Genomic DNA, 57,671 nt, shown 5'->3' with positions numbered 1-57,671 from the left:
ATTTGGTTTAAAATATAATGATGATGTTGCTCGAGAATTCGGCATCACTTTCCTATTTCTTAACCTTTACACACGCTATTTCGAGTACTTCTGGGATAGCTGGCATAAAGCTTTATTCTTCTCGGTTTTAGCAGCTTCCTTTTGGTTAATCGGCAGAAAAGCAGAAAAAATTTGGAATGTAGAATTTCTAAAATAAAATAATGGATTGCTTCACAATTAAATAAGCAGCTAATACAAATAAAAATATTGCAATAGCTTTATTAATTATTAAGCTACTTAGTGCAAATTTCTCTTGAATAAAGGTTGCAAAATGTGCGTATAAATATAACGCTCCTGCAGAACCGAAGCCTGAGCCAACGCTAAAAATTATCAACGATAAATAATCAGTTTTTATCCATTCGTGCAAAATAACATAGTTACCAAAAAACAGCCAAAAGGGAATTTGAACGGGATTTAAAACGCCTAGAATTAAACCATACAAAACACTTCCACTTCGCTTATCATCTTTTTTAGCACTCGTTTTAGGCACTTTTTTTCTATTTCTCCAGGTTATGGTACCCATCACAATAAACATCAGTATCATAAAGCCTTCTACCAATGTTCCTAACCTTACCTCACTAACGGCAGAGTTTGGATTGATGTCGCTCATGGCCCAACGGGCAAAACGCATCATACCAAATGTGAAACAAATTTCTACACAAGAAAATGATAAAATAAAATACCAAACCTGGCGCATGCCTTTGTTTACGGCAAGTTGTGCTACAGTTAAATTAATATTCCCGGGTGGAATATAGCCCATAGCATTAACAACAATGCCTAAGAAGAACGTTATAAAAAGCATTGCTAAAATTATGGATTAAAATTTAAATGCGATGCTAAATATTTTCCCGTGTATGAGTTTTTAGCTTTTACCAAATCCTCGGGAACGCCTTCAAAAACCAATTTACCACCTCCATCGCCACCATCAGGACCAATATCTATCACCCAATCGGCACATTTTATCATATCCATATTGTGTTCGATAACCAAAATGGTATTGCCTTGCTCAATTAATGTATTAAGTGCTTTTAATAATTTTTTGATATCGTGAAAGTGTAAACCTGTAGTAGGTTCATCAAAAATAAATAACGTTTTATTGGCGTTGTTTCCTTTGATTAAGAAAGAAGCGAGCTTAATTCTTTGCGCTTCTCCACCAGATAATGTATTTGATGATTGACCTAAATGAACATATCCTAAACCAACATCAACCAGTGGATTTAATTTGTTAAGGATTTTTTGTTCATCCTTGAAAAAATCAACCGCTTCATCAATTGTCATTTCTAAAATTTCGGATACATTTTTTTCTTTGTAAGTAATATCCAAAACCTGCTGTTTAAACCGTTTACCGCTGCAAGCTTCGCAAGGCAGATAAATATCAGCCATAAACTGCATTTCTATTTTAACTTCACCTTCGCCTTGGCAAACATCACAGCGGCCACCCTCTACGTTAAAAGAAAACGCAGCAGGCTTTAAACCAGCAGCTTTGGCAGCCGCCAAGCCAGAAAACAAAGCACGTATATCATCCCAAGCCTTTACATAGGTTACCGGATTGGAGCGACTTGAACGACCAATAGGATTCTGATCGACCATTTCAACCTGACTGATTAAATCTGTATTGCCAAAAATCCCGTCGTAACTGCCCGTTTGTTCTCCAGCGTAGTTTCCTATTGCCTTTTGCAAAGCCGGGTATAAAATCTTTTTTACCAAACTGGTTTTACCAGAACCCGAAACACCACTTACAGCTGTAAAAACACCGAGAGGAAATTTCACATCAATATTCTGAAGGTTGTTTTCTCTAGCACCTTTAATTAGAATATGGTCTTTCCACTTACGGCGTTTCTCAGGAATGGCAATTTTCTCTAATCCCGCCAAATACCTACCAGTTAAGCTTTTTTTATCTTTTAAAATCGCTTCATAATCACCACTAAATACTAAATTTCCACCATGGGTACCAGCTTCTGGTCCGATATCAATAATATAATCGGCGGCAAGCATCATTTCTTCCTCATGCTCAACAACAATAACTGTATTACCAACATTTCGCAAAGAAATTAATACCTCAATCAATTTATTGGTATCTCGTGGGTGTAAGCCAATACTTGGTTCATCCAAAACATAAATAGAACCAACCAAGCTACTGCCTAACGAGGTTGCTAGGTTAATCCTTTGCGATTCTCCACCAGATAATGTATTTGATAATCGATTTAAAGTAAGATATCCTAAACCAACATTATTTAAATAAAGGAAGCGATTATCAATTTCTGCTAATAAACGCTTAGCAATCTTCGCATCATTTGCATTAAGTTTCAATTCATTAAAGAAAACCAAAGCTTTTGATAATGGCATTAACACCACATCGATGATAGATTTTTCGGCAATTTTTACATAAGATGCATCTTTGCGTAAACGAGAGCCTTTACAATCTGGGCAGGTGGTTTTGCCGCGATAGCGAGAAAGCATTACGCGGTACTGAATTTTATACGTTTGTTCTTCTAACTCTTTGAAAAATGCATTTAAACCTGCAAAATGCTTGTTGCCAGTCCACAATAACTGTTGCTCCTTTTCTGTAAGTCCGCTGTATGAGCGATGTATGGGGAAATCAAATTTTGCCGCAGCTTTAATAAAATTCTGCAACCACACATTCATTTTTTCTCCTCGCCATGGCGCAATTGCATTATCATAAACACTTTTGCTTTTATCTGGTATAACTAAATCTTCATCAATACCAATTACATTTCCATAGCCTTCACAGCGCTTGCATGCACCATAAGGATTGTTGAACGAGAAAAAATTTGGTGTAGGTTCTTCGAACCGCATTCCATCAAGTTCAAACCTATCTGTAAAATGCTTCGTTTTACCTTCTGCCTCAACATAGCTATCGCCTTTTCCTTCAAAAAATGCGGTTTGCACTGAATCTGCCAAACGGCTAAGGGTTTCCTCTTCGTTATCAGTTACAATTCTATCGATTAATATCTGAACGGTTTTATCATCCGTTAACTCCGCATCTTTAAAATCAGCATCGTCTAAAACAGATTCAATTTTTTCAATTTTATTATCAATAAGAACTCTTAAAAATCCCTTTTGCAGTAAAATAGCCAATTCTTCTTTAATTGTGCGATTGTTGTGAGGATAAAGAGGGCAGAAAATTGTAACCGTAGTATCCAATGGTAAGGCACTAACATAATCTACCACGGTACTTACCGAATCCTTCTTTACCTCTTTACCCGAAACTGGGGAAATTGTTTTCCCAATACGCGAAAAAAGTAGTTTCAAATAATCGTAAATCTCAGTTGATGTACCAACCGTAGAACGCGGATTTGATGTTATTACTTTCTGCTCGATGGCAATTGCTGGAGCAATACCTTTAATATAATCTACATCTGGTTTATTCATTCGCCCCATAAACTGGCGGGCATATGATGATAAACTCTCTACGTAACGACGCTGACCTTCAGCATATAAAGTATCAAAAGCAAGAGATGATTTGCCAGAACCCGACATACCTGTTATTACTACCAATTTATTTTTGGGAATGGCAACATCAATGTTTTTTAAATTATGTACCCGGGCTCCTTTTATAATTATATTTTTATGCGGATCTTTTTCGGCTTCTTTTTTGCTCATGTATGGTAACAGATATGAATTACAACCCTAACAGATAATATCGGGTTTTAAATAATATACAAAAATAGGGTACTGAGGTGGTTAATTTATTTTTTAACATTTTATTTTTTGTTTTTTGATAAAAAAAACACTTTCTTTGGACATTAACGACCTCAAAACCAAACTAACACATTCAAAAAACATAGGAGAGCAGCTATAGAAATTAAACATCTACAAATTAATTTTTAGCAAATAGTACGGGATTTAGTGTAGGTAAACCTATGAATTTACAATCATACAATGATCAGGACCTGGTAAAGTTATACGTTACCGGGAACGAGAATGGATTGCAGGAACTTTTACGAAGACATAAAAGCAAAATTTATACTTCTATCTACTTATTGGTTAAAGACCAATACTTAGCAGAAGATATTTTTCAAGATACTTTTATTAAAGTAATTAACACACTGCGCTCTGGAAGATATAACGAGGAAGGCAAGTTCTTACCTTGGGTAATGCGTATTGCGCATAATTTAGTAATCGATTATTTCAGAAAGGAAAAACGAACTCCTATAATAACGAGTTCTGATGGAATGGACGTGTTTAATATGCTACATTTTTATGATGAAAGTGCAGAAGATAAAATGCTCCGCGACCAAACCCATAAAGATTTAAAAGCAATGATTCACCTTTTGCCCGATGAGCAAAAAGAAGTGCTTTTAATGCGCCATTATGCAGATTTGAGTTTTAAAGAAATAGCCGATTTAACTGATGTAAGTATTAATACTGCGCTGGGCAGAATGCGTTATGCTTTGAGCAATTTACGTAAGATGCTTAAAACAAAAGAGATGACATATAAAGGGTAACGTTTATTTTACATTAAATAATTTTGGCATTAAAATAAAGCATACTAACTATCGTTAAGTTTATAAAACAATAACATTTAGTTGCTTATGACAAAAACCTCTACATCAAAAACAAATGTAAATTTACCTACCCAAAACATGTTTCAGTCTACAACTGACAATGAATCTGAAGCGGAAATCGACTTATTTTACGATCAAATTAAAAGTAAGTTAGATGGATTAATAAAAAATCCTTCCGAAGAATCGATAGGCAGAATTTTAGCCTACAGCAAAACGAAGTAATTTACACGAGCTAAAAAGCTGCCTCACAAAGTGAAGCAGCTTTTTTTTATGCCTTTCATTTACACTTTTATTACAAATTCTTCTTTCAAAAGCTATACCTTTGCTTAGTGTAATTTTAACACTAAGCATCGCTATGAACAAGAACTTACTTCCACTCACTTTAGGCGGTTTAGGCATTGGCATAACAGAATTTGTTATGATGGGCCTACTACCCGATATTGCAAAAGATTTAAATGTAACCATTCCACAGGCTGGGCATTTAATTTCTGCGTATGCATTAGGTGTAGTAATTGGTGCGCCATTGCTAATCATGATTGCAGGAAAATATCCACCCAAAAAGATATTAATTGCTTTAATGGTTATGTTCACAGTGTTTAACGCTTTTTCAGCCTTTGCTCCTACTTTTAACACACTATTTGTTGCTCGCTTCCTATCAGGATTGCCACACGGCGCCTTCTTTGGTGTAGGTTCTGTAGTTGCTAGTCGCATAGCCGAAAAAGGAAAAACCGCCCAGGCAGTATCTTTAATGTTTATGGGTTTAACCATTGCTAACATTGTTGGTGTGCCATTGGGTACATTTATTGGTCATAATTTTTCATGGCGAATTTCTTTTGCAGTTGTTGTTTTTGTTGGTCTGGTAACTTTAGTAAGCTTAAAATTATGGTTACCTGCATTGGCTGCTACAAAAAATAGAGATTTAAAAGCCGAACTAAGTTTTTTCAAAAAACGAGAAGCTTGGATAATTATCTTTATGATATCGATTGGTACAGGTGGCTTATTTACCTGGTATAGCTACATCGCACCATTAATGACAGATGTAGCTGGATTTTCATCAAATGCAGTAACGTATATTTTAATGCTTGCCGGGTTAGGTATGATGGTTGGAAATTACATTGGTGGCATATTAGCCGATAAATTCTCGCCCGCCAAAGCATCGGCAGCGCTATTAATAACAATGGCCGTAACGCTTACAATTGTTCATTTTATATCTGCAAGCCAGCCATTGGCATTAATAATGACATTTATTACGGGTGCTGTTTCATTTGCCTTGGCTGCCCCAATTCAAATGTTAATGATACAAAGCGCAAAAGGTTCTGAAATGTTAGCCGCATCAGCCAGTCAGGCTAGTTTTAATATTGGCAATGCTTTAGGTGCATTTTTTGGCGGTTTGCCTCTCGTTTACGGTTTCGATTATACTTCTCCAGCTTATGTTGGTGCCGCAATGGCATTAATTGGTTCATTTTTTGCATTTTGGTTAATTAAAAGCACTCAAAGCACAACTGAAGATGTTAAAATGCCGGTAACTTCATTTCATTAATTTTTTGGAAAACAAGGGTTTTACGCTATACAAACCTTTAAAATGGAACACCAAATTTGCAAATTAGCCTCGATTGAAGCGAACACGAAGCAACAGCCGTTTCGGATGTTAACGTAGTAAAGCGTAAAACGGGAACAAATTTAGTTTCTTGCACAAGCCTTGCGCTGCAATAAAAAATAACCGCCCAGAATATCTTAAACCAGTTTGAAATTACTTTGGAAATGAAAGGGCAGTACTTTTGGTGGTCTGCAGCCCTGCTTTACATTTCAAGCCCAATGAAAAATTGGGGCTTTCCACTTCAATCAGGTTTGTAAACAAGGGTTTTACGCCATGCAAACCGTTAAAATGGAACGCTACATTTGCAAATTAGCCCCGGTTGAAGCGAACACGAAGCAACAGCCGTTTCGGCTGTTAGCGGAGTAAAGCGTAAAGCGGGAACAAATTTAGTTTCTTGCACAAGCCTTGCGCTGCTAAAAAAAATAACTGCCTGAAATATCTTAAACCAGTTTGAAATTATTTTGGAAATGAATTGGCAGTGCTTATAGAGGTCCTGCTGTTGGCTGTAGCCTCGCAAAAAAGCTCGGGCTGTCGCTGCCATCAGGTTCAAAATTAATGATAACTACCCTTGATTCAAGTTTACTATCTTTATAGTGGCGAAGGTTGTTAGAAACATTATAAATCTGCTTATTATATTTGCCGATGCTTAAAAAAGAACGTTATAAACTTTTTGTAGAACATTTTTCGGCTAAGCAGCCCGATGCTGAAACGGAGTTGCATTACAATAACCCTTATCAACTTTTAGTTGCTGTAATTCTTTCAGCCCAATGTACCGATAAGCGAATTAATATGGTTACACCTGCTTTGTTCCAACGTTTCCCGAACGCCAGAGCACTTGCCGAAGTTACGCCAGACATCGTTTTTGATTACATAAAAAGCATAAGTTACCCGAATAATAAGGCTAAACATTTGGTTGGAATGGCAAATATTTTGGTAAATCAATTTAACGAAATTGTACCATCTGATGTTGATGAGTTGCAGAAAATGCCTGGCGTTGGGCGTAAAACTGCTAATGTTATTGCATCTGTAATTTATAATGCGCCAGCAATGGCTGTAGATACGCATGTTTTTAGGGTTGCCAACCGAATTGGTTTAACCAATGGTAAAACTCCTTTGGCTGTAGAAAAAGATTTGGTGAAAAACCTTCCAGAACATGATATTCACATTGCCCACCATTGGCTTATTTTACACGGCAGATATGTTTGCGTTGCCAGAAACCCTAAATGTGCTGTTTGTGAAATAACCTACATGTGTCGCTATTTTGAAAGAGTAATGGCGCAAAATGAAAGGGATAAATTGAAGAGTTGAGATTGGAGGTTGGATGAGGTTAAGGCTAAGATTGAGATTGCATATTACAATAAAACCTGTAACTCATAACAGATAATACTTTACTCATAACATGCAACCTATTACAAGCAACGTATGCCCCGAAATTTAAAAAAAAAATAATATACTATTGATATTAGCAATAAAAACAATTAACTTAGCTAAATATTTTAGCAACACAAATTATTAACATACGAGCACTTTAGCCGATAATCAATTATATTTACGCAATCAAAATGAAAAAAGATATGAGTACTGCGAATCCTGACAAACTTAAAGCCCTACAGTTAACTTTAGATAAATTAGAAAAATCTTACGGTAAAGGAACAATAATGAAACTTGGCGATACCGCTATTGAACCTATAGATTTTATTTCTACAGGTTCTATTAGTTTAGACATTGCTTTAGGTATTGGCGGTGTTCCTAAAGGTCGTGTGATAGAAATTTACGGACCAGAATCATCAGGTAAAACTACCTTAGCTACACATATAATCGCAGAAGCACAGAAAAAAGGTGGCATTGCAGCATTTATTGATGCGGAGCATGCTTTTGACCAATTTTATGCTAAAAAATTAGGTGTTGACACAGATAATTTATTAATCTCTCAACCAGATAATGGAGAGCAGGCATTAGAAATTGCTGATAACTTAATTCGCTCTGGCGCTATTGATGTTATCGTTATTGACTCGGTTGCTGCATTAGTACCAAAAAGTGAAATTGAAGGTGAAATGGGTGATAGTAAAATGGGATTACATGCTCGTTTAATGAGTCAGGCTTTACGTAAATTAACTGGAACAATTTCTAAAACCGGATGTTGCTGTATTTTTATTAACCAGTTGCGTGATAAAATTGGCGTAATGTTTGGTAACCCGGAAACCACAACAGGTGGTAATGCGTTAAAATTTTATGCGTCAGTACGTTTAGATATTCGTCGTATTTCTCAGATTAAAGATTCTGACGAAGTTTCTGGTAACCGTGTTAAAGTTAAAATCGTAAAAAATAAAGTTGCTCCACCTTTCCGAATTGCAGAGTTTGATGTAATGTTTGGTGAAGGTATTTCTAAAAATGGAGAGATTGTAGATTTAGGTGTAGATTTTGGAATTATTAAAAAAGCAGGTTCATGGTATTCTTACGGAGACACAAAATTAGGTCAAGGTAGAGATGCTGTAAAACAACTTTTAAACGATAACCCAGAATTGGCTGAAGAATTAGAACTTAAAATTAAAACAGAAGTAACTGGCGATAAATTGGAAGAGAAATAGTATTCTATTCTTATTTAAAGCGGATTTATAATAAAAATGTATCATTTATGGTTATTTTAAAAACCATATATGATGCATTTTTGCTTTTAAAGCAATTAGTACCTAAGCTAACGTAGGCCTGTGGCGTGTGAGATAATATTAAATTTTAGAAAAGTAAAATTGACCTTGTGCTATACTTGGCTTAAGCTATAATGCACAAGCATGCGCTAGCATTAGCAATACAAAAATCGACTGTATATTTTTTAATTAATTTAATTTGTGTCTTGAGTAAAAATTGCATTAAAATCTTTGGTTACATAAACAATAACCAGAACCGCGGCAATTAACAAAACACCCAAAACAATTACGCCCCAGCTTCCTTTTAATTTATTTTTATCTTTCCTAATCAGATAATATAAAATTCCCATCAGAGGAATTGCGCACACTATCCAAAATACTAATGAAGCTCCTGTCATATCAACTTTAAATTTTCAATAATTAAATTAAAACTATTAACTCTGCTTTTTGAATGCTTTGAAGAAAAGGTAAATACTAAACCTTAATACATTCCAATCTTCTAAATTTCAAAACGTCTAACTCGCTACCTCAAAATTCCATTCGTGCCATTGGTGAAACTTCCTGACCAACGAAATCCTTTTTTAAAAATTTGTGGTAACCAGCAATTGCAATCATTCCTGCATTATCTGTACAATATTGAAAAGCAGGAATGTAAACTTTCCAGCCTAATTCAACAGCAGTATCTTGTAGCGTATTTCTTAAACCCGAGTTAGCAGAAACACCACCTGCAATAGCAATTTCAGAAATTCCAAACTGCTTAGCTGCTTTCTTCAATTTATTCATCAAAATCTGGATAATACTAAACTGAACAGACGCACAAATATCATTTAAATTTTCGGTTATAAAATCAGGATTTTCTTGTTCTTGCTTCCTGATAAAATAAAGTATAGAAGTTTTAAAACCACTAAAGCTAAAATTCAAATCATCAATTTTTGGTTCTGCAAACTTATATGCTTTTGAGTTTCCCAACTGCGCATACTTATCAATTAATGGTCCGCCGGGATAAGGAAGTTGCAAAATCTTTGCGGTTTTATCAAAAGCCTCTCCTGCTGCATCATCTAAAGTTTCGCCCACAATTTCCATATTAAAATAATCTCGCACCAACACTATTTGTGTGTGGCCACCAGAAACCGTTAAACATAAGAACGGAAAATTGGGTTTAGGGTCATCGATAAAATGGGCTAAAATGTGCGCATGCATGTGATTGACAGAAATTAGCGGTATATTTAAAGCCAACGCAAAAGATTTAGCAAAGGAAACACCAACTAAAAGCGAACCCAATAATCCCGGACCACGAGTGAAAGCAACGGCATTTATGTCTTGTTTTGTAACATTTGCATTTATTAATGCCTGATGCACTGCCGGAACGATATTTTGTTGATGTACCCTTGAAGCCAATTCGGGGATTACACCACCATAATTTTCATGAATTGTTTGGTTTGCAATAACATTGGCCGTAATTTTGCCGTTGTTACAAATAGCGACAGATGTATCATCGCAAGAGGACTCGATAGCAAGTATAACAGACAAATTATTTTTATTTAAGCTGCAAAATTATTAAAAAACTATTTAAAATACTCCTTTGGGTAATTGCATCAATAATTTTGCTGCTAGCGCTACTTATCTTTTCGTTGCAATTTAAATCTGTTCAAACTTATTTTGCACAAAGAGCAGCTGCATATTTATCAAAAGAGCTTAATACCACCGTCTCAATTAAGAGCCTTTACATAAAGCCCTTCAAATCTATCGTTTTTGAAGATCTATTGGTTTTAGATCTTCAAAAGGATACTTTATTAAATGCTCCAACCTTCATGGTTGATATCAATCAGCTTTCCATTGAAAAGAAAATAATTGATATCAATACCGTTCAAATTAATAATGGAACGTTCTTTTTTAAAGAATTCAAAGATAATTCATCCAACCTTGATTTCATTATTAATTATTTTGATTCTGGTAAGCCAAGTGTAAAAGATCCAAAGAAAAAACCTTACAAATTAGATTTTGGCAGAATCATCATCAACAAACTAAATTTTAAATACAAAAACTTTAAAGCAAAAGATTTAACTCAAGGCAAAAGTGTAAATTTTGACAACGTTGATGTGAAAGAGCTAAGTGTAATTTTAGAAGGCTTAGATACAAAAACTCACCTTTTTAAAACCAATATTAAAAACCTTACACTTAAAGAAAGAAGCGGTTTCTACTTAAAGAATTTAAGTGCAGAAACCACGGTCGATTCTAATGCCATTGAGCTGAATAAGCTAATGCTGGTTACCAATCAAAGTCGTTTATCGAATTATTTTCAGATGAGGTTTAACAGCTTCAAAGATTTTAACAAATATATTGATAATGTTAGGATGAAAGCTATTTTTAAGGATAGTCACATTACATCTAAAGACATTGCTTTTTTTGCTCCAGAAATGAATTCAATGAAACTCGACTTAGATGTTGATGGGCAAATAACAGGTTTAGTAAATAATTTAAAGGCTAAAAAGCTATCAATAAAAACAGGTAAGGCAACTTACATTAAAGGCGATTTTATTATCAAAGGTTTACCCAAATGGAAAGAAACCTTTATGGATTTAAACATCGAAATGGCCGGAACAAATAAAACGGATTTAGACGAGGTACTTGCCGGCATTACAGGAAGCAAAAAGAAACTGATTCCGGTTATTGTAAACAAGTTCGGTAACATCAATTTCAATGGCAGTTTTACCGGTTTTCAAAACGATTTTATTGCATATGGAGAGTTTAAAACCAAAATCGGACGAATAGTTTCTGATGTGAATATGAAAATTGATAAGAATAATGTTCCATCATACACCGGGAATGTAAAAACTTACGATTTTAATTTAGGGAATTTACTTGGTGAAAAAAGCTTAGGTAAAATTACTTCATCGCTATATGTAAAAGGTAGAGGAACTGAATTAAACAAATTAACAGAAAAACTAAATGGTGATATCACGTACATCGATTTTAACAATTATCGCTACAAAAACGTAAAAGTTGATGGTACATTTAACAATAAATATTTTGATGGAAAACTAAGCATTAACGATAAAAACATAAAGCTGCTCTTTGATGGTGGTGTGAATTTGAATCCTAAATTGCCAGTTTTTAACTTTAATGCAACCATTACAGGAGCGAAACTAAAAGCGCTAAACCTAATGAAAGATTCGTTAAGGGTTGATGCTAAATTTGCAACAAATTTTTCGGGCACAAATTTAAACAACATCGAAGGTAGGTTGCTTGTACAAGAAATTACTTTAAAAAATCCGAAAGGAACATATAGCATTGATTCGGTTGAATTAACAGCAAACGGAACTGGTGTGGCAAGAAACTTAACCATAAAATCTGATATTCTTGATGCCAGCATTAATGGAAAGTACGATTTAAACTCAATCGGTTCATATTATAAAGCTATAGCGAAAACTTATGTGCCTTCTTTTCAAACGAAAATCATTAAATTTAATGAGCAAATTTTTCAATTCAATTTAAAGATTAAGAAATTTGAACCTTTAGCACAACTGGTTTCTCCTGGTTTGGAAATGGCAGAGGGCGCAAATTTTATTGGCAATTTTGATTCGAGAAATAATACAGCAACGCTAAATGGTTTTGTTAAAAATCTAAAATATCAAGGCATTGTTGTTAATAATATCATTGTTGATGAAAACACTACACCGCAGCAATTACAACTCAACATCACTTCAGATAGGGTTCAAATTAATGATAGTTTGTTTATAAAAGACGTAAACATTTCAAATATCCTAAGGAATGATAGCTTGGCTTTTAACTTAAAAATGTCTAGCGCTCAAGAAGAAAACCAACTCGATTTAAATGGTTTAGTAGAATTTACCAAAAACCAAGATACTACCGCCAGGTTAAGTATTTTACCATCTATTTTAAAAATTAATAGTGAAGAATGGCGGATTCAGGAGAAGGTACGCATCATTTTAAACAATGGTAAAACCGAAATTAAAAACTTCGATTTAACAAATGGAAATCAACAATTAACCGTTGATGGACTGATATCCGATAATCCTGAAGATTTGTTAACAGTAGGCTTTAAAGATTTTAGCCTAAAAACAATTAATCCATTTGCGAAGGGATTTGGCGTAAAACTCGCTGGTAATGTAAACGGAGAAACTAATTTATATGGTATTTTGAAAGCTCCAAGAGTTAACGATAACCTAAAAATAGATTCATTAAATTTCAATGATATTTACATTGGCACGCTTACAGATACCTCATCTTTCAATAGCGAACAAAAGAAAATAAATGTTTTTACCAATGTAATGGCTGATGGTTCTGAAACTTTTACATTAACAGGTAATCTGGATTTAAAGGAGAAAGATATAGATTTAAGGGTAAAAATGGACGATAGCAAATTGACCATTTTTGAACCTTTTGTTAAAAAACTGGTTTCTAATTTAAAAGGAAATGTATCATCTGACCTAACTGTAAAAGGTAAATTGGATAATCCGAAAATAAACGGAACACTTTCATTAGATAATGGCCAATTGATGGTCAATTATCTAAAAACAACTTATGTTATTTCTGATGAAGTAAATGTTGTAAACAGTGTAATCGAACTTGGAGACTTTAAACTTTCTGATATAGAAGGCAATGAAGGCGTTGCAAGGGGTTCAGTAGATTTAAATAATATTGATGACCCTACCTTGAATGTAACTGTAGATGCCAACAATTTTATGGCTTTAAATACAACTGCTAAAGATAATTCTGTTTACTATGGTAAGGCTTACGGAACTGGAAAGTTCAAATTTAATGGCCCAACCAGTAAAATGAAAATTGATATAAAAGCAAAAACTGAAAAGGGCACCGTTTTTAACTTGCCACTAAACAGTTCTGAAACTGTTTCGGATAAAGATTTTATAAACTTCATTAGCTTAGATTCTGCCAAAGTGGTTAAAAAAACCACCACTTTCGATGGCTTAACATTAACTTTTAAACTTACAATAGACCCGAATACCACTGCAAATATTTTTACTAACCTTGGTAATTTAAGTGGAAAAGGGAATGCAGAATTAAACTTAAACATCAACAGTTTAGGTGATTTTGAAATGTCTGGAGATTATATAATTGAAACAGGTAGTTTTGATTTCACAGCTCAGGAGGTAATAAATAAGAAATTTGAAATTAGGCAAGGTGGAACCATCAGGTGGACGGGTAACCCAACTGCAGCACAAATAAACTTGAAAGCAGTATATGCTTTAAGAGCGAGTTTAAACGAACTCTTTAAAGCTGCAAATAGAGATGCTAGTGCAAATGCAAACCAAAGGGTTAATACTGAGGTTGAAATGGGTTTAACGGGTTTACTTTTGCAGCCAGATATAAAATTGGATATTAACTTTCCATCTAACCCGGCGATTAAAGAAGAGTTACAAACTTACTTGAGCGATCAGAATAATTTAAATTTACAAGCCTTCAGTTTAATTATTAGAAGGAGTTTTGCACCAGGAAATGGTGGGGAATCAATTGGAAAGCAATTGGGTTCAAGCGTTTCAAGCACTGCTACAGAGCTAGTTTTCAACCAATTTAATAATGTACTATCATCATTAAATTTAAACTTTGTCGATTTAAACGTAAAATCTTTAAGTGAAGCAAATGCATCATTCAAATTCTTTAACGATAGGCTTATCATCAATGCAGGTATAGTTGATAGAAATAGTTTAAGCGATTTTACAGTCATCGATTTCTCGAAGAACAATGTTGGTAGCGAAGTTGAAGCTTTATTTTTGATTAGGAAAGATGGAAGTTTGACGGGAAAATTAGCAAACAAACCGCCTACACAACAAAGTATTTTCTTAAATAGTGGTATTAGTGCAACAGCCAATGTTACCTCGATAGGCTTAGTTTATACGCAGCAATTTGATACTTTTAAAGAATTTCTACAGAAATTGACTGGTGCTTACAGAAGAAACTTAAGGAAAAAACAAACCGAACAGCCTGTAAAGAAAACCATAAATAAAGAAGCAATTATTAACGAAACTAAAAATAATCCCCGCCGCTAGCGGTTGAGATTATTTTTAGTTCATCCTATTAAACTGTAAGTAAATCAAAGCACTGACTAGAAATTTCGTATTCCTCATTTGTAGGAATCACCAAAATTTTAACCTGAGCATCTAGATTGTTTACCTCTAAAATTTCTCCCTTATATTTTAGATTTTTATCACCATTTAAATCTATACCCAAATAATTTAGGTCTTTGCAAACAGCTTCTCGCATTGCTGCGTCGTTTTCTCCAACACCTGCAGTAAATACAATCGCATCAATTCCATTTAAAACTGCTGCGTAAGCACCAATAAACTTTTTAATTCTGTACGCATAAAGTTCTAAAGCAAGCTTGGCTGCATCGCTTCCATCACTTAACAATTTCCTAATATCACGCATATCGCTCGAGCCACCAACACCCAGTAAACCTGATTGTTTATTTAGTAACGGACTTAACTGTTCTAACGTAAAGCCAGCGTGTTCCATCAAATGAAAAATTACAGAAGGGTCAATGTCGCCAGAACGTGTTCCCATTATTAAACCACTTAACGGCCCAAAACCCATGCTAGTATCAATAGATTTCCCATTTTTGATAGCGGATATGCTACATCCATTACCCAAATGAATGGTTATAATTTTTGATTCTGGTTTGTTTAAATAAGCAATTGCCTGCTCACTTACATATTTATGGCTTGTTCCGTGAAAGCCATAAACCCTAATTCCGTGTTCACTGTAGTAAGATTCTGGAATAGCATACCGATAAGCTTCTGCGGGTAAAGACTGATGAAAAGCGGTATCAAAAACGGCAATTTGCTTAGCGCCTGGGAAGGTTTCTTCGGCAACTTCAATACATTTATAATTTACAGGATTATGAAGCGGCGCTAAAGAGAATAATTTTTTTATCTGCTCTTTAACTTCATCATCAATTATTGTTGCGCCAGAAAAGTGCTCGCCACCATGAACAACTCGGTGACCAACTGCAGCAATATCATCAGGAGAAGCAATAACTGCAAATTCTCCTGCGGTAAGTAGTTGTAAGATTTGCTTTAATCCATCGCTGTGGTTAGCGATAAATGAGGTCTGCTCTGTTATGTGTTTTTCATCATTAATATATACCGTATGCTTTATAAAAGAGCCGTCGATACCTATGCGTTCTGCCAAACCACTACAAATAGGGTTTTTCGATGGCATTTTAAAAAGCTGATACTTAAGCGAGCTACTTCCTGAATTGATTACTAAAATATTCATAAACTATATTAAACGTCTTGACATTGAATGGCTGTAATTACAACGGTATTGAAAATATCATCAACCATACAACCACGACTTAAATCATTAATTGGTTTGTTTAAACCTTGCAACATTGGTCCGATGGCTAACGCTCCGGTTTCACGTTGAACCGCTTTGTATGTATTATTTCCGGTGTTTAAATCCGGAAAAATAAGTACACTAGCTCGTCCTGCTACTTCCGAACCTGGTAATTTCTGTTGCCCCACTAATGGATCTACAGCAGCATCATATTGAATTGGTCCTTCAATCTTCAATTCCGGATGCCTCATTTTAACAATGGCAGTTGCTTCACGCACACGCTCAACATCCTCACCCTCTCCTGATGTACCTGAAGAATATGAAAGCATTGCAATTCTCGGTTCAATACCAAACTTAGCACTACTTTCTGCAGATGATATGGCAATTTCGGCCAGTTGTTGCGCAGTTGGATTTGGATTTACGGCACAATCGCCAAAAATGGCAACACGCTCGGGTAAACACATAAAAAATATTGATGAAACGACCGAAACACCGGGTTTGGTTTTAACAAATTGCAAAGCTGGCCTAATGGTATGTTGAGTAGTATGCACCGCTCCCGAAACCATTCCGTCGGCATCGCCTTTGTACACCATCATGGTTCCGAAATAAGAAACATCTGTCATCATATCTCTAGCCATTTCCATATTTACATTCTTTGCCTTACGCAAATCGTATAAAGTTTCTACATAATTATCATAATGTGCCGAATGTGCAGGATTGTGAATATGAATTGAGTTCACATCTAAATTTAAACCTAACCTTTTTATTGATGTTGATATTTCAACCGGGTCGCCCAAAAGCGTTATTTCAACAATATCTTGGGCGATGAGTTTTTCTACCGCTTTTAAAATTCGTTCATCATTCCCTTCGGGCAAAACAATGTGCTTCTTTTTACTTTTGGCCCACTTAACCAATTGATATTGAAACATGTGTGGAGTAATGCCTTCATAATTAAAGGTTATAATTTTATCATCTAATGCTTTAATATCAACATACTTTTCAAAAAGTTCAATCGCAAGTGCTATCTTCTTTTTATTATCAATGGTGATTTTAGAATGTATCGCTCCGATAGCTGTTGTGGTTTCGAATGTGCCTTTTTGAACAGCTATAATCGGAATAATGGTTTGTAAACCTTCAATTAATTTAATCATGGGTTCATCTGGCAAGGTTCCGGCAGTTAAAACTATACCCGCAACTTTAGGATAGTTTGCCGATAAATTTGCCTGTAATGAACCAATAATGATATCGCCTCTATCACCGGGCGTTACGATTAACAAATTATCTTTAATGTGACGCAAAAAATTAGGCAGCATCATTGCTCCGGTAACAAAATTATCCACCTGATTATCCATTAAATCGGCACCAAACAGAATTTCGGCACTCAAAGCTTCCGTAATTTCTTTCATGGTTGGGCTTTGCAAACCACTTTCTATCGGAATTACAGCAATTAATAATTCGGATGGTAATTGATTTGACAAAGCTTGTTTAATACGCTCGGCTTCATCAGGATTAACCATATTTGCAACAACACCTAAAACCTGAACATCGCGAAGTAAAAAATTGCGATATATATTTATTGCTGTTTTAAACAATTGACTTGCGGTTTTATTTTTCCCCGAAACCACAATTAAAACCGGCGCCCCAAGATTTTTTGCCATCAAGGCATTCGATTCGAATTCAAAGGCAATGCCTTCACCTAAAAAATCGCTTCCCTCTATAACTGTAAAATCGTAATTATCCTCGAGTTTTTTGTATTTACTTATAATGGTATTGATGATTTCCCCACTATTTTCAGATTGATGAAGCATGTCTTGCCTGGTAAATGCAAACGCATCTTCATATTTTACCGGCAGCGAAAAATAGTCGAGCATTGCTTCTACATGAAGATCCTTTTTCGAGGCATCATCTTGAGCAATAATAGGCTTAAAATACCCAACCTTTTGAGTTTTTGCCAATAGCATATTAATCATTCCAAAAGCAATTACCGATTTACCGGTGTAAGGTTCTGCTGATGCTATGAAGATATTTTTAGTCATAAAATTGGTGTAATTCTTTAATAAATCAATCGCTTTAAAGATAGTTGGAAAAAATTAGAAGCTGTTTAAATATGGTATAGAATTTTTACCTGTAAAGCACAGCTTATTAAATAACTCAACGAATTAAAAATTCTATTGTTGCAACCACCAATTATCTATCTTAGTTTTGTTGATGTTTAAATTTTTAAGATTTTCAATCTTCACCGCAGTTATTTTTCTAGGAATTGTAGCAAATGCCCAAAATAAACAAGGAATTTATGTTGATGCCAAAGGTGTAATTCGCTGGGAGAAAGATAATAAAGAAGCTGCATTTTTTGGTGTAAACTATACCGCACCCTTTGCTTATGGCAACAGGGCAATAAAAAGAATGGGCGTTGAGCCCGAACAAGCCATTAAAGATGATGTGTATCATTTATCAAGGTTGGGTTTAGATGCATTTCGAGTGCATGTTTGGGATACTGAAATTTCTGATGCTGAAGGTAATTTAATTGATAATGAACATTTACGACTTTTTGATTTTTTGATTGCAGAACTTAAAAAAAGAAAAATCAAGATATTAATTACACCTATCGCCTTCTGGGGTAATGGATATCCAGAAAAGGATATAAACACCGGAAGTTTTTCTAGCAAATATGGAAAACAGAAAGCACTGGTAAACGAGAATGCATTTAAAGCTCAAGAGAATTACCTTAAACAGTTTTTTAAACATAAAAATCCATATACGGGCTTTACTTATCAGCAAGATATAGATGTTTTAGCAACAGAAGTAAATAATGAGCCACAACACAGCGGACCAAAAGAGCGTACTACAGAATACGTTAACAGAATGGTTTCTGCTATAAAAAGTAGTGGTTGGACGAAGCCAATTTTTTATAACATCAGCGAATCTCCAAAATATGCAGATGCGGTTGTAAAAGCAAACGTTCAAGGGCATAGCTTTCAATGGTACCCAACTGGTTTGGTAGCCGGACATACATTGCAAGGAAATTACTTACCTAATGTATCCAAATACGAAATTCCCTTTGATACCATTCCCGAGTTTAAAAACAGGGCAAAAGTTGTTTATGAGTTTGATGCAGGAGATGTAATGGCGCCAATTATGTATCCCTCAATGGCCAGAAGTTTTAGAGCAGCTGGCTTTCAATGGGCAACCCAATTTGCCTACGACCCAATGGCTACGGCTTATGCCAATACAGAATACCAAACACACTACTTAAATCTGGCTTACACGCCATCAAAAGCCATCAGTTTACTCATAGCTTCGAAGGTTTTTCACAATACGAAGCGTTTAGATACCAACAACAATGGAAACACTTTTGGTGCTTTTAATATTGAATATAAAAATTTGCTTAGTGAAATGAATACAGAGCAAGAATTTTATTATTCAAATAATACATTATCAAAACCGTTAAACGCCAAGAAATTAACCCATGTAGCAGGTGTTGGTAGTTCTAAAATTGTTACCTACGAAGGAAAAGGAGCCTATTTTTTAGATCAGATATCTGCAGGGGTTTGGCGACTTGAAATTATGCCTGATGCCGTGCAAATTAGAGATCCATTCGAAAAAGCATCGCCAGAAAAGGAAGTTACCCGGATTAATTGGGAAGAATTACGAATGAACATCAACCTGCCAGATTTAGGTAATAGTTTCAACATTAGTGGAATAAATCAAGGCAACAAATACAGCATTAAATCAAATAGCGGTAATTTCGTCATCTCTCCAGGCACTTATTTATTAGTTAAGCAAAATCAAAAGACAAACCTCGTTGCACAATATAAATTCGGAGATATTTTATTGGGTGAATTTGTTGCACCAAAATCATCAACTGAAGATGTTTTTGTGAAAAATACCGCTTACGAAAGTGTATCTGAAGGTATTGCGTTTGAAATAAACACCGAAATTGTTGGATTGCAATTAAAAGATTCTGCTTTCGTCCAATTAAATAATTCTTACAACCGATGGAAAACCATCCCGTTAACTAAGAAACAGGAGTATAATTATATCGCTAAAATACCTGCAGATTTGGTAGAAGCAGGATTAATTAAGTATCAAATCATTATTAAAAAAGCCAATGGAGATTATATAACTTTTCCTGCTAATAAGAAAGGTAATCCATATTCTTGGGACAGTTTAGAATCGGCTTTCTATCAAACATATGTCGCGAAAAAAGGTTCGATTTTAGAAATTTTTAATCCCAATATTGATGGTAAGAATATTAACGTTTACAACCCCGATTGGGGAAATAATCGAGTAGATTATACATCAGGAGAAAACCCAACAGCTTTAAATATTAAACTTACAATGAATGTGCCTAAAAGTAACACAATGGGTTTTCAATATTTTTTTGGGGATAAAACATTAGGTAGAACATCTGAAATTAGCTCATTCAAAACATTGGTGATTAAAGTAAAATCGAATACTGATGACACAAAAATTAAAATAGGATTGATTGATGCAGATGCAAATTTCTTTTCTACCGAAGTTGTTGTAGGTAAAGATGTGGAGCTGATAAAAATTCCTTTAAAAGATTTAAAATCAGATGCACAACTTGTATTACCCAGACCATACCCAAGCTTTTTGCCTCTGTATTTTCAATCTTCAAAGCAGTCATCATTTCAACTTAAAAATGCCGAAAAACTTGAAGTCACTTTTGGCAAAAACCAAACCGAGAAACCAATTAGTCTTGAAATAGCTTCAATATATTTAATTGAATAGCCCGTTCTATTTAGAATGGAATCAACTTAAAATTATTACACAACAAAAAACTGTATCAACGCTTCTAAAGTGAAGGAATTGATACAGTTTAATGAAGTTTTTATTTTTAACCTGAATTAGATTAATATTTTAGAATATTGGTTGAGCATCTTCTCATTCATTGCGAGTCATGAAGCAATTTATTCAGAAGACAGATTGCTTCAGCTCGCACTAGTCAGATTCGCAATAACAACTGTTCTTGTTAAATGCTTAGGGCTATTTTATATACATTTAAATAAAAAATCAGATTTTTACTATTAATTTGCTGCTGCAAATTCCTCTGCACTTTGAATGGTTGTAGTTAATGCAACATCTACATTGCCACGAACTGCATTTGAATATGGGCAAACCTGATGTGCTTTTTCAACTAGTGAATTTGCCGTTTCCTGATCAACATTAGGAATATTTACCGCCAAAGTAACTACTAAGGCAAAACCGCCCGCGTTGTTCGAACCTATGCCAACATGTGCTCTTACGGCAGTTGTTCCGGTTTCGGTTTTTGTATTTTTAATTACTAAATTAAGTGCACTATCAAAACAAGCCGAGTAACCTGCTGCAAATAGTTGCTCTGGGTTTGTATAAGCACCACCCGCTCCTCCTAATTCTTTCGGCATTCTAACCTCAAGGTTTAAAACATTATCTGATGATGAAACATTTCCGTTTCTACCGCCTGTTGCAGTTGCTACTGCTGTGTACATTGCTTTTACTGACATGATAATTTTTATTTATTTTTTAAAGTTTTATCTAATATGGTATTTATGTTTTTTCGTAATGATGTTATTTCTTCGGTGGTTAAACCTAAACTACATTTAAAAGCCTCGGGAATATGACTTGCTTTGATTTTTGATTTCATCCCGCCCTCAGTTAAACTAATATTAACAATTCTTTCATCAGCTTTACTTCGCTCACGCAGAAGCAGCTTTTTTGCTTCTAGCTTCTTTAACAATGGCGTTAAAGTTCCAGAGTCGAGCAATAATTTTTCGCCTATTTCTTTAACTGATAATTGCTTATGCTCCCACAAAACCATCATAACTAAATACTGAGGATAAGTGAGTTCAACTTCATCTAAAATGGGTTTATAATGAGCCGTCAATACCCTTGATAAAGCATATATTGGAAAGCAAGCTTGATTTTCGAGTTTTGAATAATCCATTGAAATTTATTTAACAGAACAAATATATATTTTATAAAATTAAATTGTGTACAATTTAATTTATTTTACAATAAAATTGCAGAGGTGTAATTAAAGATAAACACATCTTATAATGAAAATTTTCAATCCAACCCGAAAATCTCACATATGGAAACATTATTCAAGCTAATATTTGAAGACCTAAACTTCTCAACGCCTTTAGATTTTTCACAAATTGACTTGATGGTTCCGAAAAGGATGTTCAACTTCGTCATTGTATATCAAACCCTTAAATCATAATGACTATTGACACGAATAGAGTAAAAGCATTTCTTCTTACCCGAATTACATTTTTAATCTTTTCCTTGATATGCCTTGGTCGCGGTGCGGCTGCTCAGAGTACAGCAGTTAAGATCATCCCCGCTGAGCTTAGCGAAATATCAGGTCTATTCATTTCCAATGATAATTTGCTTTATGTGCATAATGATAGTGGAGACACCTCTCGGTTCTTTGCCATTGATGCTAAAGGTAGTTTGGTTTCCAGATTATATTTTAAGGGAGATCCATCGCAAAAGCATTTTGGGGTTACTGATTGCGAAGATATAGCTGGTGGACCAGGAATTGTAAAGGGTAAAAGCTACATTTATCTTGGCGATATAGGAGACAATAATGGGAATCGCCCTTATGTTACAATATATCGTTTTGCAGAGCCGAACAAGTTTTCAAGCAACATGCAGATTGAAAATGAAGCGGTCCACCTCAAATATCCAAATGGTCCGCAGGATGCTGAAACTTTAATGGTTGATCCTATTTCGAAGGAACTTATCATCATTTCCAAGCGACAGGATTCTGTGGGAATATATTCAGCTACGCTCCTTTTCAAAAATAAGGATACCATTACCTTGAAAAAGAAGGGAAGCCTTTTCTTACCTGGCAAAGGCTTAGCAAAGTATGTTGTTTCTGGGGATATATCCCGTGATGGGCGACAGATTATACTTAAGACATACACTAACGTTTATTATTGGCTACGAAATGGTAAAGAAACAATTTCAAAAACTTTAATGCGGAAGCCAATAAAACTTCCTTACATCCTAGAGCGACAAGGAGAGGCCGTTGGGTTTAGTCCAGACGGAAAAGCCTACTATTGCATTAGTGAAGGAAAAAATGCAATTATCTACCGTTATAATATCCCTAAACTTCCTGGCTCTGCCTCAAACTAAGAGCCATCACCTTTTAGCTTTCCTCTTTCATTTAGCTGTAAGACTATCAATGTATTATAAAAAATAACTATACAAAACTATTGTGCGCTGCTTTTCGTTCCTCTTATAAATATATCCTTATGAAAATATCAAATATTATACTTCCCTTTTGGTTTTTGATATCGTTCTATACGGCCTCTGCTCAAGACCAATCACCTTACACTTTCAAAAAGCCATCTGCCAATGGTACCGGCAAGGTTTACATGGGCAGAGAAATTGCGCATGTAATGAGTTTCGAGGGAGTAGATTGGCTGGAACGCAACAGCCGAACGCAAGAAGAAAACACCAACCTGGCATTGGCATCTTTACCGCTGAAAAGCAATAGTGCCGTAGCTGACGTTGGTGCGGGGTCAGGATTTTATACATTTCGGGTTGCAAAGCGCATTCCAAAAGGAAAAGTCTATGCTGTGGAGATTCAAGATGATGCCATTGCCTACCTAAAGAAAAAAGTACATGATGATCGCTTAACTAATGTTGAAGTAATTAAGGGTACAGAAAAAGACCCTAATTTACCAGCTAATTCAATAGACTTGGCATTTATGGTGGATGTTTACCATGAATTAGAATACCCTGCAGCCTATTTGGCGGCATTACGAAAGGCACTTAAACCTAATGGTCAGCTACTATTACTAGAGTATAAAGAAGAAGACCCTACAGTAGCCATTAAACCCGAACATAAGATGAGCGTAAAGCAAGCAAAAAAAGAACTTGCAGCTAATGGCTTTAAGTTAGTTAAAAATGGAACCTTTTTACCGCTACAACATTTCTTGCTGTTTGAGAAAACAGGAAATTAATATGGTCACCTCGATGTGTATGAAAGCCTCGTTTGGATATTTAAAATAGCTAATTTACAAAGACTAACCTATAAAGCATTTAAACAAAAAAAGCTCATCGATAGATGAGCTTTTAATCAGTAGCCCTTACTGGACAGATTTCGAACTTTTTCTTGGCTGATTTGCGGGAAATAGCGAAGGTTGCTAATTATTTTAAACATTAAATAAGCTTCTTTTTTGAGATAAATAAATAACTGAAAACGAATTTCTCATGTCAATATGTGTATTTCAATAAAACTATCCACCCTAATTCGTTCCAAAGTGTCCAGCACCATAAGGATTTTTATTTTGACCAGCTTTCTATTTGCCTTTGATCAACCTAGACCGGGGCGAACGTCCCAAACACCATTCCCGTGTCTTTTGCGCAGCAAAAGGCTATTTCCAACTTCAGAGCAGCTCTAAAAGACCAGAATCAATATCGCTCAGGCCACAGCTTTAAGAATACTCTTTTTTAAAGCTTTTTAGCTTACCAGATTCTATCTTTGAATACCATCCAGCCCCAAATGCTCCAAAAACCATTTTCAGGACCTTAAAACGTCTTTAAATAAGCCGAGCGGACAGTTTCAGGCGAAACGTAGTGAATACTTTGGAGCGAAAGATGCGGCCACTTTGCATTAAAATAAATGACCACTTTTGAGCTACTCCCCAGATTGACTGATGTATAAACAGTAACATTATCATTTTATCAAAGGTTGAAGCAATTCATGTATGATCGCGCGGATGCCTTTCTAAAATACCTTCATAACACTAAATTGATAATATAACAAAAAAATTAGTCGCTGTACTTCATAAAAATGATTAGTTAAAAGCGAGTTAGATATCTCTAGCTCGCTTTTGGAATAATTATACTAATTCATTTTTATTCCCTTTAAGACATTAGCTAAATTTTCTTTCGCCAAACTTTCTTGTCCAGGGCTAAACATCAATATACCTGTTACATAGGATGTGTTTTCTTTATTGACAACATAAAATACATAATAATTTTGTTGGACGCCACCACCATTGTTTCTTGAAATTAAGCATTCGTTGCCATTGACTTCGGTTGTATAAATTTCAGAGAAGTTATCATTTGGAAAATATCTCTTTTTTGAGTTTTCCATCTTCCTTTTAGTATCGGCAATGAATGCAGGATTTTTATTAATGTTAACAGTGCGTATTGAGAGATTTTGTCCATTGAAGTCGTATTCACCTCGTAGGCTAGACAAGTTTACCGTTCCATCTGGATTCATACTATTTTTCGAGGATGTGGTCGCAGGCTTTACATTTGTTTTTACATCTTTAGGAAGTATAATTTGAGAAGTGTTAGAACTAAGTTTTATTTGACTAAAACAAGTCAAATTCAATAGTAGAAAAGTTAAAAATAATATATATTTTGTTTTCATAATGTTTTAATTATTGGGACACGGATTGGATTTCATTTTGACTGGTTCTCCGGCTGGGGCGTCAATTAGAACGTAGTCAAATTTTCCTGTTTGATTATTCTTCTTAAAAAGGTTTATTGAGTTTCCTAGTTTTCCCTTTAAGCCATACTCTGTTGCCTCCGCTTCAGATGCTCCAGGATTATTATTTTTATAAATTGTTGTAAGTGCATTAAATTCAGCATTAAATTGAGTAGGATTTGCCAAATATTTTACCTCATAATAGTATTTCAAGGTTGCCCAATCAGCTACTGTTATAACATAGGTTTCTCCGGTAGAGCTTAACGTTGTTACTGAAGCATAACGTTTGTAAAATTCCTTCTCAAAATCGCTTGCGGTTTTTAATTCCTGCCGTGATAAATTATAAACTAGTTCAAATATATCCGACGGTGAAGCAGTCGTCCCGTCCGGATGGTAGTGAGAATAACCTATTGAATACCCATCGGTACTATTCCAACTAAAATTCTCAGTCCAACTTGTAGCTGTACCTGCTCTTACGACTGACGGTTTGTAATTTCCAGGTACCCAACTTGATAACTTTTCATCTGCTCCATATTCAATAGGGCCCGAGGGACTAGAAGTCGCTGCAATTGCTTGGTTCCTTATATTGGCATTTTGTGTAGTAATTGTTGAATTGCTTTGATTTGATGTAACGTTTGGAACTCTACTACATGGTAGCTCATTAGGCAATTCAGCAGGTTCTGTAGGATTATTATTTCCACCATAACCTCCTCCTCCGGTATTATTTGATGAATCATACCCCGAATCTGATCCAGAACTCGGAGGTAAGTCACAACTCCCACTAAGATATCCCTGGTTAAAACAAGTAACTCCAATTCCTTGATTATCCTGTTGACAAAACCATAATTTCCTGCATCCGTTATCACCTGCAGGCCCTGTATCATACCAGCCAGATGATTTAATTGGTCCGGTAGAACTTAATTTGTTAATTGAAGTGATAGCTGTCGGTAAGTTATATAACAGAGCGCCCTGCCCCGTTTTTCGACCCCCATTTACCATCTGCCCACTGAGTTTAAAATAGTTAAGATCATATTCGAAAATTGCACCTGTTAAATCCGAAATTTGATTGCTCTGATATTCAGATATAATTTCATTAATTTTATCTTTCAATGAATAATTCATTCCAAGGAACTCAACAATTCGACCAGACACGATTGCATTATCTTTTTTTGTAAAAATGAAAAAACGACGTATTTGAAATGATTTTCCATCTAATTCCCGTTCGATAGTAGGAACTACAATTAGAGTTTCACCATTACTATTTAATAATGTATACGATTTTTTCCATTGCGGTGCTAGTTTAATAAAAGGTTCAAATCGCTTTTGTGTGGCTGAATCGATAAGTCGGGCTTTATTCATCCACAACTCTTTATAAGTAGTAGGCGTTAAGGTTGCGCCTTTAGCATAGAATATCTTCGCAGCCTCTAGCTCGAAACGGTCTGGAATCTTTTTGTCTTCAAAAAGAGTAAATTCTTTCCTACAGGAAACAATTATTAGAGTCAGAAAAAGTAAGGAGGAGAGGAAGAGTGTTAATTTTTTTTTCATAATTTGATTTGATAAGGTATGTTTTTATAGCAGCGATATGTCTGTTATATTATATGTGCAAATTATAAATTAAACTTTATAATAAAAACAAATCATACATATTTATATTTGTCTATGAATTTAGTAACCCTGCGAAACCTAAGTTTTATAACTATCTGCCAATTGATTGTTTTCTATCCTGTTAAAGAATTCAAATTTCAAATGCAGTGGGATGACTATTGGGTGGTAATTAATGAATATACAGATCGAGGATTTACTTTACGAAACTTTGAATTGATTTTGAGTAATTATTACCATGGACAATATGCCCCTATTAATGAACTCTATTATATCTTAATAAAAACTTTTTACGGTTATGACGCTACCTATTTTCATATTGTAGGGGTGTTCATTCATACAATAAACGCTATTTTAGTTTACGTTTTTATCCTGCATTTTTGTAAATTTATTTTGCAATTAGGATTTGTTAGATGTGCAAACATCGCATTCTTTACTGCATTGGTTTTCTCTATTCATCCATTAAACTTGGAGCCTGTGGCATGGATTGCAGCCTCTAAAATATTATTGTATTCAACCTTCTACTTATTGGCTTTAATATGTTACATACGTTTTTTAAAAACAAAGGGGTATATTTTTTATTTTCTTACGTTGGTATTTTTTATAGTATCTTTTGGTGCTAAGGAGCAAGCGGTTACTTTTCCTGCGTGTGCATTATTGATTGACTATATGGCTAATCGCAATCTTAAAACTCCACAAATATGGAAAGAAAAAGTTCCCATGATAATACTATCCATACTCTTTGGCTTGGTAACTATACAATCCCAAGGAATATCTTCTGGGGATTTTGACCATTACTCATTAATAGAAAGGTTCGCCTTATCATTTTTCACATTTGCAGAGTATATTGCCAAAACTATCATTCCAATTCGATTATCATATATATACCCATTTCCTTTCCTACCTGGCGAGAGCATCCCTTTTTGGATGTGGCTATATCCTTTCGGCTTTATCATTTCGATTACTCTGATTGGAAAATCAATTATTAAAAAGAAATGGTTACTATTTGGCTTAAGCTTCTTTGTCATTCACATTGTGCTTACATTAAATATCATTGGTATGTCCAGGCACTCCATAATTGCTGATAGATATGCATACCTTTCCATAATTGGTATAGTGTTTATATTTACATATTCTTTTTATGAATATGTAGGTTTTAAAAAGCATTTATTTCATTCATCTATTGCATACATATATATATCATTCCTGGCTATTTACACCTACAACCATCTTGCCGTATGGGAAAACTCTAAGAATTTAAAAACTGAAATAAGTGATGAAATAAAGCGCAGACTAGATTACGATAAACTGATCAAAAAATATGAAGAAAAGTAAAAATAAAATTAATTTATCAATAGCACTCTTAATTTTAATTATGTTATTGTGTATTAATGTCGCTATAAGTCTTAAAAACTATAATTTGCGGACTGTAGGAATAAATTACTTTCTATTCGTACAGACTAAGCAGGTTTATACTACTGATACAAAAATAAATTTTACTCAGGTATATCGTGAGAATTTCTTGGAAAATGTAATTACAGATGTTATCCTCTGTGATAGTTGCTTATTAACTGACTCGGCAAATGTTATTTATACAAAACAGGAAGGCATACGTTACTTGAAACCAAATGAAAATAACTCCTTTTAACGATTCAATAATATTTGTCGTATTACTTGCTGCCGTACTACTGGGCTGTGTCAATGTTGAAAAGCAGCCCATAATTGGTAAACCAAAGATTTTATCAATAAATGATATCAATAAAAGACCGCCGTTATCTTTAAGTAGATTAGCGTATGACTTGAGATACTTATTTTTGAATGAAGAGTTTGGCAAAAACCTGGTAATTGACCAGGTTGTTTCAGCTAATGATATACTATACTTGCTAGATAAGAGTAAGAAAAAACTTTTTTTGACTAATTTAACTGGAAGGAAAATTTCCGAATTGACAGGCGTTACATGCTTTGATGTCACAAATGACAAACTTTATACATATAACTCAGCTAATGGGATGATGATTGTTTCAAACGTTTTTGGGCAATTAAAAGGACATTATAGACTTGGATTTAGAGGAGTAGATTTCATGAGTTTGAATGACTCTACTTTTGTGTTCTACACTGGAGGAATTATAACAGCGGATAAGGAAAGTAATCGATACGAACTGGCCTTTGTCAGTAAGAATGGGGAATTAAAAGAATTCGCATTGCCCATTTCTGAGGTTAAGCAGGGAATAAACTATGCTCCTATCCGAAGATTTACTAGGGATAATGGTTTGTTTTTCATCTCTGGATTGGGAACAACCAGCTATCAAATATCAGAACAATATCTGAAGCCTTTATTAAAGTTTGATTTTGAGGAATCTATGCTAACTGACAGCATCTTTGAAACATTTAAAGAGTTAGAAAGTTACAGTTTTTTCCCATACGTACTTAATTTAACAAATAAATTAAATACAGACAAGCACAAATTCTTTAATTTTACTTTAAGGGGTGTTGAGGGTTATATCTTTGTCAGTAAGAAAGATTCAAAACCTATCATGATAAACCTGAAAAGTTCCGCGGATCGTACTTCAGATTTTAATGACCTTATCCCTGAAGCCTACAATAATTCCCTTTTTGTAAGTATCGTAGATAAGAGGAGATTTCAGAAAAACTATGAGCTTTTCTTGAAGATGTCGAGCGGTTCGAGGCAGAGTTCTAGATTGCAAAATGTAAATTATCAGAACGTCCTGAGAAATAATAATCCTATTATTTTACTTTATAAACTAAGAGGCATTTAGTGTTTCTTTCGATATAGCAGTAGATAATCGGAACTCTCAGCTCTTTCGTAATAAAAATAATCAGCCAACGAATACAAATCGTCTATTAGAGGAGAGGTGGAATAAACCAACTCCATTCCACATTTTTGCAAATATAATTCGCTTTTTACACCCGTATATTCTTTGCCAGTAATTAACAAAAGATTGACTTCATCACTTATCATTAACGATTTAAAATTTTGATCCCAAAAACTTGATATTACTTTTAACTTCACATTTTTTCTTTTATAAAAATGTTCTGAAAAATTCATTTTTAAGTCAAATGGATGTGCATCGTAGGTTGTTATTAAATTGACCCTTCCATTAGGATAATTATTGTAAATATGACTTGCTATCTCAGTTTCTCCCATACGCGTACTTTTAGAAAGTCCGATTAAGAAGAACGTTAAATTAAACATAATATAAAGTATCATAAAGCCATGGATGGCGTTGCGACTAAATATATGGTTTACGTATTGTATTGCCTTTAAAATAATAATCCCACCAAATATAGAAACAGGAAATATGAACCTAAGTTCTTTGTGAGGAAAGAAACTATGAATGATAATAAAAAGTAAGGGGCACCACAAAAAAATAGTTGTAGACCTATTTATCAAGAGTATCAGAACTGATATTATTAAAACAATTCCATTAAAAAAGCCGACTCCTCCAAAAATTTCTAAAGGATAGAAATACCATGGACTCGTGCCATAGAATTTGCTCGCCTCTAAAAACAGATTGTTATTAAGATAATTATAGAATGATAATGTAAATTGACCATAAAACCAGGAATCTAAAATAACTCCGATGATAGCCACAAAGGTAAAAGAGAGAATGATATACCAAATTTCTGCATATTTTCTTTTAGATATAACATATACCCAGGGCAAAACGGATATCAGAATTATAATAGATTGAAATCTAAATAAAAATGCTAAACCCAATCCTAATCCTGCCAATACAGCTCTCCATTTATTTTTATTAGTTTGAATGTTTGATATCGTTCCAATAGAGACTAAAATAAAAATCCCGGACCATGTTTCTGATGAGAACCTAACACTTAGCAATGGCACAAACCATGACAAGTACGATATAATTTGATAATAAATCTGTTGTTCATATTGAAACTTATGCTTAGTTATACTTACGAAATATCTTATTGCTATAAATGATGTAAAAGCACTTATTAGTCGTAGAAGTAATGTTAACGTGAAAGGATTATTTATTCCAAAATAATAACAGAACCTGAAAAGATTCATGCAAATGATTGGTTGGAGAGCAGAGCGCATTTGCTTTGTATATTCCCAGCTGACATCCCGTGTATGCCCCAATTTAAATTCAGCGAATCCTATAATTTGATAATGTTCATCTAAGTTATAATACCCATAATTCTTATAGGCAGCAAAAATGTAAACAACTAGAATAGTAAGTTGTATTGTAATATAACGAAGCTTAGATGAAATATTTAGCATATGAACCGCCAGACGATGCTGAAATCCCCCTAAAAGTAAATAACTTTTTCCATACAATGATAAAGGGTTTATTTATCTATTGGGAAATATGTAAACAACTGGAAAGAGAACTAAACCTACTGATATATTCATTCACTATCAACAGACACGTTTTGGACAAAGGTTAAGTTGAGATTTTAATCTCTGTAGCCACTGCACCATTATAATTAAAAATTGGTTTTTTGAGACAAAAATATTAGGAACGTTACTATCTTAAACTCAACCTAATTAGTTCAATAAACTAAAAAGTTTTCCTTGCACTAGCGGATCTCTAACATCGCTTCGTTCCATTCGACCATTTTGGAGTTGCTATAAACAGCCTAATTTATGTTTTCAGTTTTCCAACTATCAGAAGCTCCTTTCAGTAATCAACCAGTTTTTTATGTTTTTGATAAATTTATTCTCTTTGCCGTAATTGGTACAAGTATACTTACAGCTGAAAGAAAGATATACGGTATGAGATGAATACTTTCGTTTTTTGAGACAACATACCTAGGTATAAATATATCCCGGCTCCCTAATTGGTAGATCTATCTCTCAGTTTCAAATTGGGATTCGTAGTTAGAACAATTAGGTTATATAATTTTACATGAGAAATTGAATTTGGAGAAAACCTTTGGGAATGCTACCTTAGTTCTTGAGAGCGTTAATTTAGAACGGGAATATTGCATAGCTATATTTCCGTTTTTCGTTTTGATAGCCTCGGCGTTTCGTATCAAAATGAAATGCTTTACCGCTAATATGCATGAATAGGTCAACCGATATTTACCGTCAAAGAATCAACCAGGTAATCGACCACCTCAATGTTCACTTGGATAGGCCCGTTCCCCTTGAAGAACTAGCCTCGGTAGCATTCTTTTCGCCTTTTCATTTTCACCGCGTATTTGTTGCCATGATGGGCGAAACGGTTAAAGCTTTCACCAGCAGGATGCGTAATGAAAAAGCTGCCCGTCTGCTCAAGTTTTCCGAAAAACCAATCTCGGAAATTGCAGCTGAATGTGGCTTTTCTTCTACCTCGACATTGTCGCGTCTTTTTAAACAATACTTTGCAGTTTCGCCCGGCCGGTATCGGAAAGGCGAAAAAATCAAAAATAGCAAGATTCGCAAAGATTTACAGCCGATAATTGAATATCATTGTGAACTAAAGGAGCAAGAACTGGAACGGCTTTTTCCTGTTGAGATAATGCATCTGAAGGAAAGAAGGGTCGCATACATCAGGGTAACGGATGCATTTAGGGAGGGTGTGGTCGTTTCGGCGTTTGCAAAACTTGTCATCTGGGCCAAGGATCTGGGAATTTATGAGTCGGAGACAATTTTTGGTATGTCAAAGGATGATCCAGAGGTAACCCCAAAACAGAAATACAGGTACGAGGCATGCATTACCCTGCCTGAAAATTTTAAGGTAGGTCCAGATAGCCCGGTGCAAACGAGGGTTCTGCCGGCATGTAAATATGCATTTACTAAAGTAACCGGCGATATTAATCTGGTTGCTAGAGGAATAAATTATCTTTTTGATAACTGGCTGATCAATAGCAATTTTGAATGTGAGACGCAACCGGGCCTGGAGGTATTTTTGGATAAGGAAAATGTATGCAACTGGAGCCATTTCGATTTGAATATTGGCATACCCGTTAAAGCGATAAAAAATTAAATGCAATATGATAATCAAAGCAAAAAAAATAGGATTACTTTCCTTACTGGTACTCGCATCCTTCCTGTCAGGTTTTACAGTAAATACAATTATTAGCAACAATAAAGAAAAAATGAAAAAAGTAACCGGTATCGGGGGCATCTTCTTTAAATGCAAGGACCCCAAAGCAATCAATGCATGGTATAAATTACATCTGGGTTTCGAGACAACGCCTTACGGAACAAGTTTTGAATGGCGGGATGCAGAGGACAGCACAAAAAAGGGGATCACCCAATGGAATCCCTTTCCGCAGGACACAAAGTATTTCGCGCCTTCGCAAAAAGATTTTATGATCAATTACCGGGTTGAAAATCTGGAGCAGCTTGTTGAATCCCTAAAGAAAGAAAATGTGACCATTGTCGATAAAATAGAAAGCTTCGATTATGGTAAATTCGTTCATATTTTAGACCCCGAAGGAAACAAAATCCAGCTGTGGGAGCCTAAAGATTGATTGGAGGATTATGGCTAAGACAAAAACAATAGAAACAGCATTGAGTGTACGGGACTTTATTGAATCATACGCGGATAGCGAAGAGAAGAAAACCGACAGTTACCGTCTAATCGAACTCATGACCGGATGGTCTGGGTTTGATGCCAGATTATGGGGAACAAGCATAATCGGGTTCGGAAGTTACCACTATAAATACGAGAGCGGTCATGAGGGGGACGCGCCGTTAATGGGGTTCTCGCCGAGGAAATCTGCCTTCTCACTATACGTGTTTTCGCCGATTCCCGAGCAGGAGAAAATGTTAGGATTATTGGGCAAATTCAAAATTGGCAAAGCATGCATTTATGTTAAAAAGCTATCCGACATTAATACCGATGTCCTGGAAAAAATGGCCAGAACGACGATCGCTTATATTGAAGAGCATCACGAGTGTGCCTGCCGGGAGCATTAAAATAATAAATATTTAACTAATCCGAACCCATAATTCTTGGTGCAAAAAAGGTTTGAAATCATAGTAAGCTATGGACAAACTTTCTGTCATTCATATTAGTAAAAACTGTTTTTAAAAAAGCGGAATACTTTTTTTGCCCATTGATTTTCCCGTAATGTACTACAGCATAGTAACACAAACCCTTGAAGTTAAATTATTGTTAATCAATGGGTTCTTATAAAAGCTATTGCAGCGATTTAAAATACCATTACCTGAGCAAAAAGTAATTTTGGAAACATTAGTTAAATCTATGGCTTTCTTTTACCTATAATATATACCTGAGATAGCGCCTTTGAGAGTTAATGAGTAAAAACAATACAATCTAAAATAGCCCATAAAATGTGAGATGATTTTATAGACTATTTTAAGAAGATTTAATAGTGGACAGGTCAATCAATGCCCCAAGGATTACCCTACCATCATTTTAGAAGTTATTGCAATTCTATTCCATGCGTTTATGGTTACAATTGCAATAATAACCTGCGCTAATTCGTGTTCATCGAATAAATTTTTGGCGTTATTGTAAGTTTTATCCAAAACATGGTTACTGATTAGCGTTACTTCTTCTGTTAGAGCCAAAACAGCCTCTTCTTTTTTTGAGAACAATGTAGTTTCCCTCCATGCATTCAGGACATACAGGCGTTGTTCGGTTTCCCCAAGCTTACGCGCATCATTAGCATGCATATTTAAACAATAAGCACAACCGTTTATTTGTGAAGCTCTCATTTTGATAAGTTCTAGAATGATAGGGTCTACCTTACTTGTAGATAAATACTTTTCTAAACCAAGCATGGCATGGTATGCTGCTGGTTCTCTTTTTTGGATGTCGATTCTGGTTTCCATCTTTATTTTTTTTGATGGTGTAAAGGTCAGGAACATTCAGGTTAAAAATCTTAATGTAGTTTAAGAAACAATATCCACCTAAATAAAAAAGCTTACTTTTTCGAGCGAATTTTACTGAGGAATTCTGGTGTAAATCCTAGATAGGATGCAAGCATGTATTGCGGTACACGCTGAACGAATTCAGGAAATAACTTATTAAAATTTACATACCTTTCTTCTGCAGTCTGGCTATATAAATATTTGATCCTAAGCTGAGATGCCTGGTGTAATTTCTGATAAATTAACCTGAAATATTTTTCCAACATGGGAAGTCTGTTGAATAGGGTATCATAGTTTCTGCGCTCAATGTAAATGACTTCAGTTGGTTCTGCTGCCTGAATATAAAATTCTGATGTTTTTTGAGATATAAAACTGGTTAAATCTGAGATCCACCAATTTTCAATTGCAAACTGAGTGGTTTGTTCTGCTCCTTTGATGTCTATGAAGTAAAGACGCAGACAACCCTTAACTACAAAATAGTTCTTCCGGCAGCTTTCTCCTGCCTGGTGTAGAAATTCCTTCTTTTTAAGTGAAAGTGGTGTTAGAAATGAGTCTAGTATTTCCTTCTCTTCAAAAGTTAGAGCTGTAAATCTCTCAATATGATTATAAAGTGCTTTATACATAACGTTTCATCGGGCAATGATCATCCTTCCAATCGCTAAAAGATGTGCTATAAATTGTGAATTTTGCTGAGTACAAGAATGTTTCAATTTACTATTAAAATATCTTTGGGACATAAAATATTTGAGATTAACGCTCTTTATTCTTTTAATAGGAAAAAGTATCCCAACATGCCTAAGTAAGTTTTATTAATATGTTTATCTGTTCACTATCATTGAGGTAAGTGAATTTTCTTTTGTAAATAGAAGCTATTAAAAAATTAACTTCCCTCTCAGATGTTCATCAATCTAATTACTTGATTTGTTATCTTTAAAATCAGTTAAAGGTGGATTTGTTAATACAAATAATAAAATACAGAATCCTAGGATAGCAAATATTTTTTTCATTCTGATCATTTATTGAGATTATATTTTAGTCATATTTACAAATAGATACAATCTGTCATTCATGTTAACGGGCAGGGGATGTTATACGAATGTGGAGAACGTCAATCAATTTAGCGAGACCAAAAATACATATTACTTCCGCGGAAAAAAAACTGATCCAATATGATGTTCGAAATACAAACCCAAACCATTCATATAAAAAACTTCCAGGCGTCAACACAAAATAGGCATATTTCAATGCCGATGATAAAATGAAGGCAATAGCGGATGTTAGGAATAGCTCGCCAGCTTTTTGCACATCGTGATGAAGTCTTATATAATCCGCAGCTTGTAAAATTCTATGATAAGAAAAGCAAACAGAAGATAGAGCTATTAACATTCCAAATCCGACATTACTTAAACTAATGCTTGTGTTATCATTTCGAGTGAAATAGATTAGCAATGCGAAACTGCCGCTTATTATAAAAATTAGAAATGGATAGCTAACACATAAATACCAAGATAACTTTTGCAAAAGAGTAAGATTTGGATTAGCATCAGGGTGAATATACTTTTTTAAACTTTCTATACTCATATTTATTATTTGAAATTACACTTTTTATAGCTAAAATTTATCCGTAAACAATCTATTGTTGCCAACCGTGCCCATAACTGCCTGTTTCATGAAGCAATGTTTTATCAAATTGTTCTTTGATAGAAACTCTGGCGTAACCGATCTTGATTGTTGTATCACTAAAACCCTTATCTGTAAATAAAATAGACTTTGTTTTGTGATACAAGTTTTCGAGAAACAGAAGCTATTACATCCGAAAAAGCATCAAAACGATTTCATAATCTCACAATACTACCGTTATAAATTACTTTACACCGCTAGTAAGTACCATTACTTAGTAATTCTGGCTTATAAATTCGTAGTCAAATCTATCGGACATGAAAATTAAAATAAAAATTAAACCAGGATAGAGCATATACTTCCATCAACTTCGTTTAAATATCCGCAGGAAAATCTATTCCATTCCTCTCCCTGATGGAGATAGGAATAGGTTATGCCTTCCACCGCAAAAACAAAGTTAATAACTACAAACTAGAGTTACCTACAGAAATACTTTAACCACACGGGTGGTTTGCAAGATGTACTTTTGTATACACAAAAGAATCTTGCGCCCTTGAGGTCGGGCATTTTTCTCGGAACTCGAAAATGCTGAAGACAGTTTAAAAGCAAGATTATGCCAAGGAAAAAAGCTAAAACTTCAGAGGAACTTCTAACCTTTATTCAAAGAAATTACCTATAAAAAAGAGATTTTTTTTTGGAAGAGGGACGAGTTTGCAAACACATTGGGTTTGTTATAAAAGGATTAATGCGATACTATATCAATCACGATGACGAGCAAAAAACGTAGGGTATCCTAAAGCGAGGACGTGTTTGAATACTACGAATATGCGAGATTTATATAGATAAATAAGATATCCCTAGTGCAGAGGAAGAAAGCTAAAAATAAGAATGCTTTTTAGTCACCCTATAATTATAAGTGTAGTAGTAAAACCTTTTCAAAGTCGGAAGTTATCTAAGTTCCGAGCAAAATTAGCATCATAGTAGTTAAAGGCCTGACTAGCTTCTGCTATCATCCGCTTTAATTTATCATAAAGATTGGAACGAATTTATAAAATGATTTTACAATGGCCAGTGCTAATCTGTGGCTTGTGGACCCCACCATAGCGTAATGCTAATTTGCTTCTACCGATAAATTTTGATTTCAAAAAATTATCCGAATCACTATTGTGAAATAAAAGGTGTAATTCCAAATTGCATAATTCCAAAGTAGTACGTATGGCAAAAAAAACACGGGATCCCGAACGTAATATACAAATGATCATTTAACGTGTAATTAATTTTAGGTTTATCCACAGCTTATGAGACATCTACCGATAGCGCGAATTACCCCTGAGAAATTAATGGAAATGTTAAAGAAAAAAGGTGTAAAAATGTCTATAAATCAAGCTAAGGAAATCTTGGATTTGCTATATATTTTAGCTATTTTGGAAGTAGAGCAAGTTTTAAAAAGATGATTACAGCAGATTTATACATTAGAGTAAGTACTGATGAACAGGCTGATAAGGGATATTCGCAGCGCAATCAAGAAGAGGTTCTACAGAAATATTGTTTCACCAGAGATATCAAAGTTCGGAAAGTTATTTTTGAGGATCATTCCGCCAAAAGCTTTGTGCGGCCCGCATGGCAAAAATTATTGGCTGATCTAAAAAAGAAGAGAGGGCAAACGGATTTAGTACTTTTCACCAAATGGGACAGATTCAGCCGAAATGCAGGAGATGCCTATCAGATGATAAAAATTTTAGCTGATCTCGGTATAGAGCCTCAGGCCATTGAGCAGCCTCTTGATATCACCATTCCTGAAAACAAAATGATGCTGGCTTTCTATCTCGCAGCTCCCGAGGTTGAGAATGATAGAAGAGCGCTCAATACTTTTCATGGAATGAGAAGAGCAAGGAAAGAAGGGCGATGGATGGGGCCAGCGCCCATAGGCTATATTAACAAAGTAACCGAAGACGGGCGAAAGTATATTTGTCCTGTAGAGCCCCAAGCGTCAATAATGAAGTGGGTATATGACGAATTATCAACGGGTAAGTGGTTCATTGATCAGATCTGGAAGGCAGCATCGGATAAAGGGCTGATGACAGGTAGAAAAAATTTTTGGCAGATAATTCGAAATCCCATTTACTGCGGTAGGATACCCATTGCGAAATATAAGGAGGAGGAGGCCCATACTGTTATGGGGCAACATAAAGCGATAGTTTCGGAGAGCATCTTTTATAAAGCTATGGATGTTTTGAACGGCAGAAACAAGCCAAAAAAGACGACTATATCTTCTCCTGATGCGCTTCCTTTGCGTGGCTTTCTGATATGTCCAAAGTGTGGCTACATGCTCTCAGGTAGTGCTTCAAAAGGTTACAGCAAGCACTATCACTATTACCATTGCTTTTCAAAATGTGGGGTGAGATATAACGCGGAAAAAGTCAATAAGCTTTTTGTGGAGGAGTTAAAAAAATATACTATAGATCCGCTGTTGCATGAGGCATATGTAATGATTTTGAAACAGGTTTACCAAGCTTTTTCAAGTGAAGATAATAATGAATTATCAAATGTAAAAAACCAGTTGGAGGAGTTTAATAATAAAATTTCTAAGGCTAGGGATAAGATGCTCAACGATGTAATTCTTGATTTTGAGTACAGGAAAATCAAATCAGACTGTGAAAGAAATATCCTTATTCTTGAAAATAGACTCATCGATTTATCCAGGGGAAAAGAGAATATTGGTGAATTAATCGGAAAAGCGACTGGATTGCTCAAAAACCTTCATGAAACATATATAGAGGCAGATTCTGAAGGAAAAAGGCGATTAATCAGTTCGATCTATCCCCAAAAACTCACTTTTGACGGAACACAACATCGAACTGTTCGAATGAATGAGGCTGTGCGCGTTCTAGGTACTTTAAAGGCCGTTTTTGAGGGCAAAAAAAAGGGGCAAACCAAACAAAAATTTGATTTGCCCACTATGGTAGCGGGGAGCAGGATCGAACTGCCGACCTCAGGGTTATGAATCCTGCGCTCTAACCATCTGAGCTACCCCGCCGGGTAAAAATATTTGCTTATATTACAAATATTTGTTTGGTTATTTTTTGGAGTTGCAAATATAGAATAAATTACCTTTTTAATAAAACTAATTTTAAAATATACTCTAAACTACTCAATATCAATGTTCCATAAAAATGTTTAACCTGGATATTCTATTTAAGCGGTGAATGATTGTGATAAATTTAAATTTCTAAACGTGGTTGATTTCTATGGAATAATAAGGTCATCCTAACTGTAGGAATGAATTGTTTTAAATTCCTTTTGTCTCATCTGTGGATCAAATTAACTTTTATTTATAATCTAAGTCTTTTACTGAAATATTTAAAATATTGGTAGAATGGGATATAAAAAACTAAAAAAGTGATTACAAAAACTAAAAAGAATGTTGGTGTTGATTTATCGATGATAGTTTCCGTAATAGCTTTATCTAATGTTTGGGAAACGCTGATATTGGATGGCTTAGGGCAACTTGAACAACCTGGAATCCCATTAAACATACTATCGTATTTATAAACAATAAAACTTCCAAAATCTCTTCTCATAAAGTACTCTAGCTTGTCATCAGCATTTTCAGAATTTAATTCTTCTCTATGGTTCAACTTAAAAATGACAGCATCAGTTGCATCACCACCTACTACTAAGAACATAATTGCACTTACAAGAAGAGCCATTAAAAAACATTTTTTTGCATTATTTACCTTAATACTTTTCAGGCCTCTGGATGGAGGAATCAGTTTAATTAAAGTATTTAACTCTGGAATCTCTTTAGCCTCTTTCCAATCACTATTACTATCTTTCCAGACAAGGGTCTTAGAGTAGATTTTATGGTTACCTAATTCATTTAAAGAAAATGGCCCTAATTTTTTAAGACCTTTTGAAATATAATATTTATTCATTGAGAGGTTTGATTAATGATCATGTTAAACTTAGTTATCAAATATGATAATTTATAAATTTTCTTCTTAATAAAGTTGAATTTATTTATTAACAAACAACCTAGTTGTCTTATATGATAACCCTTGAAAGTTTAAATCTCTTCTTTTTGTTATCGTATTTGATAATAGTAATGACAGAAGAAGAGCTACTTAAAAAAATAGGTCAAAGGATAAAGGAGCTTAGAAGGGAAAAGGGAATGCCTCAAATTGAGTTAGCTGTTGAATTGAATTATGAAAAATCAAATATGTCAAGATTAGAATCAGGGAGAGTAAACCCGAGGATTACTACCTTATTTAAAGTAGCAAAGGCATTAGATGTTGATTTGCAGGAGCTCATAAATATTACAAAGTAGTCTTCTTAATTATTTCAAAACGGCTATTAATTTAATAGGCTAATTTTTAATGATATTTCTTTATTAATATAAAATATTAATATTTGGAAGTCTTTAATGCACAAGCTGAAATATGATAAAATATCCATTGTACCTTTATAGAGAATTCAAAAAAACTAAATACCAAAAACTTTATTCAGATTTTTTTACCCAAAACAAGATGTTTTTTTCATATGATAAATATGAAATAAATTTTGAACTAAGAACCAAAACCACAGCAATCTATATAAACGAATTTGGAGATCAGTATCTTAGTGAATCTTTTGAAAGTTTTGATGAAATAATTAAAAAATTATTGGACACATATAATGATGAAACAATTGTCAACATTAATGATTCACTTGCCTTTATATTTGAAGAAGAAAACAAGTTAAAATTTTTGAGCTCTTTAACTTCTGAATTGAAAGAACTTACACAAGAATTTGCATCATTAGTTACAAATACTGACATTCACGCAATTATAAAATCTTCAATTCTTACCCTTATAGACGCTATTACCAAGCAGGAAAACTATATTTCAAAAAGCAATATTACTTTTAAACCTAAGCCTGTTAAAAACCAGCCTCTAGATGGAAAAGGGAGATTCTCCATGGAGCCTAATTACTTTCAAAGGATTGAACTTTTATTTTCAGCCTTAATTGAAAAAAAAATTATTTCTGATAAGACAGATCTAAAAGACTTTTCAGGAGCATTTGATCAACATAATAATAATAATAATGACCGAAAACTAATTAGCTGGATAGCAAAATCAAAATCTTCCCTATCTTCAAAGCCTCTATTGTTGTCCTTTATTGATTCATTGATTTATAAGGAAATTATAGCATTTGAGAAGCCTTCAGTAATAAAAAATAAAATAGTCGAGATATTTGCCAACCATGATGATTCAGTAATTAAAATTGAAAACCTAAGAGTTGCAGCTTCCCAAAGAAATACAAATTCTAAGACTATAACACCTCAGCAACACCTTCTTGATTCTGTTATTCAGGACTTTTTGTCCATTAATTTAAAATAGTAAATTTCTATTGATATTTATTAAGCTATTTTAAAACCCTATAAATCAATGCTTTATTCTATGTGTAAAACATTAAGTTATATTTTTTTAAAGAAGTTTAATTAATTTCTCTCTAAAGTATTCAAAGTAATACCTTAATATTAAGCAATTAAAAGTCTTTTTATTTTTAGGTATTAGGCATAGTTGATGTTCAATCATTAATTATGAACAATATGAGAAACTCTGTTCAAGACACAAGGTGTTCTGTGAATAGCAATAAAAAAAAGTCAGAGATAGTAAACGAAATTGAAGTTACTATTCCTGCAATCATTGATCTCGATTCTTTATTAATTTCTTATCCTACTGGTATAGCAAACTCAAAAGATTATTTACTATATATCTTAAGTAGGTTAAGAACAAAAGGAGATAGTGCTAAAGCCTTTACCCAAATAAGCAGTAGTAAACTAAAAAAAATGGTTGATAATTACAGCCCTCTTGTAAATTGGCTTATACAAAGGGAAGTACTTGAGTATGATGATTCTTCAAAATATAAAATTTCTATGAAATGTAAGGGCTACAGGTACACTTCAAAATTTCGCCATTCAATAATCAAGAAAGAGACCATTACTTTGAGAACTCTACTAAAAAAAATCCATTCCAGTTCACAAGCCAATGAGTTCAAAATTCCTCAAAATACCATAAGTATTGAAACTAATTTATATGGTTATGAGCCAGTTTGGATTTCATCAACACAATTGGCAAGTATTCTTAATCTTAGAAGAAATAAAATGATGAAGGGTTTTAAAGAGTTGAAGATTATTGAAGATTTGGATTATGAATTTAATGGAGGCTGGTATAAGTATATAATGGTTAAAACCAAATTACACAGATTTGTATTAATCAAGAGATTTGATGAATTTGCAGTAGAAAAAATTCGTGTTTTATCAAATCAATACCCTGATTTATTTCCAAAAAAAGACTAAAATTCTGATTAAATCCCACAACATTATTTTAATATATATTATAGTTGTTTAATAACGAAAGGATATGCTTCATAAATTGAAGACATATCCTTTCGTTGTTCTCCCTAACCTATAGAGATGTAATAAACCAAATATTTAGTTGATTGTTTATGGATTAATTTTTATTTAAAGGCTTCCTCCTACCCTAGAGGTAGTATTATTCTTTATTTTCGGAGAAGTATACTTTTAAGATATTCTAGCTTTAGCTATTCCATCCTACCCGAAGATAGATATCCCCCTAAATACTGTTCTCTGTTTTTGAAAGCAAAAAGCTGCTGATAGTGCCACTTTCATTCTCGGGGCTGTACTCATATCTGTGGTTTCTCGTTATTATCTCTGAGGTCTCAGGAATAACAAATTCATAAGGCTCGCATTCTACCCTGACTATAGAGCCAGCCAATTCCTGTCCAATTAGGCTCTGGCAAATGTCTTCATTAAATGTAGATGGTATAGTTGCTTTTTTTGCAGTTAAATACATTCCTCCATTTTGAGATTTAACCACCTCTATTCCACTTTGAACAACTAAAACAAAAAACTCTCTATCGTCTTCTGATTTACGTTTCTGATACTGAATAATTCTTACCATAATTTTAAATTCTTTAAAAGTTTATAACCATATTTTTTTGGCAGTGTGCCTGAAGATTTGTGGGGGTGTTGAGGTAGTTTAGGTGGGTTTGTAGGATAAATGAGGGCTTAATTTTAGAGCCCTCTTTTTTAGGGTAGGGGGGAGTTTGATTTTAGAAAGGTAGGTGGGGGATGCTCTAGGGAGATTGATACAAGGGTAAAAGTCTGACAGAAAAATTTTTTATTATTTTTTGTTAGACTTAAAAACCACTCTTTTTAGCATGTGATTTTACAGAAAAATCTGGTTACTCTAAAAACCAATGAAATTTACTTTCTTTTTTGGCTTCTGAAATACCTGATACAAATTCATATGCGTTTACACTCCTATCAAAAAAATATCAATGTAACTAGATTTGTTGGAGCCTGTAAACAAGTTGTATAATCTCCATAAATCAATGCTTCCATCTTCATTTTGGCAAAATGTTTCATCATTATAATAATCCTTAACCACCATTCCTAACTGTGTATCGCCAAATTGAAGTTCAGGCAGGTGCATCTTATCTTTCTTAGGTAGGAATGCATACATTCTTGCTTTACCAATCAAGTGTGCAAATTCCCTTTGGGGTAGGATGAAATTTTGGAAGCTATCTAAATTTTCAATGTGCCTTTGTGCATTATATTGAGTAAGTAGTTTTAATATTCCATCCATTAATTCTTGAGTATTTCTAACCCGCAATTCTCCCCTGTAACCATCTGTAGAAATGCAGAGATTAGTACAAACTTTATTCTGAAATCCTATAAAAATTTTAAAATGCTCTTCTGAACCTTTCTTGCTATATAGATTATCTAAATTATATGCCTTAATGCCACCAATAGTTAGATTGAGTCTATTTCCATTTATTACTGATGATATTGAAGGAACCTCAATTACAAATGCCATCCTTTCATAATAAATGGTTTTTTCTTCTTCCAGTAGTAGATGGGCAGGTTTATTTTTGGCTTCAGGTATTCTGCCTTTAATTGGGTGGCTCACCCTTATATTTGGAATCATAATTTCCTCTCCTTCATAGATATGACTTACAATCTCATTTGTCATCTCTATAAAATCAGCTTGACTAATCACAGGTTGGTTGTCTTTTACAAAAACTGGAATTAAATGTTCTTGCTTAAGTTCATGATAGGTTGTTTGAAAAGTGTTGGCTATAATGAATGGTTTGTCAGTGGATATTCCCTGTTCATTAAATCCATTTAAGCTTCTATTGGTTGGTAACGTTAAAACTTCCATTGCTATTAAATTTTGTTATTATTCTATTTGTTAATTGAAAAGTTGATTTTTTAAGATTAAATTCTTCTGATAAAGATTGTTGATGATTGGAGTTTTGATTGAAGATTTCCCTTAATTCCTCAAAATTTCGTGCATTTTTTATTAGCTTTTTTACTGTTTCAATATCATTCATGCTGGCACTGTTGCACCACTCCAATATTTTTCTACCTGTGTGAGTAGTTATTTTAAATTCTGGGTTATCAATGAAAATATTAGTTCTATCCTTTGATGCTATAGCAAAATGTTTGGAATTGATGTCTAGTACTATAGTAAATTCGTAATCTACACCATCTCTTTGAACAGCTTTTAATCCAATTTTTTCAGGTATGTATTTTCCATTTTGCTGATTCAGTATATAATCCTGCTTAACTCTCATGGTGCTTATAACGTGTGCTTTAGCTTGCAAAATTTTATTGATAAATGCATTTTGCATAGGTGTAATTTTTCCCCAATTTGTAAAGGAATTCCCAGTCATATTAGAATGTAGTTCTATGAGATAATCCCAGCAATGGCTTATACTATCAATAATTACCACCTCCATTTCAGCGTTAATACACATGTCTATGGCTTCAATATATTTTTCTGGAGAGTAGGGAGCATCAATACTTATTATGTTATAGTCTCCATGGTTTGAGTACAAATCAGCACTACAATTTTCTGTATCAATTACTGCTATTTTTTTCCAATCATTACATAAACCAAAGGCTATCAACAATGCTGACAGACTTTTTCCTGAGCCACTAGTTCCTTGTAGAGCCATTTTTATTTTCGCTTTTTTTCTTTCTGCTTTTCTGATTTCCATATTTTAAGATTTTGGTTAAAAAAAAGGGGACATAACTTGAATTACACCCCCCTTTTAAATTTGATTTGAAGATATTTTATGATGGCCATATCTTAATTGCCGAGTCCGAGAATAATCATTCTCATTTGATTACGTTGTTAAATTTAAAATCTCTATTTATTCTGACAAAATGGTAATTGATCCATTATTAACTATATTTAACCCATGTATATAACAATATAAATGAAAAAAGTATATCTTTCAATAAATAATGCTTTCAAGAATGGGTGATGTTAAAGATACTGTAGAGTCAATATGCCAAAATATTGGTAAGGCAAATTATTTGATTGTTTTTTTGCTAATTGCGTTGGCTATTAATCTTATTGCAACAGTAGGAAGAATAGTTGTTGACATCTTTTTGAAAAATAAAGACAAGGGTATTCATAAAGCAAATCTAATTACTTCAAAATCTATTGAAGTACAAAAAGATGTGTATGATAATATTTTTAGTCTTTCGAATTTTGATGTTAATCAATCACAAGAACTTTTTGATGAGATTACTGAAATCAAAAATAAAATCAAAAAAGAGAGAATTCATTTTGATAAGAAATTATTTAAAATTGCTTTTGAAGCCTTAGATTATTTTTTAGTGGTGTCAACAGATTATAGTAAAAAGGATTTTAAATTTGAGGATGAAGTCATGATGTTATATGCAGAACAATATCGTAAATAAGAAGGTTATACTTCCAAAGCATTTTAATATTAGTTCTGTACCAAGTGTTTTGAAAGAGATTGAGGGTATATTTTCTATCACTGGAAAAAAGATCCCTGGCTTTATACTTGACACAAGTAAAGTTGAGGATTTATCTATGATTGGAGCCCTGCTTCTTTATAAGATTGTGGAGTTTACAGTAATTTATGAGTGTTTTGTAAGTGCAACGATTGCTTTTCATCCAAATTACAAAGTGATGCAATTTCTTGCCCAATATGGTTTCCATGACTTAATAACTGCATTTGTCTATGATAAAGAAAATAAGATCAGCAAAGAACTTAAAAAATTGAAGATTTCTGTCAATGATAAATTTATTATAGCTCCCAAAGCTTTATTAAGAGATGATCCAAATAGTAGGGAAGAAATTAATAAGCTTTATCTTCCCCAGATTCAGACATATTACAAGAATGACCCCAAGGCAATATCAATGATTTTGTTAGTTTTTTCCGAAATTTTATTAAACTTCTGGGAACATGCTCAAAGGGATTCTCAGTCAATCATTGTAGCCAATGGGAACAAAAATAATATACAAATTTCTTGTGCGGACACTGGGGAAGGTATAGTTTCAACCCTAGGTTCAAAATACCCTAACAAAAGAGAAAATGCTCAATTTATATTAGGTAAAAGTATTGAAAAAGGAAACACTTCAAAATCGGGAACAAATCACATGGGATATGGGTTGTGGATTCTGGATGAAATAACAACTGCAGTTAAGGGACAGATGTACATATATTCACAAGGTGCTTATTATTCAAACGAATCTGGTAAAAAGAAAACAGGAAATTGTGGTTATTGGCAAGGAACAATTATTTATCTTTCACTACCTTTATTCCACTCCAAAACATTAGAAGATATATAATAGATACTACAAATAGCGCTTTAAAAATAAACTGGAAATGAAAATAATCAATTTAGATAAATATGGCCCAATTATTAGTGATAAGGCTGTTGGAGATGAAATTTACTATTCTTTAAAAAAAGCTTTGAGCTCGAATTCATCTATTGAAATAGATTTAATCAAAATACATTCTATGGCTACATTTTGCGCAAAACAAATTTTCGGAAAACTATATATTGAGCTTGGTTCAAGTGCTTTTTTTGAAAAAATCATTTTAAAAAATGCAACTAATGACTTGAAGACTATCATTCAGATAGGTGTTCAAGATGCATTGGATGAAAATAATCGGTGATTTATTTAGATTCTTCTTTGGATATGTAACTATGCTTTAATGTCAGATGACATACTACATATTGTTCTTATCAAGCTTTTTTATTCATCTTTGAAAGTTAATATTATATCAGCTGTGGCATGCAATTTTTTAAATCTTCATTATTAGTTTCTCCTAGACCTCTTAAATAGTTTAAGGTCACTATCATGTTTGAGTGTTGTAGAAGCTGTTGAACTACATGTAAATCCTTTGTTTTTCTATAAACATTCACTACAGCTGTATGCCTAAAGGAATATAGCGTTTGGTTTTCTTGTATAAGTCCTGCTTTTAACATTTGTGTTTTAGCTCTAGACCATTGGGTTTTAAAATAATCATCATTAAAAGACTCTGCAGAAGCTAGGCTGAATATATTAGTTTCCACATCATCAAAACCAAATAAGTGTTGTTTCAATTCTTTACTCAAGTAATCAGGAATATAAACAGTTCTAACTTTGCCACTTTTATTTTCATTTCCTGATAAATGTATTTCGGAAAAATCCTTACTAATATGTTTTAACTTTAACTGTCTAACTTCTTGATGAGGTCTCAATAAGCACCCATAAGTTATAAGAGCACATAAATAGAGATTGTAGTGGTTTACTTTTAGAAATTTGAAAACCTCCCTCAGCTGTTCTTCTGAATAAACTTCATGCAATTTTGCCTTAATTTTTTGTTTAGAAGTTTTATTAACAGGGTTTTTTTGGAGGTAATCTTTTCTAACTAATTCTGAAAAAAATATTGAAAGTGAACGTCTTTTGTTCATATAACTTCTTCCTGATGTCTTAAATTGATTTAAAAAATCTTCAATTATTTCTAAAGGTATCTCGGTTACTAGCTTTGTTAAAAGTTCTTTAGGAATGAAGTTTAAAAATTGCTCACATACTTTCTGTAAATCTCTTTTATAGAATTTGCTGTATGGGGAATTCAGCTTTTCAGCCAATATGTTTTCAAAAGAATCCTTTACTATCTGTATTTTTTGTTCTTTCTCTATCCCTGTAGGGTTCCAATCATTTAGTAAAGCTTTATGGCATTCTAGTTGCAGTTTTGATAATAGCTTATTTCGTTCTTTGATTGTTTTTGCATGATTAGGAAAAATTGGTAAGTTTAACTTGTTACCATTATAGAGTTTATATCTTATCGTAAAATAGTAGAAAAAGATATAAGAACGGGAATTTAAATCATTGTTGGTTGATATTTGTGGTGAAGTAAACATAATTGTTTAGATTATGCATAAATAGATATCTTGGATGGGTAGGATGAAACCTAATAAGCTGTAGTGACTCACACTAATAATTCTGAGCAACTTAAATGTCTCACCTGTGAATCAAAAACAATTTTGAATAGAAAAAACCTTGATTTGAAGTAGTATGTGGATTATTAGAAAGGGTTATGAATCCTGCGCTCTAACCATCTGAGCTACCCCGCCGGGTAAAAATATTTGCTTATATTACAAATATTTGTTTGGTTATTTTTTGGAGTTGCAAATATAGAATAAATTACCTTTCTTTAGAAAAATAAAATAAAAAAAGTAGTCCGGAAATTTAAACCGGTTTTGAATTGACATGGCAGATAAGAAAAAATTCACGCTCGAATATGAGGTTAAATCATCACCGAGAATACTGTATAGTTTTATAAGTGAGCCTAATGGCCTTTCGCAATGGTTTGCCGATGATGTTAATTTTCGCGACCAAGTTTACACTTTTACGTGGGATGATGAAGAACAAAAAGCTAAGCTCGTTTCTATAAAAGAAAACAAACTTGTTAAGTTTAAATGGCTTGATGACGAGCCACAATGCTACTTTGAAATGGAAATCGTTCAGGATGAATTGACTAACGATGTAGCGCTTGCCATTACCGATTTTTCTACCGATGAATTGCTTGCAGAAAAAAGATTGATTTGGGATAACCAGATTGATTACCTCATTAGCGTTTTGGGTGCCTAATATTTATTATGCTTTGTTTACCTTTGTTAGGTGAAAAAAATACATCTTTTAGTAATTAAAACATTCATAAGGCCATTTATTGCTACATTCTTTGTGGTAATGTTTATCCTTTTAATGTTTTTTCTTTTTAAATATGTAGATGATCTTATTGGCAAAGGCTTTGAATGGTACACAATTTTAGAATTAATGTACTACCAATCGATGGTACAAATTTCTATGGCGCTACCGCTTTCGGTTTTGCTTTCTTCTATCATGACTTTCGGAACACTTGGCGAAAACTACGAGTTAGTCGCCATAAAATCTGCTGGAATCTCCCTTCAAAAAGCCATGAAGCCATTAGTAGTTCTAATTCTCCTATTAACTGTAAGTTCATTTTTATTTTCAAATTTCATTTTACCAAAAGCCAACCTGAAATTCTACTCCTTAATGTACGATATGAGGAATAAAAAACTGGCATTTCTTATTAAACCTGGCGTTTTTAACAACAGCATACCAGACTACTCTATACGTGTTGACAGTAAGGATGAAGGGGGGAAAATGAATGGAATAATGATTTACGATCATAAAGGCACTAATGGCATTCCGAAGGTAATTATGGCTAAGGAAGGTGAAATGGTTAAATCAGCTGATGGAAAGTTCTTAGTTTTTAACCTAAAAGATGGGGTAACCTATGAAGAACAAGCCAGTAGTAGCGGAGTCTATAACCCTCGACAAGTAATGTTACGCAGTAGGTTTAAAGAAACCAAGCCTAAGTTTGATATGAAATCTTTCGATTTGAGTAAAACTGACCAAAATGCATTTGGAAATAGTACAGTAATGCTTAACCTAAAAGGTATCGAAAGAAAACGAGATTCTTTGCAAAAGCAAATGGATACACTTCACATCAATACAACCAGAACTTTAAGCAACAACTTCAAACAACATAATATTGCTGTAGGCTATTCTAAAATTAAATCCGCTCCTAGAGTATTGCATGATAATATTTTAAAGGACATACCTAATGGTTCGCGGTTACAAAGCATGCAAAATGCTGCAAATACGATATCGGTTATTACACAAAATCTTGCTAATGGAGCGCCAAGGCAAGAAGATTTGAGAGGCGAAATCGTATTTACAAGTGTAGAATATCAACGAAAATTTACGCTAGCTGCATCCTGCATTTTATTGTTTTTCATCGGCGCACCACTTGGAGCAATTATAAGAAAAGGCGGTATGGGTTTACCTGTGGTTATAGCAATCGTTTTCTTTTTAATTTATCATATTATAACAACAGTAGCAGAAAAATCTGCCCGTGAAGGCTCCATTAACCCAATATTTGGAATGTGGATTGCATTTATTTTATTAACTCCATTGGCCGTTTTTTTAACCTACAAAGCCACGGTAGATTCTGCCCTGTTCGATATCAATTATTACAAACAGTTTTTTATAAAGCTGCTAAAAATTAAGCAACGTTAAGCGCTGTTTTCCTTTACTTCCAAATGATATATTCTTAAAAAAAATGCTCAATAAGGTTGTACCTTTGTACTAATTGATGGTTTAAAACAGCATCGTTTAGCATGTTTAAATCATATTGTAACTAAGTAAAATGCAAACAAAATTAAACACCATACAAGAAGCTATTGATGATATCAAAGCTGGCAAAGTTATTATCGTTGTAGATGATGAAGATAGAGAGAATGAAGGCGATTTTTTAACTGCCGCCGAGAATGCAACGCCCGAAGTAATAAACTTTATGGCAACTTATGGGCGAGGCTTAATTTGTGCTTCATTAACTGAAGAGCGATGTGATGAACTGAACCTCAACTTAATGGTTGGAAAAAATACAGCCACACATGAAACAAATTTTACAGTTTCTGTTGATTTGATCGGACATGGTTGCACAACTGGAATTTCGGCAAGCGACCGCTCTAAAACTATGATGGCTTTAGTTGATCCAAACACAAATCCCGATGAACTTGGAAGACCTGGTCATATTTTTCCATTAAGGGCGAAAGATGGCGGGGTAATAAGAAGAGCAGGTCATACAGAAGCATCTGTAGATTTGGCCAGACTTGCAGGAATGAAACCTGCCGGCGTTTTAGTAGAGATTTTAAAAGAGGATGGCGAAATGGCTCGCCTACCAGATTTATTCAAAATCGCCGAACAACACCAGCTAAAAATCATATCTATTGAAGATCTAATTGCTTACAGATTAGGGATTGATAGCCTGGTTAAACAAGAAGTAACTATCGATTTGCCCACCGAATGGGGTAATTTTAAAATGACCGCATACACCCAATTGGATAACAATGCAACCCATCTTGCTATTTCTAAAGGCGAATGGAATGCCGATGAGCCAATTCTTACCCGAGTACATAGTTCATGCGTAACAGGAGATATTTTCGGATCGTGCCGTTGCGATTGCGGACCGCAATTACATAAAGCTTTCGAAATGATTGAAAAAGAGGGAAAGGGTGTTGTGGTTTATATGAATCAAGAAGGTCGCGGTATTGGATTAATTAATAAACTTCGCTCTTATAACTTACAAGATGCTGGGTTTGATACCGTTGAAGCTAACATAAAATTAGGCTTTAAAGGTGATGAACGCGATTATGGTGTTGGGGCTCAAATTTTGAGATTACAGGGTGTAACTAAAATGCGTTTGATGAGTAACAATCCAACCAAAAGAGCTGGTTTAATTGGCTACGGATTAGAAGTTGTAGAAAATATTCCAATTGAAATCGAGAGTAATGTACATAACGAACGATACCTAAAAACTAAGAGAGATAAAATGGGTCATTCCATTATGAAGGGATAACTAACTTAAATTATCTTTCTTAACAATTTGATAGTGTTCAAAGCAGTTTGGCAATGTAATATAATTGCTATATTTGCATCACTAATCAAACATGGTCTCTTCCCTAAAAATTAATATAGATAAGCTTCTTGCTTATTTTTTAAGAAAGCAGTGCGTATTTATTATTTATATTTTACTTGCAGTTATCTCAGCATTAAAGCAATACCTTCATCACAGTTATAACAACTACTCCATCTTTAAATATGTTTACTGGCATACGGTAGATCTCCTAAATCTTTACACAAACTATAGCGAATACTTAGACAGCAATCATTACGGACCACTTTTTTCTCTGGTAATTGCTCCATTTGCACTATTACCCGATGGTTTAGGTATGATTTTATGGAATGTAGCCAACGTTTTAGTTTTGCTTTGGGGGATTTACAGTTTACCGATATCATTAAACAAGCGGTCCATAGTTGCTTTAATTTGTGCTCACGAAGCATTAACAGCATTATTTAGTTTCCAGTTTAATATTGCTTTGACTGGATTAATAATCCTGAGCTTTACCTATTTACTAAAGAAAAAGGAGTTTCAATCTGCCATATTTATTGCGCTTGGAACTCTTATTAAAATTTACGGAATCGTTGGCTTAGCATTTTTCTTTTTCACAAAGAACAAAGTAAAATTTGTTATTTCTGGTTTGGTTGCAATCGCAATTCTTTTTGCTTTACCAATGTTAATTTCATCCCCAGCCTTTATTTTTCAATCCTATCAAGATTGGTATTATTCTTTGGTTCATAAAAATGGTATTAATACTTCGTTAACATCCTTTCAAGATATTTCTGTAATGGGAATGGCGAGAAGAATTTCGGGAAACGCTAACCTTCCAAATAGCCCTTTTTTAATTGGAGGTATTGTACTCTTTGCATTGCCTTATATAAGAATCAAGCAATACAAATATTTAGCTTTTAGATTAATGCTTTTAGCTTCAACACTAATTTTTACCGTAATTTTTAGCAGTAGTTCCGAATCACCAACATATATTATTGCTTTTGCTGGTGTTGCAATTTGGTCTGTAAATCAACCAAATTCTAAAAATCCGTTATTAATTTTATTGTTAGTTTTTGCATTTGTTTTAACAAGCTTATCTCCGACAGATATTTTCCCCAAAGCCTTTAAAGAATTCATTCGCCTATATTCACTCAAAGCTTTACCTTGTATAATCATTTGGCTAACCATAACTTATCAAATGATGAAAGAAGATTTTGAATCCTATTCTATTTAAGATAAATGAATAAATTAGTATCCATAGTAATTCCGGCCTACAACGAGGCTGATAATATTTTTATTGTGGTAGAAAGTATTAAAAACGTATTTTCTGCACTTAATTACGATTATGAAATTATCCTAATAGATGATGGAAGTGCTGACAATACACTTCAAACCATTCGAGATTTTGCTTCATCATCTGATAACATATTTTTTCTTGAATTTTCAAAAAATTTCGGTCACCAACTAGCCGTTAAAGCAGGTATGGATAATGCTTATGGCGATTGTGTGATATCAATGGATTGTGACATGCAACATCCGCCAGAACTTATTCCGGATATGCTAAATAAATGGGAAGATGGTTTCGAAGTTGTTTATACCGTTAGAGAAGAGGATAAAAATCTTTCCAAAGGAAAGCGAAAATCATCTGGTTTATTCTATAAAATTTTAAATTGGCTATCAGATATTGAGCTGGAACCCGGCGCTGCCGATTTTCGTTTATTAGATAAAAAAGTAGTTAATGTTTTTAGAAACTTTAATGAGAATGAGCCATTTTTACGAGGCTTAGTTAAGTGGCTTGGCTTTAAACAACATGCTATAAAATATAATCCTGGCATTAGGTTTTCTGGTAATAGCAAATATACTTTCAAAAAAATGTTCAGGTTGGCATTGCATGGTGTTACATCATTCAGCATTAAACCACTATATTCTGCTGTTTATTTAGGATTCATATTATCTTTCGCTTCGATTCTTTATGTGCCATATATTATTTATGCTTTTGTAAATAACGTAGAAGTTTCTGGCTGGGCATCTGTAATTATGACTATTGTTTTTTTTGGTGGTCTGCAATTAATTATATTAGGCATTATTGGTATTTATGTAGGTAAAATGTTTATGCAGGTAAAAAACCGACCAAATTATATTATCCGTTCAACAAATATTCCTGTAAGATAATGGTGCTTTTAAGTTTTGATATTGAAGAATTTGACATGCCATTTGAGTATGGAAAGGATATTTCCTTTGCAGATCAAATCGCCATATCTAGAGCCGGAACAATCGCGATACTGGATATTTTAGATAAATATGAAATAAAAGCAACGTTTTTCTGTACGGTAACTTTTGCAGAAAACGTACCAGATTTGATTAAAAGAATAATTGATAGCGGGCATGAATTGGCATCTCATGGTTACTATCACTCTGATTTTAAACTAGAACATCTTCTTCAATCAAAATTAAAGCTCGAACAACTCTCGCATACAGAAATTTTAGGTTACCGAATGGCCAGAATGATGCCGGTAGATGAAAAAGAAATTGAAAGAGCAGGTTACGTTTACAACACATCTATTAACCCAACCTACCTCCCTGGCAGATACAATAATTTTAATATTTCCAGAACATTCTTTACTAAAGAAAACGTTTTTCAAATTCCGGCTTCAGTTAGTCCATTGATAAGATTTCCATTATTTTGGTTATCCTTTCACAACCTACCTTTAAGCATTTATAAAATGCTTGTAAGTTGGACTTATAGAAAAGATAAATACCTTAATATTTACTTCCACCCTTGGGAATTTACTAATTTAGATAATTTTGAACGCTTTGGATTTCCTGCCTACATCAGGAAAAATACAGGAGAAAAAATGATTAACAGAATGGAAAATCTAATTTTTTGGATGCAATTCAAAAATTATCAATTTGCAACTTTTAAAGAGTTTATTAAAACCATTAAAACATAAGTTGATATAATTCATTACAAACTATCTATAGCTTTCAGCCAATTTCAAGGCTTTGTATGCGTTCACGATTCCTCCACTAACACAGATTTCGTTAAAAGGAACCCTAACGTTATCACCCTTTTCATTCTTGTATTTAATTTTGTGCTCAACTTTCGTTACAGATTTCATGATAATATCCCTAACCTGTTCAGGTTTTAAATTAGGATAATAACTTAAAATTAAAGCCGCTAGGCCAGAAACTACGGGCGATGCCATACTTGTACCATCCAAATCTTCATATTTATTATCCGGCACTGTAGAATTTATTAAAAAACCAGGTGCAAAAACATCAACATTATACTTTCCATAATTGGAAAAATCTGCCTTTAAATTATCATCATCTTTGTAAGCACTAGCGCCAACTTCAATCCAATTGGAAGCATGTGGAAGTTGAAATTTCATAGAATCAATAGCAACAGGTTTGATTATTGTAGGTCTACCAATTGATGGCCGCATTCCCATTCCATTATTTTGCATTACTGTTTTAGGTGGTGTAAAATCATCAAGGTTTGGTTTTTTATGTGTCTGCTTATAGGCCTCAGCTTCTTTACTTTCATAAAATTTATTAGGGTAATTTTCTTCCACATCAGTATTTTGATTGTCATTACCAGCAGCATGAACTAACAAAACACCTTTAAGTTCAGCATATTTAACAGCTTCATCAACTATTTTTTTATCCCATTTATATGATTTACCAAAACTCATATTAATAACCTTTGCTCCATTATCAACCGCATATCTAATTCCATTCGCTACATCTTTATCCCGTTCATCACCAGTAGGTACTACTCTTATAGCCATAATCTCTACATTATTCGCTACACCTAAAATTCCTATCGAATTTTGTCTATTCGCACCAATTATGCCAGAAACATGTGTTCCATGCAATGCGTCAGGTCCTTTTACATCAGCATTTCCATAGTTTTTTTGGTATGGGTTAGAATAATCGTCGCCTACTAATTCAGCTCTTTTATCATATTTAGGATTTAGATTATATTTTAGCATGGCATCATACTGCTTGTAAGCATCCTTTATATTTTTGTAAAACTTTTCGAAACTACCTTCTTCCTTCGAACCCTTTCTTATAATAGTTTTAACTTGTTCTTCTATCTCATCATCAGCTTTATAATTTTCAATGTCATCATAAGTTGGAATTTTTTTGTTTGTGGTTTTGGATACAGAATCTAAAACCTTATTTATAGCCAGCAATACAGAGAATGTTTCACTTGCATCATTATATTTCTTCCCAAAATCCCCTGTTACCTTCTTGTAAATTTTATACTCTTCCTTTTGTACACTATCTAATGGGGTTAAGTTAGTGGTAGATTGATATTTTGGATGATAAATACGATATAGGCGGATAAGTTCCAAATTATCGAATTCCAAATTTCCTTTCCTCGAGCCAATAAAGTTCCAGCCATGAACATCATCTACATATCCATTTCCATCGTCATCAACTCCATTACCAGGAATTTCATTCTTATTGGTCCACAATACGTCTTTTAAATCCTGATGATTTACATCAACTCCACCATCAATTACAGCAACGATTATTTTCTGTTTAGGTTTTTTATCTTGTAAAATTTCACGATAAGCTTTCTCCGTACTAATGCCAAAATATCCGCTTTCCGCTAAATCCAAATTAAACCAATTTGCAGGTAACTTTACGTCCTTACTTTGCGCAAAACTTATAGCACTTACACATATAAACGAACAAAATAACAGTAGCCTTTTAAAGTTCATAATTATCATATTTATACCTACGAAATAATGCAATATTACGGTTTTATAATGGCGGGGTGATACATTTTTACATTAATTAACACAATGACTTTTATAAAGTGTTTATCCTAAACGTATACTTAATTACTTGCCTATTCATTACATTCCATATGTAAAAAAGGAATAAGAAATGATTGTGAAGGTTTTATATTATCTTGTAAATGAGGGGTCAGTTTTCTATAGGTTCTTTAGTCCTGCTATTCGCTACAATCTTTTTGGTTTAGGGTTGTGGTAGACTGATTGTTGTAGCACCAAAAAGGATTTTCGCTACTATCAGGTTTAGCTAGCCCGGGACTGTGTGGCTTTGGGAATACTGAAGCGTTAAAAGCTTTAGTTATTTATTCCCTGCTCCTTTTTCTTGGTTAATCTTGGTCTTAATCTCAATCTTATCCCCGGCCTCAGTCTTAATCTTATTCCTGGTCTTGGTCTGAGCCTTTATAAACGAAGAAACCCCTGCAGTTGTTACTGCAAGGGTTCTT

At 33.9% G+C, this 57,671-nt stretch carries 49 protein-coding genes and 1 tRNA gene (1 of these 50 running past the window's edge); 29 read left to right on the top strand and 21 right to left on the bottom strand.

What is annotated here, in order from left to right; genetic code table 11:
- Positions 1-196 carry the 3' end of a DUF2157 domain-containing protein gene (locus ACFOWA_RS00250; RefSeq protein ID WP_378980676.1) on the top strand. It extends 839 nt beyond the left edge of the window, so only the last 196 of its 1,035 coding nucleotides appear in the window; its start codon lies beyond the left edge, outside the window; it ends in the stop codon at positions 194-196.
- Here ACFOWA_RS00250 and ACFOWA_RS00245 read toward each other — a convergent pair.
- Positions 188-841, bottom strand: coding sequence for a LysE family transporter (locus ACFOWA_RS00245; protein WP_378980674.1), 654 nt, complete (start codon positions 839-841; stop codon positions 188-190). The two genes, ACFOWA_RS00250 and ACFOWA_RS00245, sit on opposite strands and share 9 nt — an antisense overlap.
- Positions 842-849: 8 nt before the next feature.
- Positions 850-3,663 (bottom strand): excinuclease ABC subunit UvrA, encoded by a 2,814-nt coding sequence (gene uvrA / locus ACFOWA_RS00240; protein ID WP_378980672.1) that lies wholly within the window; start codon positions 3,661-3,663, stop codon positions 850-852.
- 260 nt (positions 3,664-3,923) lie between these two features.
- On the opposite strand from uvrA, the gene ACFOWA_RS00235 reads away from it, so the two are divergent.
- The 5 genes from ACFOWA_RS00235 (at position 3,924) to recA (ending at position 8,753) form a co-directional block, all read left to right on the top strand.
- Positions 3,924-4,508 carry an RNA polymerase sigma factor gene (locus ACFOWA_RS00235; protein WP_378980670.1) on the top strand — a complete coding sequence of 195 codons (585 nt, stop codon included), beginning with the start codon at positions 3,924-3,926 and terminating at the stop codon, positions 4,506-4,508.
- 87 nt (positions 4,509-4,595) lie between these two features.
- Complete coding sequence (locus ACFOWA_RS00230) at positions 4,596-4,790, top strand: hypothetical protein (protein WP_378980668.1); 195 nt, start codon at positions 4,596-4,598, stop codon at positions 4,788-4,790.
- Between the two features lie 133 nt (positions 4,791-4,923).
- A complete protein-coding gene (locus ACFOWA_RS00225) occupies positions 4,924-6,108 on the top strand; it encodes an MFS transporter (protein WP_378980666.1) in 1,185 nt (394 codons plus the stop codon).
- Positions 6,109-6,807: 699 nt separating this feature from the next.
- The gene (nth, locus tag ACFOWA_RS00220; protein WP_378980664.1) at positions 6,808-7,473 is read left to right on the top strand and encodes an endonuclease III; all 666 of its coding nucleotides are present in this window, start codon (positions 6,808-6,810) and stop codon (positions 7,471-7,473) included.
- 266 nt (positions 7,474-7,739) lie between these two features.
- Complete coding sequence (gene recA, locus ACFOWA_RS00215; protein WP_378980662.1) at positions 7,740-8,753, top strand: recombinase RecA; 1,014 nt, start codon at positions 7,740-7,742, stop codon at positions 8,751-8,753.
- Between the two features lie 251 nt (positions 8,754-9,004).
- On the opposite strand, the gene ACFOWA_RS00210 is transcribed toward recA, so the two are convergent.
- On the bottom strand, positions 9,005-9,208 hold the full coding sequence (locus tag ACFOWA_RS00210; protein WP_378980660.1) for a hypothetical protein: 204 nt from the start codon (positions 9,206-9,208) through the stop codon (positions 9,005-9,007).
- A 130-nt stretch (positions 9,209-9,338) separates the two neighbouring features.
- Positions 9,339-10,340 (bottom strand): tRNA (adenosine(37)-N6)-threonylcarbamoyltransferase complex transferase subunit TsaD, encoded by a 1,002-nt coding sequence (gene tsaD / locus ACFOWA_RS00205; protein WP_378980658.1) that lies wholly within the window; start codon positions 10,338-10,340, stop codon positions 9,339-9,341.
- Positions 10,341-10,441: 101 nt separating this feature from the next.
- On the opposite strand from tsaD, the gene ACFOWA_RS00200 reads away from it, so the two are divergent.
- Complete coding sequence (locus ACFOWA_RS00200; RefSeq protein WP_378980656.1) at positions 10,442-14,839, top strand: translocation/assembly module TamB domain-containing protein; 4,398 nt, start codon at positions 10,442-10,444, stop codon at positions 14,837-14,839.
- Positions 14,840-14,867: 28 nt separating this feature from the next.
- On the opposite strand, the gene ACFOWA_RS00195 is transcribed toward ACFOWA_RS00200, so the two are convergent.
- Together ACFOWA_RS00195 and pta are read right to left on the bottom strand one after the other, a co-directional pair.
- Complete coding sequence (locus ACFOWA_RS00195) at positions 14,868-16,067, bottom strand: acetate/propionate family kinase (protein ID WP_378980654.1); 1,200 nt, start codon at positions 16,065-16,067, stop codon at positions 14,868-14,870.
- Positions 16,068-16,075: 8 nt separating this feature from the next.
- Positions 16,076-18,163, bottom strand: coding sequence for a phosphate acetyltransferase (gene pta / locus ACFOWA_RS00190; RefSeq protein WP_378980652.1), 2,088 nt, complete (start codon positions 18,161-18,163; stop codon positions 16,076-16,078).
- A gap of 172 nt (positions 18,164-18,335) precedes the next feature.
- Here pta and ACFOWA_RS00185 point away from each other — a divergent pair, with 172 nt between their 5' ends.
- Positions 18,336-20,879 (top strand): membrane or secreted protein, encoded by a 2,544-nt coding sequence (locus ACFOWA_RS00185; RefSeq protein WP_378980650.1) that lies wholly within the window; start codon positions 18,336-18,338, stop codon positions 20,877-20,879.
- A 296-nt stretch (positions 20,880-21,175) separates the two neighbouring features.
- Here ACFOWA_RS00185 and ACFOWA_RS00180 read toward each other — a convergent pair whose 3' ends face one another.
- Both ACFOWA_RS00180 and ACFOWA_RS00175 read right to left on the bottom strand, forming a co-directional pair.
- On the bottom strand, positions 21,176-21,631 hold the full coding sequence (locus ACFOWA_RS00180) for an organic hydroperoxide resistance protein (protein WP_378980648.1): 456 nt from the start codon (positions 21,629-21,631) through the stop codon (positions 21,176-21,178).
- An 8-nt stretch (positions 21,632-21,639) separates the two neighbouring features.
- Positions 21,640-22,071, bottom strand: coding sequence for a MarR family winged helix-turn-helix transcriptional regulator (locus ACFOWA_RS00175; RefSeq protein ID WP_378980646.1), 432 nt, complete (start codon positions 22,069-22,071; stop codon positions 21,640-21,642).
- A gap of 278 nt (positions 22,072-22,349) precedes the next feature.
- Here ACFOWA_RS00175 and ACFOWA_RS00170 point away from each other — a divergent pair, with 278 nt between their 5' ends.
- Together ACFOWA_RS00170 and ACFOWA_RS00165 are read left to right on the top strand one after the other, a co-directional pair.
- Positions 22,350-23,270 carry a hypothetical protein gene (locus ACFOWA_RS00170; RefSeq protein ID WP_378980644.1) on the top strand — a complete coding sequence of 307 codons (921 nt, stop codon included), beginning with the start codon at positions 22,350-22,352 and terminating at the stop codon, positions 23,268-23,270.
- 119 nt (positions 23,271-23,389) lie between these two features.
- A complete protein-coding gene (locus tag ACFOWA_RS00165; protein ID WP_378980643.1) occupies positions 23,390-24,103 on the top strand; it encodes a class I SAM-dependent methyltransferase in 714 nt (237 codons plus the stop codon).
- A gap of 887 nt (positions 24,104-24,990) precedes the next feature.
- Here the strand turns inward: ACFOWA_RS00165 and ACFOWA_RS00160 are convergent.
- Positions 24,991-25,524: a hypothetical protein gene (locus ACFOWA_RS00160; RefSeq protein WP_378980641.1), complete on the bottom strand. Its 534-nt coding sequence runs from the start codon at positions 25,522-25,524 to the stop codon at positions 24,991-24,993.
- 6 nt (positions 25,525-25,530) lie between these two features.
- Complete coding sequence (locus tag ACFOWA_RS00155) at positions 25,531-27,126, bottom strand: hypothetical protein (RefSeq protein ID WP_378980639.1); 1,596 nt, start codon at positions 27,124-27,126, stop codon at positions 25,531-25,533.
- A 114-nt stretch (positions 27,127-27,240) separates the two neighbouring features.
- On the opposite strand from ACFOWA_RS00155, the gene ACFOWA_RS00150 reads away from it, so the two are divergent.
- Both ACFOWA_RS00150 and ACFOWA_RS00145 read left to right on the top strand, forming a co-directional pair.
- Positions 27,241-28,518 (top strand): hypothetical protein, encoded by a 1,278-nt coding sequence (locus ACFOWA_RS00150; RefSeq protein WP_378980637.1) that lies wholly within the window; start codon positions 27,241-27,243, stop codon positions 28,516-28,518.
- A gap of 293 nt (positions 28,519-28,811) precedes the next feature.
- Positions 28,812-29,960 (top strand): hypothetical protein, encoded by a 1,149-nt coding sequence (locus ACFOWA_RS00145; protein ID WP_378980635.1) that lies wholly within the window; start codon positions 28,812-28,814, stop codon positions 29,958-29,960.
- On the opposite strand, the gene ACFOWA_RS00140 is transcribed toward ACFOWA_RS00145, so the two are convergent.
- Positions 29,957-31,507 carry a hypothetical protein gene (locus tag ACFOWA_RS00140; protein ID WP_378980633.1) on the bottom strand — a complete coding sequence of 517 codons (1,551 nt, stop codon included), beginning with the start codon at positions 31,505-31,507 and terminating at the stop codon, positions 29,957-29,959. The two genes, ACFOWA_RS00145 and ACFOWA_RS00140, sit on opposite strands and share 4 nt — an antisense overlap.
- Before the next feature lie 727 nt (positions 31,508-32,234).
- Here ACFOWA_RS00140 and ACFOWA_RS00135 point away from each other — a divergent pair.
- The 3 genes from ACFOWA_RS00135 to ACFOWA_RS00125 are packed head-to-tail and all read left to right on the top strand — an operon-like array spanning position 32,235 to position 34,078.
- Positions 32,235-33,140: an AraC family transcriptional regulator gene (locus tag ACFOWA_RS00135; protein WP_378980631.1), complete on the top strand. Its 906-nt coding sequence runs from the start codon at positions 32,235-32,237 to the stop codon at positions 33,138-33,140.
- A gap of 7 nt (positions 33,141-33,147) precedes the next feature.
- The gene (locus tag ACFOWA_RS00130; RefSeq protein WP_378980629.1) at positions 33,148-33,630 is read left to right on the top strand and encodes a VOC family protein; all 483 of its coding nucleotides are present in this window, start codon (positions 33,148-33,150) and stop codon (positions 33,628-33,630) included.
- Positions 33,631-33,640: 10 nt separating this feature from the next.
- Positions 33,641-34,078, top strand: coding sequence for a DUF1801 domain-containing protein (locus ACFOWA_RS00125; protein WP_378980627.1), 438 nt, complete (start codon positions 33,641-33,643; stop codon positions 34,076-34,078).
- Between the two features lie 447 nt (positions 34,079-34,525).
- Here ACFOWA_RS00125 and ACFOWA_RS00120 read toward each other — a convergent pair whose 3' ends face one another.
- The 3 genes from ACFOWA_RS00120 to ACFOWA_RS00110 all read right to left on the bottom strand — a co-directional run bounded on the left by ACFOWA_RS00120 (position 34,526) and on the right by ACFOWA_RS00110 (position 36,580).
- Positions 34,526-34,960 (bottom strand): carboxymuconolactone decarboxylase family protein, encoded by a 435-nt coding sequence (locus ACFOWA_RS00120; RefSeq protein WP_378980625.1) that lies wholly within the window; start codon positions 34,958-34,960, stop codon positions 34,526-34,528.
- Between the two features lie 92 nt (positions 34,961-35,052).
- Positions 35,053-35,622, bottom strand: coding sequence for a Crp/Fnr family transcriptional regulator (locus tag ACFOWA_RS00115; RefSeq protein ID WP_378980623.1), 570 nt, complete (start codon positions 35,620-35,622; stop codon positions 35,053-35,055).
- 448 nt (positions 35,623-36,070) lie between these two features.
- The gene (locus tag ACFOWA_RS00110) at positions 36,071-36,580 is read right to left on the bottom strand and encodes a hypothetical protein (protein ID WP_378980621.1); all 510 of its coding nucleotides are present in this window, start codon (positions 36,578-36,580) and stop codon (positions 36,071-36,073) included.
- A 1,337-nt stretch (positions 36,581-37,917) separates the two neighbouring features.
- On the opposite strand from ACFOWA_RS00110, the gene ACFOWA_RS00105 reads away from it, so the two are divergent.
- Both ACFOWA_RS00105 and ACFOWA_RS00100 read left to right on the top strand, forming a co-directional pair.
- The gene (locus ACFOWA_RS00105; protein ID WP_378980619.1) at positions 37,918-38,073 is read left to right on the top strand and encodes a hypothetical protein; all 156 of its coding nucleotides are present in this window, start codon (positions 37,918-37,920) and stop codon (positions 38,071-38,073) included.
- Positions 38,070-39,623 (top strand): recombinase family protein, encoded by a 1,554-nt coding sequence (locus ACFOWA_RS00100; RefSeq protein ID WP_378980857.1) that lies wholly within the window; start codon positions 38,070-38,072, stop codon positions 39,621-39,623. Before ACFOWA_RS00105 ends, ACFOWA_RS00100 begins: the two co-directional genes overlap by 4 nt.
- Here the strand turns inward: ACFOWA_RS00100 and ACFOWA_RS00095 are convergent.
- Both ACFOWA_RS00095 and ACFOWA_RS00090 read right to left on the bottom strand, forming a co-directional pair.
- Positions 39,580-39,656 (bottom strand) — tRNA-Met (locus ACFOWA_RS00095). The genes ACFOWA_RS00100 and ACFOWA_RS00095 overlap by 44 nt on opposite strands.
- Before the next feature lie 295 nt (positions 39,657-39,951).
- Positions 39,952-40,554 carry a DUF4339 domain-containing protein gene (locus ACFOWA_RS00090; protein ID WP_378980617.1) on the bottom strand — a complete coding sequence of 201 codons (603 nt, stop codon included), beginning with the start codon at positions 40,552-40,554 and terminating at the stop codon, positions 39,952-39,954.
- 170 nt (positions 40,555-40,724) lie between these two features.
- Between ACFOWA_RS00090 and ACFOWA_RS00085 the strand changes: the two genes are divergently transcribed.
- From ACFOWA_RS00085 to ACFOWA_RS00075, 3 genes are all read left to right on the top strand, one after another.
- Positions 40,725-40,946, top strand: a complete 222-nt coding sequence (locus ACFOWA_RS00085) for a helix-turn-helix domain-containing protein (RefSeq protein ID WP_378980615.1) — start codon at positions 40,725-40,727, stop codon at positions 40,944-40,946.
- Between the two features lie 112 nt (positions 40,947-41,058).
- A complete protein-coding gene (locus ACFOWA_RS00080) occupies positions 41,059-41,997 on the top strand; it encodes a hypothetical protein (protein WP_378980613.1) in 939 nt (312 codons plus the stop codon).
- A gap of 212 nt (positions 41,998-42,209) precedes the next feature.
- Positions 42,210-42,959 (top strand): hypothetical protein, encoded by a 750-nt coding sequence (locus ACFOWA_RS00075; protein WP_378980611.1) that lies wholly within the window; start codon positions 42,210-42,212, stop codon positions 42,957-42,959.
- 277 nt (positions 42,960-43,236) lie between these two features.
- Here ACFOWA_RS00075 and ACFOWA_RS00070 read toward each other — a convergent pair whose 3' ends face one another.
- The 3 genes from ACFOWA_RS00070 to ACFOWA_RS00060 all read right to left on the bottom strand — a co-directional run bounded on the left by ACFOWA_RS00070 (position 43,237) and on the right by ACFOWA_RS00060 (position 45,688).
- Complete coding sequence (locus tag ACFOWA_RS00070; protein ID WP_378980609.1) at positions 43,237-43,584, bottom strand: hypothetical protein; 348 nt, start codon at positions 43,582-43,584, stop codon at positions 43,237-43,239.
- A 354-nt stretch (positions 43,585-43,938) separates the two neighbouring features.
- A complete protein-coding gene (locus ACFOWA_RS00065) occupies positions 43,939-44,847 on the bottom strand; it encodes a DUF3871 family protein (protein WP_378980607.1) in 909 nt (302 codons plus the stop codon).
- On the bottom strand, positions 44,819-45,688 hold the full coding sequence (locus ACFOWA_RS00060) for an AAA family ATPase (RefSeq protein WP_378980605.1): 870 nt from the start codon (positions 45,686-45,688) through the stop codon (positions 44,819-44,821). Before ACFOWA_RS00060 ends, ACFOWA_RS00065 begins: the two co-directional genes overlap by 29 nt.
- 250 nt (positions 45,689-45,938) lie before the next feature.
- Here ACFOWA_RS00060 and ACFOWA_RS00055 point away from each other — a divergent pair, with 250 nt between their 5' ends.
- The 3 genes from ACFOWA_RS00055 to ACFOWA_RS00045 are packed head-to-tail and all read left to right on the top strand — an operon-like array spanning position 45,939 to position 47,629.
- Positions 45,939-46,400 carry a hypothetical protein gene (locus ACFOWA_RS00055; RefSeq protein WP_378980603.1) on the top strand — a complete coding sequence of 154 codons (462 nt, stop codon included), beginning with the start codon at positions 45,939-45,941 and terminating at the stop codon, positions 46,398-46,400.
- Entirely contained in the window at positions 46,378-47,298 is a 921-nt protein-coding gene (locus ACFOWA_RS00050) for an ATP-binding protein (RefSeq protein WP_378980601.1), read from the top strand. The genes ACFOWA_RS00055 and ACFOWA_RS00050 overlap by 23 nt, the downstream gene beginning before the upstream one ends.
- A 37-nt stretch (positions 47,299-47,335) precedes the next feature.
- A complete protein-coding gene (locus ACFOWA_RS00045) occupies positions 47,336-47,629 on the top strand; it encodes an STAS-like domain-containing protein (protein ID WP_378980599.1) in 294 nt (97 codons plus the stop codon).
- Positions 47,630-47,732: 103 nt separating this feature from the next.
- Here the strand turns inward: ACFOWA_RS00045 and ACFOWA_RS00040 are convergent, their stop codons facing one another.
- A complete protein-coding gene (locus ACFOWA_RS00040; protein ID WP_378980597.1) occupies positions 47,733-48,860 on the bottom strand; it encodes a tyrosine-type recombinase/integrase in 1,128 nt (375 codons plus the stop codon).
- Positions 48,861-49,209: 349 nt separating this feature from the next.
- On the opposite strand from ACFOWA_RS00040, the gene ACFOWA_RS00035 reads away from it, so the two are divergent.
- The 6 genes from ACFOWA_RS00035 to ACFOWA_RS00010 all read left to right on the top strand — a co-directional run bounded on the left by ACFOWA_RS00035 (position 49,210) and on the right by ACFOWA_RS00010 (position 55,371).
- A complete protein-coding gene (locus ACFOWA_RS00035; protein WP_123204756.1) occupies positions 49,210-49,590 on the top strand; it encodes an START-like domain-containing protein in 381 nt (126 codons plus the stop codon).
- 30 nt (positions 49,591-49,620) lie between these two features.
- Entirely contained in the window at positions 49,621-51,045 is a 1,425-nt protein-coding gene (locus tag ACFOWA_RS00030) for an LptF/LptG family permease (protein WP_378980595.1), read from the top strand.
- Positions 51,046-51,175: 130 nt separating this feature from the next.
- Positions 51,176-52,387, top strand: coding sequence for a bifunctional 3,4-dihydroxy-2-butanone-4-phosphate synthase/GTP cyclohydrolase II (locus ACFOWA_RS00025; protein ID WP_378980593.1), 1,212 nt, complete (start codon positions 51,176-51,178; stop codon positions 52,385-52,387).
- Between the two features lie 91 nt (positions 52,388-52,478).
- Positions 52,479-53,654, top strand: a complete 1,176-nt coding sequence (locus ACFOWA_RS00020) for a glycosyltransferase family 87 protein (protein WP_378980591.1) — start codon at positions 52,479-52,481, stop codon at positions 53,652-53,654.
- 5 nt (positions 53,655-53,659) lie between these two features.
- Positions 53,660-54,592: a glycosyltransferase family 2 protein gene (locus ACFOWA_RS00015; RefSeq protein ID WP_378980589.1), complete on the top strand. Its 933-nt coding sequence runs from the start codon at positions 53,660-53,662 to the stop codon at positions 54,590-54,592.
- Complete coding sequence (locus tag ACFOWA_RS00010; RefSeq protein ID WP_378980587.1) at positions 54,592-55,371, top strand: polysaccharide deacetylase family protein; 780 nt, start codon at positions 54,592-54,594, stop codon at positions 55,369-55,371. Before ACFOWA_RS00015 ends, ACFOWA_RS00010 begins: the two co-directional genes overlap by 1 nt.
- 21 nt (positions 55,372-55,392) lie before the next feature.
- Here ACFOWA_RS00010 and ACFOWA_RS00005 read toward each other — a convergent pair whose 3' ends face one another.
- Positions 55,393-57,153, bottom strand: coding sequence for a S8 family serine peptidase (locus tag ACFOWA_RS00005; protein ID WP_378980585.1), 1,761 nt, complete (start codon positions 57,151-57,153; stop codon positions 55,393-55,395).
- Positions 57,154-57,671: the final 518 nt, after the last annotated feature.

It is taken from the genome of Pedobacter lithocola (assembly GCF_042650845.1).
Lineage (GTDB): Bacteria > Bacteroidota > Bacteroidia > Sphingobacteriales > Sphingobacteriaceae > Pedobacter > Pedobacter lithocola.
Note: the sequence above shows the minus strand (reverse complement) of the source record. Positions and strands in the feature narration are given on the sequence as shown.

Coding starts and splice junctions, on each gene's coding strand:
- ACFOWA_RS00245 (WP_378980674.1), bottom strand. CDS start 841: ATGCTTTTTATAACGTTCTTCTTAGGCATTGTTGTTAATGCTATGGGC.
- uvrA (WP_378980672.1), bottom strand. CDS start 3,663: ATGAGCAAAAAAGAAGCCGAAAAAGATCCGCATAAAAATATAATTATA.
- ACFOWA_RS00235 (WP_378980670.1), top strand. CDS start 3,924: ATGAATTTACAATCATACAATGATCAGGACCTGGTAAAGTTATACGTT.
- ACFOWA_RS00230 (WP_378980668.1), top strand. CDS start 4,596: ATGACAAAAACCTCTACATCAAAAACAAATGTAAATTTACCTACCCAA.
- ACFOWA_RS00225 (WP_378980666.1), top strand. CDS start 4,924: ATGAACAAGAACTTACTTCCACTCACTTTAGGCGGTTTAGGCATTGGC.
- nth (WP_378980664.1), top strand. CDS start 6,808: ATGCTTAAAAAAGAACGTTATAAACTTTTTGTAGAACATTTTTCGGCT.
- recA (WP_378980662.1), top strand. CDS start 7,740: ATGAGTACTGCGAATCCTGACAAACTTAAAGCCCTACAGTTAACTTTA.
- ACFOWA_RS00210 (WP_378980660.1), bottom strand. CDS start 9,208: ATGACAGGAGCTTCATTAGTATTTTGGATAGTGTGCGCAATTCCTCTG.
- ACFOWA_RS00195 (WP_378980654.1), bottom strand. CDS start 16,067: ATGAATATTTTAGTAATCAATTCAGGAAGTAGCTCGCTTAAGTATCAG.
- pta (WP_378980652.1), bottom strand. CDS start 18,163: ATGACTAAAAATATCTTCATAGCATCAGCAGAACCTTACACCGGTAAA.
- ACFOWA_RS00185 (WP_378980650.1), top strand. CDS start 18,336: ATGTTTAAATTTTTAAGATTTTCAATCTTCACCGCAGTTATTTTTCTA.
- ACFOWA_RS00180 (WP_378980648.1), bottom strand. CDS start 21,631: ATGTCAGTAAAAGCAATGTACACAGCAGTAGCAACTGCAACAGGCGGT.
- ACFOWA_RS00175 (WP_378980646.1), bottom strand. CDS start 22,071: ATGGATTATTCAAAACTCGAAAATCAAGCTTGCTTTCCAATATATGCT.
- ACFOWA_RS00170 (WP_378980644.1), top strand. CDS start 22,350: ATGACTATTGACACGAATAGAGTAAAAGCATTTCTTCTTACCCGAATT.
- ACFOWA_RS00165 (WP_378980643.1), top strand. CDS start 23,390: ATGAAAATATCAAATATTATACTTCCCTTTTGGTTTTTGATATCGTTC.
- ACFOWA_RS00160 (WP_378980641.1), bottom strand. CDS start 25,524: ATGAAAACAAAATATATATTATTTTTAACTTTTCTACTATTGAATTTG.
- ACFOWA_RS00155 (WP_378980639.1), bottom strand. CDS start 27,126: ATGAAAAAAAAATTAACACTCTTCCTCTCCTCCTTACTTTTTCTGACT.
- ACFOWA_RS00150 (WP_378980637.1), top strand. CDS start 27,241: ATGAATTTAGTAACCCTGCGAAACCTAAGTTTTATAACTATCTGCCAA.
- ACFOWA_RS00145 (WP_378980635.1), top strand. CDS start 28,812: ATGAAAATAACTCCTTTTAACGATTCAATAATATTTGTCGTATTACTT.
- ACFOWA_RS00135 (WP_378980631.1), top strand. CDS start 32,235: ATGAATAGGTCAACCGATATTTACCGTCAAAGAATCAACCAGGTAATC.
- ACFOWA_RS00130 (WP_378980629.1), top strand. CDS start 33,148: ATGATAATCAAAGCAAAAAAAATAGGATTACTTTCCTTACTGGTACTC.
- ACFOWA_RS00125 (WP_378980627.1), top strand. CDS start 33,641: ATGGCTAAGACAAAAACAATAGAAACAGCATTGAGTGTACGGGACTTT.
- ACFOWA_RS00120 (WP_378980625.1), bottom strand. CDS start 34,960: ATGGAAACCAGAATCGACATCCAAAAAAGAGAACCAGCAGCATACCAT.
- ACFOWA_RS00115 (WP_378980623.1), bottom strand. CDS start 35,622: ATGTATAAAGCACTTTATAATCATATTGAGAGATTTACAGCTCTAACT.
- ACFOWA_RS00110 (WP_378980621.1), bottom strand. CDS start 36,580: ATGAGTATAGAAAGTTTAAAAAAGTATATTCACCCTGATGCTAATCCA.
- ACFOWA_RS00105 (WP_378980619.1), top strand. CDS start 37,918: ATGAGACATCTACCGATAGCGCGAATTACCCCTGAGAAATTAATGGAA.
- ACFOWA_RS00100 (WP_378980857.1), top strand. CDS start 38,070: ATGATTACAGCAGATTTATACATTAGAGTAAGTACTGATGAACAGGCT.
- ACFOWA_RS00090 (WP_378980617.1), bottom strand. CDS start 40,554: ATGAATAAATATTATATTTCAAAAGGTCTTAAAAAATTAGGGCCATTT.
- ACFOWA_RS00085 (WP_378980615.1), top strand. CDS start 40,725: ATGACAGAAGAAGAGCTACTTAAAAAAATAGGTCAAAGGATAAAGGAG.
- ACFOWA_RS00080 (WP_378980613.1), top strand. CDS start 41,059: ATGATAAAATATCCATTGTACCTTTATAGAGAATTCAAAAAAACTAAA.
- ACFOWA_RS00075 (WP_378980611.1), top strand. CDS start 42,210: ATGAGAAACTCTGTTCAAGACACAAGGTGTTCTGTGAATAGCAATAAA.
- ACFOWA_RS00070 (WP_378980609.1), bottom strand. CDS start 43,584: ATGGTAAGAATTATTCAGTATCAGAAACGTAAATCAGAAGACGATAGA.
- ACFOWA_RS00065 (WP_378980607.1), bottom strand. CDS start 44,847: ATGGAAGTTTTAACGTTACCAACCAATAGAAGCTTAAATGGATTTAAT.
- ACFOWA_RS00060 (WP_378980605.1), bottom strand. CDS start 45,688: ATGGAAATCAGAAAAGCAGAAAGAAAAAAAGCGAAAATAAAAATGGCT.
- ACFOWA_RS00055 (WP_378980603.1), top strand. CDS start 45,939: ATGCTTTCAAGAATGGGTGATGTTAAAGATACTGTAGAGTCAATATGC.
- ACFOWA_RS00050 (WP_378980601.1), top strand. CDS start 46,378: ATGCAGAACAATATCGTAAATAAGAAGGTTATACTTCCAAAGCATTTT.
- ACFOWA_RS00045 (WP_378980599.1), top strand. CDS start 47,336: ATGAAAATAATCAATTTAGATAAATATGGCCCAATTATTAGTGATAAG.
- ACFOWA_RS00040 (WP_378980597.1), bottom strand. CDS start 48,860: ATGTTTACTTCACCACAAATATCAACCAACAATGATTTAAATTCCCGT.
- ACFOWA_RS00035 (WP_123204756.1), top strand. CDS start 49,210: ATGGCAGATAAGAAAAAATTCACGCTCGAATATGAGGTTAAATCATCA.
- ACFOWA_RS00025 (WP_378980593.1), top strand. CDS start 51,176: ATGCAAACAAAATTAAACACCATACAAGAAGCTATTGATGATATCAAA.
- ACFOWA_RS00020 (WP_378980591.1), top strand. CDS start 52,479: ATGGTCTCTTCCCTAAAAATTAATATAGATAAGCTTCTTGCTTATTTT.
- ACFOWA_RS00015 (WP_378980589.1), top strand. CDS start 53,660: ATGAATAAATTAGTATCCATAGTAATTCCGGCCTACAACGAGGCTGAT.
- ACFOWA_RS00010 (WP_378980587.1), top strand. CDS start 54,592: ATGGTGCTTTTAAGTTTTGATATTGAAGAATTTGACATGCCATTTGAG.
- ACFOWA_RS00005 (WP_378980585.1), bottom strand. CDS start 57,153: ATGAACTTTAAAAGGCTACTGTTATTTTGTTCGTTTATATGTGTAAGT.